The 50,662-nt window shown below is 73.4% G+C and carries 40 protein-coding genes and 1 tRNA gene (1 of these 41 only partly in view); 21 read left to right on the top strand and 20 right to left on the bottom strand.

The features are described 5' to 3' along the window. Positions 1 to 140: 140 nt before the first annotated feature. Positions 141 to 2,096 carry an acetate--CoA ligase gene (gene acs, locus ACZ7IF_RS23340; RefSeq protein ID WP_470974363.1) on the bottom strand — a complete coding sequence of 652 codons (1,956 nt, stop codon included), beginning with the start codon at positions 2,094 to 2,096 and terminating at the stop codon, positions 141 to 143. A 253-nt stretch (positions 2,097 to 2,349) separates the two neighbouring features. Next, positions 2,350 to 4,926 carry a SulP family inorganic anion transporter gene (locus tag ACZ7IF_RS23335; RefSeq protein ID WP_470974360.1) on the bottom strand — a complete coding sequence of 859 codons (2,577 nt, stop codon included), beginning with the start codon at positions 4,924 to 4,926 and terminating at the stop codon, positions 2,350 to 2,352. Between the two features lie 235 nt (positions 4,927 to 5,161). Between ACZ7IF_RS23335 and ACZ7IF_RS23330 the strand changes: the two genes are divergently transcribed. Continuing rightward, positions 5,162 to 6,475 carry a polysaccharide deacetylase family protein gene (locus ACZ7IF_RS23330; RefSeq protein ID WP_470974357.1) on the top strand — a complete coding sequence of 438 codons (1,314 nt, stop codon included), beginning with the start codon at positions 5,162 to 5,164 and terminating at the stop codon, positions 6,473 to 6,475. Here the strand turns inward: ACZ7IF_RS23330 and ACZ7IF_RS23325 are convergent. Continuing rightward, positions 6,432 to 7,445 carry an ATP-binding protein gene (locus tag ACZ7IF_RS23325; RefSeq protein ID WP_470974354.1) on the bottom strand — a complete coding sequence of 338 codons (1,014 nt, stop codon included), beginning with the start codon at positions 7,443 to 7,445 and terminating at the stop codon, positions 6,432 to 6,434. The genes ACZ7IF_RS23330 and ACZ7IF_RS23325 overlap by 44 nt on opposite strands. A 109-nt stretch (positions 7,446 to 7,554) precedes the next feature. On the opposite strand from ACZ7IF_RS23325, the gene ACZ7IF_RS23320 reads away from it, so the two are divergent. Next, positions 7,555 to 8,418, top strand: coding sequence for a Fic family protein (locus ACZ7IF_RS23320; RefSeq protein ID WP_470974351.1), 864 nt, complete (start codon positions 7,555 to 7,557; stop codon positions 8,416 to 8,418). Positions 8,419 to 8,933: 515 nt separating this feature from the next. Here ACZ7IF_RS23320 and ACZ7IF_RS23315 read toward each other — a convergent pair. Further along, positions 8,934 to 9,803 (bottom strand): HAD family hydrolase, encoded by an 870-nt coding sequence (locus tag ACZ7IF_RS23315; RefSeq protein WP_470974348.1) that lies wholly within the window; start codon positions 9,801 to 9,803, stop codon positions 8,934 to 8,936. Positions 9,804 to 10,292: 489 nt separating this feature from the next. Between ACZ7IF_RS23315 and ssd the strand changes: the two genes are divergently transcribed. From ssd to ACZ7IF_RS23280, 7 genes are all read left to right on the top strand, one after another. After that, positions 10,293 to 11,420: a septum site-determining protein Ssd gene (ssd, locus tag ACZ7IF_RS23310; protein ID WP_470974381.1), complete on the top strand. Its 1,128-nt coding sequence runs from the start codon at positions 10,293 to 10,295 to the stop codon at positions 11,418 to 11,420. Beyond that, a complete protein-coding gene (locus ACZ7IF_RS23305) occupies positions 11,417 to 12,565 on the top strand; it encodes a TadA family conjugal transfer-associated ATPase (RefSeq protein WP_470974345.1) in 1,149 nt (382 codons plus the stop codon). The genes ssd and ACZ7IF_RS23305 overlap by 4 nt, the downstream gene beginning before the upstream one ends. Beyond that, a complete protein-coding gene (locus ACZ7IF_RS23300; protein WP_470974342.1) occupies positions 12,562 to 13,446 on the top strand; it encodes a type II secretion system F family protein in 885 nt (294 codons plus the stop codon). Before ACZ7IF_RS23305 ends, ACZ7IF_RS23300 begins: the two co-directional genes overlap by 4 nt. Next, positions 13,446 to 14,222 (top strand): type II secretion system F family protein, encoded by a 777-nt coding sequence (locus ACZ7IF_RS23295; protein WP_470974339.1) that lies wholly within the window; start codon positions 13,446 to 13,448, stop codon positions 14,220 to 14,222. The genes ACZ7IF_RS23300 and ACZ7IF_RS23295 overlap by 1 nt, the downstream gene beginning before the upstream one ends. A 71-nt stretch (positions 14,223 to 14,293) precedes the next feature. Further along, a complete protein-coding gene (locus tag ACZ7IF_RS23290; protein WP_470974336.1) occupies positions 14,294 to 14,491 on the top strand; it encodes a DUF4244 domain-containing protein in 198 nt (65 codons plus the stop codon). Then, positions 14,478 to 14,855: a TadE family type IV pilus minor pilin gene (locus ACZ7IF_RS23285; RefSeq protein WP_470974333.1), complete on the top strand. Its 378-nt coding sequence runs from the start codon at positions 14,478 to 14,480 to the stop codon at positions 14,853 to 14,855. The genes ACZ7IF_RS23290 and ACZ7IF_RS23285 overlap by 14 nt, the downstream gene beginning before the upstream one ends. After that, on the top strand, positions 14,852 to 15,376 hold the full coding sequence (locus ACZ7IF_RS23280) for an Rv3654c family TadE-like protein (protein WP_470974330.1): 525 nt from the start codon (positions 14,852 to 14,854) through the stop codon (positions 15,374 to 15,376). The genes ACZ7IF_RS23285 and ACZ7IF_RS23280 overlap by 4 nt, the downstream gene beginning before the upstream one ends. Here the strand turns inward: ACZ7IF_RS23280 and ACZ7IF_RS23275 are convergent. After that, positions 15,348 to 17,795 (bottom strand): DEAD/DEAH box helicase, encoded by a 2,448-nt coding sequence (locus ACZ7IF_RS23275; RefSeq protein WP_470974328.1) that lies wholly within the window; start codon positions 17,793 to 17,795, stop codon positions 15,348 to 15,350. The genes ACZ7IF_RS23280 and ACZ7IF_RS23275 overlap by 29 nt on opposite strands. A gap of 82 nt (positions 17,796 to 17,877) precedes the next feature. On the opposite strand from ACZ7IF_RS23275, the gene bldG reads away from it, so the two are divergent. The 11 genes from bldG to ACZ7IF_RS23220 all read left to right on the top strand — a co-directional run bounded on the left by bldG (position 17,878) and on the right by ACZ7IF_RS23220 (position 33,764). Then, entirely contained in the window at positions 17,878 to 18,219 is a 342-nt protein-coding gene (gene bldG, locus ACZ7IF_RS23270; RefSeq protein ID WP_004939779.1) for an anti-sigma factor antagonist BldG, read from the top strand. Positions 18,220 to 18,321: 102 nt separating this feature from the next. Then, on the top strand, positions 18,322 to 18,762 hold the full coding sequence (locus ACZ7IF_RS23265; protein ID WP_470974323.1) for an ATP-binding protein: 441 nt from the start codon (positions 18,322 to 18,324) through the stop codon (positions 18,760 to 18,762). Between the two features lie 277 nt (positions 18,763 to 19,039). Further along, the gene (locus tag ACZ7IF_RS23260) at positions 19,040 to 21,442 is read left to right on the top strand and encodes a sodium-translocating pyrophosphatase (RefSeq protein WP_470974320.1); all 2,403 of its coding nucleotides are present in this window, start codon (positions 19,040 to 19,042) and stop codon (positions 21,440 to 21,442) included. 173 nt (positions 21,443 to 21,615) lie between these two features. Then, positions 21,616 to 22,167, top strand: a complete 552-nt coding sequence (locus ACZ7IF_RS23255; protein ID WP_470974317.1) for a small secreted protein — start codon at positions 21,616 to 21,618, stop codon at positions 22,165 to 22,167. A 135-nt stretch (positions 22,168 to 22,302) separates the two neighbouring features. Then, the gene (locus ACZ7IF_RS23250; RefSeq protein ID WP_470974315.1) at positions 22,303 to 23,817 is read left to right on the top strand and encodes a DUF7059 domain-containing protein; all 1,515 of its coding nucleotides are present in this window, start codon (positions 22,303 to 22,305) and stop codon (positions 23,815 to 23,817) included. A 125-nt stretch (positions 23,818 to 23,942) separates the two neighbouring features. Next, a complete protein-coding gene (locus ACZ7IF_RS23245) occupies positions 23,943 to 24,140 on the top strand; it encodes a hypothetical protein (protein ID WP_470974312.1) in 198 nt (65 codons plus the stop codon). 266 nt (positions 24,141 to 24,406) lie between these two features. Further along, the gene (topA, locus tag ACZ7IF_RS23240) at positions 24,407 to 27,217 is read left to right on the top strand and encodes a type I DNA topoisomerase (RefSeq protein ID WP_470974309.1); all 2,811 of its coding nucleotides are present in this window, start codon (positions 24,407 to 24,409) and stop codon (positions 27,215 to 27,217) included. Positions 27,218 to 27,398: 181 nt separating this feature from the next. Then, positions 27,399 to 30,545 (top strand): dTMP kinase, encoded by a 3,147-nt coding sequence (tmk, locus tag ACZ7IF_RS23235; protein WP_470974306.1) that lies wholly within the window; start codon positions 27,399 to 27,401, stop codon positions 30,543 to 30,545. Positions 30,546 to 30,650: 105 nt separating this feature from the next. Continuing rightward, positions 30,651 to 31,862 carry a DNA polymerase III subunit delta' gene (locus ACZ7IF_RS23230; RefSeq protein ID WP_470974304.1) on the top strand — a complete coding sequence of 404 codons (1,212 nt, stop codon included), beginning with the start codon at positions 30,651 to 30,653 and terminating at the stop codon, positions 31,860 to 31,862. 190 nt (positions 31,863 to 32,052) lie between these two features. Then, complete coding sequence (locus ACZ7IF_RS23225; RefSeq protein WP_470974301.1) at positions 32,053 to 33,585, top strand: alpha/beta hydrolase; 1,533 nt, start codon at positions 32,053 to 32,055, stop codon at positions 33,583 to 33,585. Between the two features lie 105 nt (positions 33,586 to 33,690). After that, a tRNA-Thr gene (locus ACZ7IF_RS23220) sits at positions 33,691 to 33,764 on the top strand. Positions 33,765 to 34,118: 354 nt separating this feature from the next. Here ACZ7IF_RS23220 and serS read toward each other — a convergent pair. The 13 genes from serS to ACZ7IF_RS23155 form a co-directional block, all read right to left on the bottom strand. Then, positions 34,119 to 35,411, bottom strand: coding sequence for a serine--tRNA ligase (gene serS, locus ACZ7IF_RS23215; RefSeq protein ID WP_470974298.1), 1,293 nt, complete (start codon positions 35,409 to 35,411; stop codon positions 34,119 to 34,121). Positions 35,412 to 35,562: 151 nt separating this feature from the next. Beyond that, a complete protein-coding gene (locus tag ACZ7IF_RS23210; protein ID WP_470974295.1) occupies positions 35,563 to 37,371 on the bottom strand; it encodes a hypothetical protein in 1,809 nt (602 codons plus the stop codon). A 100-nt stretch (positions 37,372 to 37,471) separates the two neighbouring features. After that, on the bottom strand, positions 37,472 to 38,410 hold the full coding sequence (locus tag ACZ7IF_RS23205; RefSeq protein ID WP_470974292.1) for a hypothetical protein: 939 nt from the start codon (positions 38,408 to 38,410) through the stop codon (positions 37,472 to 37,474). Continuing rightward, positions 38,400 to 39,008, bottom strand: a complete 609-nt coding sequence (locus ACZ7IF_RS23200; RefSeq protein WP_470974289.1) for a flavoprotein — start codon at positions 39,006 to 39,008, stop codon at positions 38,400 to 38,402. Before ACZ7IF_RS23200 ends, ACZ7IF_RS23205 begins: the two co-directional genes overlap by 11 nt. Beyond that, the gene (locus tag ACZ7IF_RS23195) at positions 39,005 to 40,327 is read right to left on the bottom strand and encodes a M16 family metallopeptidase (protein WP_470974287.1); all 1,323 of its coding nucleotides are present in this window, start codon (positions 40,325 to 40,327) and stop codon (positions 39,005 to 39,007) included. Before ACZ7IF_RS23195 ends, ACZ7IF_RS23200 begins: the two co-directional genes overlap by 4 nt. After that, on the bottom strand, positions 40,324 to 41,613 hold the full coding sequence (locus ACZ7IF_RS23190) for a M16 family metallopeptidase (RefSeq protein WP_470974284.1): 1,290 nt from the start codon (positions 41,611 to 41,613) through the stop codon (positions 40,324 to 40,326). The genes ACZ7IF_RS23195 and ACZ7IF_RS23190 overlap by 4 nt, the downstream gene beginning before the upstream one ends. An 83-nt stretch (positions 41,614 to 41,696) precedes the next feature. After that, positions 41,697 to 41,846 carry an LxmA leader domain family RiPP gene (locus ACZ7IF_RS23185; protein WP_266839938.1) on the bottom strand — a complete coding sequence of 50 codons (150 nt, stop codon included), beginning with the start codon at positions 41,844 to 41,846 and terminating at the stop codon, positions 41,697 to 41,699. A 177-nt stretch (positions 41,847 to 42,023) separates the two neighbouring features. Further along, on the bottom strand, positions 42,024 to 42,926 hold the full coding sequence (locus ACZ7IF_RS23180) for a T3SS effector HopA1 family protein (RefSeq protein ID WP_470974280.1): 903 nt from the start codon (positions 42,924 to 42,926) through the stop codon (positions 42,024 to 42,026). A 1-nt stretch (position 42,927) separates the two neighbouring features. Continuing rightward, positions 42,928 to 44,052 (bottom strand): class V lanthionine synthetase subunit LxmK, encoded by a 1,125-nt coding sequence (gene lxmK, locus ACZ7IF_RS23175; RefSeq protein WP_470974278.1) that lies wholly within the window; start codon positions 44,050 to 44,052, stop codon positions 42,928 to 42,930. Next, positions 44,049 to 45,791 (bottom strand): hypothetical protein, encoded by a 1,743-nt coding sequence (locus ACZ7IF_RS23170; protein WP_470974275.1) that lies wholly within the window; start codon positions 45,789 to 45,791, stop codon positions 44,049 to 44,051. The genes lxmK and ACZ7IF_RS23170 overlap by 4 nt, the downstream gene beginning before the upstream one ends. Then, on the bottom strand, positions 45,788 to 46,516 hold the full coding sequence (locus ACZ7IF_RS23165; protein WP_470974272.1) for an ABC transporter ATP-binding protein: 729 nt from the start codon (positions 46,514 to 46,516) through the stop codon (positions 45,788 to 45,790). The genes ACZ7IF_RS23170 and ACZ7IF_RS23165 overlap by 4 nt, the downstream gene beginning before the upstream one ends. A gap of 9 nt (positions 46,517 to 46,525) precedes the next feature. Further along, complete coding sequence (locus tag ACZ7IF_RS23160; protein WP_470974270.1) at positions 46,526 to 47,269, bottom strand: class I SAM-dependent methyltransferase; 744 nt, start codon at positions 47,267 to 47,269, stop codon at positions 46,526 to 46,528. Positions 47,270 to 47,305: 36 nt separating this feature from the next. Continuing rightward, positions 47,306 to 48,316 carry an IS701 family transposase gene (locus tag ACZ7IF_RS23155; protein ID WP_470974266.1) on the bottom strand — a complete coding sequence of 337 codons (1,011 nt, stop codon included), beginning with the start codon at positions 48,314 to 48,316 and terminating at the stop codon, positions 47,306 to 47,308. Positions 48,317 to 48,615: 299 nt separating this feature from the next. Here ACZ7IF_RS23155 and ACZ7IF_RS23150 point away from each other — a divergent pair, with 299 nt between their 5' ends. After that, the gene (locus tag ACZ7IF_RS23150) at positions 48,616 to 49,206 is read left to right on the top strand and encodes a TetR family transcriptional regulator (protein WP_470974263.1); all 591 of its coding nucleotides are present in this window, start codon (positions 48,616 to 48,618) and stop codon (positions 49,204 to 49,206) included. A gap of 32 nt (positions 49,207 to 49,238) precedes the next feature. Here ACZ7IF_RS23150 and ACZ7IF_RS23145 read toward each other — a convergent pair whose 3' ends face one another. Further along, entirely contained in the window at positions 49,239 to 50,198 is a 960-nt protein-coding gene (locus ACZ7IF_RS23145) for an NAD-dependent epimerase/dehydratase family protein (RefSeq protein WP_470974260.1), read from the bottom strand. Further along, a protein-coding gene (locus ACZ7IF_RS23140) for a ScbR family autoregulator-binding transcription factor (protein ID WP_470974257.1) crosses the window boundary here: on the bottom strand, positions 50,195 to 50,662 show its 3' portion. 141 nt of this gene lie beyond the right edge of the window; 468 of the gene's 609 nt are visible here — the last part of the coding sequence; its start codon lies beyond the right edge, outside the window; its stop codon occupies positions 50,195 to 50,197. Before ACZ7IF_RS23140 ends, ACZ7IF_RS23145 begins: the two co-directional genes overlap by 4 nt.

Raw genomic sequence — 50,662 nt, 5'->3', positions numbered from 1 at the left:
TTTTCTTCTCTTCTTTGTTTTTTTTCTTCTTCCCCCCCCCCCACCCGTCCCACCCCCCCCCCCCCCCCCCCCCCCCCCCCCCCCCCCCCCCCCCCCCCCCCCCCCCCCCCCCCCCGGGGGCACGGGTGGCCCGCTGCCGGTCAGTCCTCGTCGGAGGAGCTGGGCAGCTTCGTCTGGATCAGGTCCATCACCGAGGAGTCGGCCAGCGTGGTGACGTCGCCGACCGCGCGGTTCTCCGCAACGTCGCGCAGCAGACGGCGCATGATCTTGCCCGAACGGGTCTTCGGCAGCTCCGCCACCGGCAGGATCCGCTTGGGCTTCGCGATCGGGCCGAGGGTGGTGCCGACGTGGTTGCGCAGCTCGGCGACCAGGCCCTCGGTCTCCGAGGCGGTACCGCGCAGGATCACGAAGGCCACGATCGCCTGGCCCGTGGTCTCGTCGGCCGCGCCGACCACGGCCGCCTCGGCGACCGAGGGGTGCGAGACGAGAGCCGACTCGACCTCGGTCGTGGAGATGTTGTGGCCCGAGACGAGCATGACGTCGTCGACCCGGCCGAGCAGCCAGATGTCGCCGTCGTCGTCCTTCTTGGCGCCGTCGCCCGCGAAGTACTTGCCCTCGAAGCGGGACCAGTAGGTGTCGATGAACCGCTGGTCGTCGCCCCAGATGGTGCGCAGCATCGACGGCCACGGCTCGGTGAGGACCAGGTAGCCGCCACCGCCGTTCGGGACCTCGTTGGCCTCGTCGTCCACGACCGTGGCCGAGATGCCGGGCAGCGCGCGCTGCGCCGAGCCGGGCTTGGTCGAGGTGACGCCCGGCAGCGGGGAGATCATCATGGCGCCGGTCTCGGTCTGCCACCAGGTGTCCACGATCGGGCAGCGGTCGCCGCCGATGTGCTTGCGGTACCAGACCCAGGCCTCGGGGTTGATCGGCTCGCCGACCGAGCCCAGCACGCGCAGGCTCGACAGGTCGAACTTCGCGGGGATGTCGTCGCCCCACTTCATGAACGTGCGGATCGCCGTGGGCGCGGTGTAGAGGATGGTGACGCCGTACTTCTGCACGACCTCCCAGAACCGTCCCTGGTGCGGGGTGTCCGGCGTGCCCTCGTACATCACCTGGGTGGCGCCGTTGGCGAGCGGGCCGTAGACGATGTACGAGTGCCCGGTCACCCAGCCGATGTCGGCGGTGCACCAGTAGACGTCGGTCTCCGGCTTGAGGTCGAAGACGGCGTGGTGGGTGTACGAGGCCTGCGTGAGGTAGCCGCCCGAGGTGTGCAGGATGCCCTTCGGCTTACCCGTGGTGCCCGAGGTGTACAGGATGAACAGCGGGTGCTCGGCGTCGAAGGCCTGCGGGGTGTGCTCCGTGGACTGGCGGCCGACCAGGTCGTGCCACCAGACGTCGCGGCCCTCGGTGAAGGCGGTGTCCTGGCCGGTGCGGCGCACGACGAGGACGTGCTCGACCTGCGGGCACTTGGTGACGGCCTCGTCGATGGCGGGCTTGAGCGCGCTGGGCTTGCCGCGGCGGTAGCCGCCGTCGGCGGTGATCACCAGCTTGGCGTCGGCGTCCTGGATGCGGGAGGCGACGGCGTCGGCGGAGAAGCCGCCGAAGACCACCGAGTGCGCGGCGCCGACACGGGCGCACGCGAGCATCGCGACGACCGCCTCGGGGATCATCGGCAGGTAGACGGCGACCCGGTCGCCCGCCCGCACACCGAGCTCGGTGAGGGCGTTGGCGGCCTGGGACACCTCGTCCTTGAGCTGGGCGTAGGTGATCGAGCGGCTGTCGCCGGGCTCACCCTCGAAGTGGATGGCGACGCGGTCGCCGTTGCCGGCCTCCACGTGCCGGTCCACGCAGTTGTACGCGACGTTCAGCTTGCCGTCGGCGAACCACTTGGCGAAGGGCGGGTTGCTCCAGTCGAGCGTCTGGGTGGGCTCGGTGTCCCAGCTCAGCCGGCGCGCCTGCTCGGCCCAGAAGCCCAGCCGGTCCGCGTCGGCCTGTGCGTACGCCGCCTCGGTCACGTTGGCGGCGGCGGCCAGATCGGCAGGCGGTGCGAACCGCCGCTCCTCCTTGAGCAGGTTGGCCAGGCTCTCAGTGCTCACGACATCTCCCTTTCCCAGAGTTTCCGTTGTCCCCGGGCATAGCTGTGTCTCCGGGCATAGCTCATCAGTCGGATGCCCAGGTGACAAGGGGTAGCCGGAAATTGGTTTAGACCTATATCACGACCGGGAGGGTCGCGGCGCAGGTCCACGAGCAGTCCACGGCGTACGAGCGGCCCCTTCCCGCTGCAGGGTGCGGGAAGGGGCCATCAGCTTGCACGGATACGGGAGGCTATCGGTTCGAGCAGCTCGTCGATCAAACGCTCTGGCCGACGCTGTCGAAAACCCGACAGTCGAAGAAGTCCTCTCCCTCGGACAGCAGATAGGCCTGCGCCTCGCCCACGTGGAAGTACATCCCGTGCAGCTCCAGCGTGCCCTCGGCGAGCCGGCGGGCCACCGATTCGTGGGCCCGCAAGTGCTCCAGCTGCTGCACCACGTTGGTCAGGCAGAGCTGTTCCACGGCGTCCGCCGGGAGCCGCCCGGAGATCCGGGCCCAGGCATGGTGCCGGCTGCCCATCCGCTCCAGGCTGGGCAGGCCGTGCCGCAGCCAGCGCATCAGCGGGGTCATCGGGGCTTCCGGGTGGGAGTTCAGCAGGGCCTGCATGGCCCCGCAGCCCGAGTGCCCGCACACCGTGATGCTGGCGACCTTGAGCACGTCCACGGCGTACTCGATGGCCGCGGCGACCGAGTCGTCGGTGGATTCGGCACCGGGCAGCGGGACGAGGTTGCCCACGTTGCGGACGGTGAAGAGGTCGCCCGGACCGCTCGCCGTGATCATGCTGGTGACCAGACGGGAGTCCGCGCAGGTCAGGAAGAGCTGCGAAGGGCGCTGCCCCTCACGCGCCAGCCGGGCCAGCTCGTCCCGGACGTGCGGGGCGGTGTCCCGCTGGAAGGTGCTGATCCCGCTGGCCAGTTGGCCGGCTCCGCCCCTGCGGGATGCCGTCTCGGCGACCGGGGCCCCGGACGCGCTGGGGATCGTACGCGCGACCGTGCCGCCGGGGCCCGCCGGGAGGGCGGGGGCGGGTGCCGCGCGATGGTCGCAGTGGTTCTGCCAGGGCGTCCAGGGCCGGCAGCAGTGGTGTGACCCGCGCCCGGAGTCGGTCCGGTGGTGGCCGCCGCCCGCACCGGACTTGGAGCCGCTCCGGGCGTGCTCGGCGGGGGGCGAGGCGGGTCCGGGGGCCGGGTGCGGATCCGAGCCGGGGTCCTCTCCGGTGCGCGCGTGCGCACCCGGGCCGGAGTCCGCGTCCGTGGCCGCCTCCGCGCCCCTGTCCGCTTCCGGGACCGCGTCCGCGACCGCATCCGGACCGGTGCCCGCGAGGGCCCGCCCGCCCCGGCCGGTGAGTTGCAGCGATCCGCCGTGCGCCAGGTGCGAGTTCTGCCAGTCCTGCAGGGTCTCGTAGGCGGCGTGGTCCATGAACGAGCCGTCCAGCTCGACCACCACGTGCCCTCCGTGCGGGACCTGGCTCAGGACCCGGCTCAGCCGGGGGACGGCCAGGAAGGTCAACTGGCCGCGGGCGTAGACCCGGTGTACGCCGTCCAGCTCTTCCAGCGTGATCCGGGTCCGGGTCAGCCGGCGCAGGGCCAGTGCCACGGCGACCGCGATCCCGACGGCCACGCCCTCCAGCACCCCGCCCAGCACCACGGCGACGATGGTCGTCGCGTAGACCAGCACCTCGCGGTGCCGGGTGACCGTACGCAGGTGCGTGAAGCTGACCATCTGGACGCCGACGGCCATCACCAGGGCGGCCAGCGCCGCGAGCGGGATGAGGTCGAGGACGGGGACGAGCAGCCCCGCCGCGAGCACCACCCACAGCCCGTGGAACATGGCTGATTTTCGGCTGACGGCACCCGACTTCACATTGGCCACGCTGCGCACGGCCACACCCGTGATGGGCAGTCCGCCCAGCATCCCGGAGACGATGTTCGCCGCACCCTGGCCGCGGAGTTCGCGGTCGAGGTCGGCGCGGGGCGGGCGGTTGTCCGTACCGCGCTCGGAGGCGATCAGCTTGTCGGTGGCGACCGAGGACAGCAGGGACTCCACGCTTCCGACCAGCGTGATGGTCAGGACGGCGGCGATCAGGCCGAGCACCGGCCCCTCGGGCAGCTCGGGCAGCGCGTGGCTGCGCCAGGACGGCAGGTCCACCCGGGGGAGGGTGAGCCCGGCCAGCGCCGCGAAGGCGGTGGCGGTGGCCACGGCCGCCAGCGCGGCGGGCACCTTGCGCAGGGCGCGGCCCACCCGCCCGGGCAGCCTGCTCCAGCCCAGCAGTACGCACAGCGTCAGCGCGCTCACCCCGAGCGCCGCCGGGTGGGGATCGGCCAACTGGGCCGGCAGCCCGAGGACATTGGCCACGGCGGAGCTCTGCGGACTGCCCCCGAGCACGATGTGCAGCTGGGCCAGGGCGATGGTCACGCCGATGCCGGCGAGCATCCCGTGCACGATCGCCGGGCTCACCATGAGCGCCGACCGGGCGGTGCGCAGGAGTGCGAGCCCGAGCTGGCAGACGCCGGCGAGCACGGTGATGGCGCAGGTGGTGCGCCAGCCGTAGTGCTGGATCAACTCGGCGGTCACCACGGTGAGTCCGGCGGCCGGACCGCTGACCTGGAGGGGGGCTCCGCCGAACCGGCCGGCCACGATCCCGCCCACGGCCGCGGCCACCAGCCCCGCCTGGAGCGGGGCGCCGGTGGCGAGCGCGATGCCGAGGGAGAGCGGCAGGGCGATGAGGAAGACGGCGGCGGACGCGGACAGGTCCGCGGGGAGGTCCTTGAGCGGACTTCGCTTCTGAGGGCTGGTCGGGGCTGGGGTCGGGGTTGTGGCTGGGACTGTGGCTGTCATGGGTTCCCGTCTCCTCTGAGGAGGGATGAAGCGGCGGGAGTCTCAACACTCGGTAAATGAATGGTAATGGAGAGTAAAGAACCGTGGTGGGCAATGCGGGCAAATGGACTAGAAATTAGCACTCAAGGGTGAATAGGCATCTTGTCTGGCTTGTCACACCTTCCTAAAAGTGGACCGCATGGGACGTTGCGTCGCGAAAAGTCCCGCGATGGAACTGCGAGGGAGAGGTGTGCGGATGATCGCCGCCACGAAGAAGATCGCCGGCGGCCTGGTCGCCACGGCCCTGGTCCTGTGCGCCGCCGGGTGCAGCGGTTCCGGGCCGGCCAAGCCCGGGGCTCCCGGCGGCCAGGGTGCGAGGAAGGGGCCCGCCGCCCCGGACGCTCCCGGCAGCCTCAACCGCCTCATCGGCGACGGCTCGACCGCCTACACCGGCTCGCAGCCGAACGTGCAGGCGCCGCAGAAGCTGAAACCCGGTGAGAAGCCCCCGCAGTTCGTGGTGTTCTCGTGGGACGGCGCGGGCGAGGACAGCCAGAAGCTCTTCTCGCACTTCCGCGAGGTGGGCAAGCAGTACAACGCCCGGATGACGTACTTCCTCAGCGGCGTGTACCTGCTGCCGGAGGAGAAGCGTTCCCTCTACACCGCGCCGCAGCACTCCTCGGGCCTGTCCGACATCGGCTTCGGCGACCTCCAGGGCATCAAGGACACCGCCACCCAGGTCCGCGCGGCCTGGCTGGAGGGCAACGAGATCGGCACCCACTTCAACGGCCACTTCTGCGGCCCGGACGGAGGCGTCGGCACCTGGTCGGTGGCGGAGTGGAAGAGCGAGATCAGCCAGGCCAAGTCGTTCGTCAAGAACTGGAAGACGAACGCGGGCCTGAAGGACATGGCCCCGCTCCCCTTCGACTACGACAAGGAGCTGATCGGGGCCCGCACTCCCTGCCTCGAAGGGCAGAAGAACTTCATGCTGGCGGCCAAGGACATGGGGTTCCGCTACGACTCCAGCGGCATCAGCAAGCAGATCTGGCCCAAGAAGACGGACGGGCTCTGGGACCTGCCGCTCCAGCTGGTGCCCATGCCCGGGCGCGCCTTCGACACGCTGAGCATGGACTACAACTACATGGTCAACCAGTCCGGCACGACCACGCAGGGCGACCCCTCGCAGCACCAGTACTGGGGCGACCAGATGCGCGACGGCCTGCGGCAGGCCTTCGACCGGGCCTACCAGGGCAACCGCGCGCCGCTGATCATCGGCAACCACTTCGAGTCGTGGAACGGCGGCACCTACATGCGGGCCGTCGAGGAGTCCATCAAGGGCATGTGCACCAAGCCGGAGGTGCGGTGCGTGCCGTTCCGTGAGCTGGCGGACTGGCTGGACGCCCAGAACCCGAAGACGCTGGAGTGGATGCGCACCCTCGACGTCGGCGAGGCGCCGAAGGAGGGCTGGACGAAGTTCCTCACCGCGGGGCCGCCGGCGGCCCCGGCCGCCCCGTCGGGTGCGGACAAGGTCAAGCCGGCTGAGGAGCGGGCAGCGGAGCAGGACGAGGGCTGACCAGGGCCTCGTGGAGGACGAAGGCGGGGTCGATCTGGTCCGCCAGGTCGACCCCGGTCTTGGCGTTCCCCCAGCTCTCGGCGTTGCGCAGGTGGAAGTGCACCATCTGCTCGGTGTACCTGCCCCAGTCGCGGGCCGCGTAGGAGTCCTCCGCCGCGTCCTGGAGCGCCTGGAGCGCGAGCCGGTTGCTCGCCTCCAGCAGTTCGAACGCGGCCGGACGGCCCCGCTCCATCGCCCGGACCCAGTCGGAGTGCCCGAAGGTGACGAGCAGGTCCTCGCCCACCTCGTCCTGGAGGAACTCGATGTCCTCCGGACCCTGCACCTTGTTGCCGACCACCTTCAGCACCACCCCGAAGTCCCGGGCGTACTCCTTGTACTGGCGGTAGACCGAGACGCCCTTGCGGGTCGGCTCGGCGACCAGGAACGTCACGTCGAAGCGGGTGAACATGCCGGACGCGAAGGAGTCGGACCCTGCCGTCATGTCGACGACGACGTACTCGTCCGGGCCGTCGACCAGGTGGTTGAGGCAGAGCTCGACCGCGCCGACCTTCGAGTGGTAGCAGGCCACGCCCAGATCGGACTCGGTGAAGGGGCCCGTCGCCATCAGCCGTACGGAGTCCCCGTCGTCGAGCGGCAGCGTGCGCGCACAGGCTTCGTAGACCGGGTTGTCCTCGGTGATGCGCAGCAGGCGCGAGCCGGCACCGGGCGGCGTGGTCTTGATCATGCTGTCGGCCGAGGCGATGCGCGGGTTGGAGCCGCGCAGGTACTCCTTGATCAGGGGCAGGTGCGCGCCCAGGGCGGGCAGCGCGGCGGCCTCGTCGTCGGTGAGCCCGAGGGCGGCCCCGAGGTGCTGGTTGATGTCGGCGTCCACCGCGACGACGGGTGCTTCATTGGCTGCGAGGTGGCGGATGAAGAGGGAGGACAGCGTGGTCTTCCCGCTGCCGCCCTTTCCCACGAAAGCGATCTTCATGTTCACCAAGCGTAGCGGGTCGGTCGCGCGGCGTGGTCAAGGTGAGTGAAGAAGACCACTCCAAGGAGGGGTCGGTGCTATGGGCGCGAAGTGCGTAGGCTCCCTACTTATGAGTAGCGCTTCTGACCCGCTGGCGGCCCTCGGATCCCTGCCGGGGGTCGCGGAGTCCGTGGATTCCGTACGCAAGGCCGTGGACCGCGTCTACGGGCACCGGGTGATGCGCCGGCGCAGCGGCGAGATCACCTCGGAGGCCGCCCTGCGCGGCGCCCGGGGCAGCGCGGCGCTGTCCGGTGCCGACTGGGCGCTGGAAGAGGTGCGCCGCCGGACCGACTTCGGGGCGGAGGACGAGGCGCGCACGGTGGGCGCCGCGCTGCGTCTGACGGCGGAGGCCGGACAGCTGCTGAGCATCTGGCGCCAGTCGCCGATGCGGGTGCTGGCGCGCCTGCACCTCGTCGCCTGCGGGGCGACGGGGACGACCGCTCCGGCCGGGGCGGCTCCGGCCGGGGCCACCGGTGTCGGCGACGTGGTCGGCAGGCCGCGGCTGGCGGGCGAGCCGGTGGACGAGCCCCTGGTGGACCTGCCGCTCCCGAGCGCCGAGGAGGTCGCGGGCCGGCTGGACGGCCTGTCCCGGCTGGTCATCGCGGGCGGGTCCGCTCCGGCGCTGGTCACGGCCGCGGTGGTGCACGGGGAGCTGCTGGCCCTGCGGCCCTTCGCCTCGTACAACGGGCTGGTGGCGCGCGCGGCCGAACGGATCGTGCTGATCAACAGCGGGCTGGACCCGAAGGCGATCTGCCCGGCGGAGGTCGGCCACGCGGAGCAGGGGCTGCAGACCTACCTGAAGGCCTTCGAGGGGTACCTCTCCGGGACCGCGGAGGGGATGGCGGCGTGGATCGGGCACTGCGGCCGCTCGATCGAGCTCGGCGTGCGCGAGTCGACCGCGGTCTGCGAGGCGCTCCAGCGCGGCGCGGCCTGAGGCCTCACCCGCGGCCCGGCCGGGGGGTCCCGCCGGGGGGTCGTTCCGGGGGTCTCGGTTGGGGGCGCGGGCGGGTTTCCGGCTGGGCACAGGGTTGCGGCGACACCGTACTGCTCTGGTGTCGCCGCTGGCATTCACGCCCAGTTACCAAGCGTCCTCGATGGTTGCCCATCAGGCCGGGAACTTTGCCCGTGGCCTGGTGCGGCTGGCCCGTAATCGACGGGTCGACGTCGCGTGGGTGCTCGGCGTTCCTGCTTCGGTCCGTGGGCCTTACTGCGTTTTAAAGATGATCCTCTCGGATGTTCTTTGGTCTCGCGGGCCGTGACTCCTTTGTACTCCGCTTCGGTGCCGAGCGAAACCCCTGGCCGGAGTTCTTTACTTTCCGGGGCGAGCCGGGGTGAATCGGACACCTCATATCGTCCCAGGTCGGGACGTGTCGACGGGGTGTCGACGGGCGGCCGGGCGCTGCCCGCCGGGGGGCCGGGCGGGGCGGGCGGGTGCCCGCCCCGGAGCGGTCAGGCCGAGGCGGCGGAGGCGCCCGCGCGCCGGCGGCTCGCGTACCAGACGAGCCCGGCGGTGGCCGCCGCCGCGCCGACCGCCGCCGCCGCGACGAGGGCGGGCCGCGCCGGCATCGACAGTCCGGGCAGGCGCTGCTTCAGCCGCACCGGCCGGTTGAACACCAGGACCGGCCACTCGCGCGCGACGGCCTCGCGCCGTAGCGCGCGGTCGGGGTTGACGGCGTGCGGGTGCCCGACGGCCTCCAGCATCGGTACGTCGGTGATCGAGTCGCTGTACGCGTAGCACCGCGCGAGGTCGTACCCCTCGGATTCGGCGAGCTCGCGCACGGCCTCCGCCTTCGTGGGGCCGTAGGCGTAGTACTCGATCTCCCCGGTGAAGCAGCCGTCCTCGCCGACCACCATGCGGGTGGCGACGATCCGGTCCGCGCCGAGCATCTCGCCGATCGGCTCGACGACTTCGGCGCCGGAGCTCGACACGATCACCACGTCACGGCCGGCCGTGTGGTGGGCCTCGATGAGGGAAGCGGCCTCGTCGTAGATGATCGGGTCGATCAGGTCGTGCAGGGCTTCGGCGACGATCTCCCGGACCTGCTGGACGTTCCACCCCTTGCAGAGGGCGGACAGGTACTCCCGCATCCGCTCCATCTGGTCGTGGTCGGCGCCGCCGGCCAGGAAGATGAACTGGGTGTAGGCGGTCCGCAGCACGGCGCGGCGGTTGATCAGGCCGCCCCGGTAGAAGGACTTGCTGAACGTCAGAGCGCTCGACTTCGCAATGACCGTCTTGTCCAGGTCGAAGAAGGCGGCGGTCCGAGGCAGCGAGTGCGGCAAGGGCTGATTTTCCACGACCCGAGCATATGCGCCCACCATTCGGCGTAAGGTGTGGCGCGTGGGTTTGCCTGAGAAGGCTCTCGGGTACACCATGGAAGTCACGGATCGTTCGCGACCGTGCTAACCCGGTCTGGCTCCTCCCCCCCCGAGTCGGACCGTGGGGACGACCCCCGCTCTCCCCCCCGGCGGGGGTCGTCGCATGTCCGGACGCGGTTCGCGCCCCCTTCACCCGGTCTTCGGCGGCCATCATCTCGGCCCTCCTTCCTCGACGGGCCCGTCGTGTGCAGGCCTCCACCCCTCCAGACTCGTGACGCTGCGTAGTTGTTCCGCAGCGCTGTGGAACTCACCTGATGGTGTGGCGAAGTTATTCACAGGCGCCTTCTTGTCCACAGTTTTCGAGCAAGATCCACTTCTTTTTCCGGATCCCTCCACCGTGATTCCAGCCGCGAAGTCCGCGGCTCGTGGATTTGCAGTGAGAAGGGGGCGGAGATCGTGGCTGGATCGAAGTCGTGTGAAGCGCAGGCACCCGTGGTGGCCGGTGGAGGAGGGCCCCGAGGCCGTGCCGGGGGCGCCGTGCCCGGTGGCGGACGGCCGCTGATCATCACAGAGGACCCGCTGCTCCTCGACGACCTGCTGCGGCTGTGCGCCGCCGCGGGCGCCGAGCCGCACGTGCACCACGCGGTGCCCGAGCAGAGCGGAGCCGGGACGGGGGGTGCGGGATGGGATTCCGCACCCCTGGTGCTGGTCGGGGACGACGCCGCCCGCCGGGTGCGCGGGGCGCCGCGCCGGGACGGGGTGTTCCTCGTCGGGCGGGACGTCGACGACCCCTTCGTCTGGCAGCGGGCGGTGGAGATCGGCGCCCAGGAGGTCCTGCGCCTGCCCGACGCCGAGAGCATGCTCGTCGACCGCATCGCCGATGTGGTGGAAGGCGCGGGGCGGCCCGCGCTGGCCGTCGGGGTGATCGGCGGCAGCGGCGGCGCCGGGGCGTCCACCCTGGCCTGCGCGCTCGCCCTCCGGGCGGCCAAGGGCGGTGAGCGCACCATCCTCATCGACGCCGACCCGCTCGGCGGAGGCATGGACGTACTGCTCGGCGGCGAGAGCGCCGAGGGGCTGCGGTGGCCCGACTTCGCCGCCTCGCGCGGCCGCGTCGGGGCCGGGGCGCTGGAGGAATCCCTGCCCGAGCTGCACGCGCTGCGGGTGCTGAGCTGGGACCGCGGGGAGCGGGTGGTGGTGCCGCCCGCCGCGATGCGGTCGGTCGTGGCAGCCGCCCGCAGGCGGGGCGGGGTCGTGGTGGTCGACCTGCCCCGGCGGGTGGACGAGGCCGTGGCGGAGGTGCTGGCCCAGCTGGACCTCGTGCTGCTGGTGGTGCCGGGCGAGCTGCGGTCGGTGGCCGCGGCGGGGCGGGTCGCCGCCGGGGTGCGCATGGTGGCCCGGGACGTCCGGGTCGTCGTGCGGGGCCGCTGTCCCGACGGGCTCGACGCCGAAGCCGTGGCGGGGCTGCTGGGGGCGCCGCTGGCCGGGGAGGTGCCGGTCGAGGTGGGGCTCCCGGGGAGGGTGGCCGAGGGGGAACCGCCGGGTGCGCGGGGCACGCTGGCCCGCTTCTGCGACGGCTTCTGGCGGCGGGCGCTCGGCTCCGCCCAGGGGGTGCCGGCATGAGCGCGGTGCTGCTGGACGCGGTGCGCCAGCACCTCGCCGAGAGCGGGGCCGAGCCCACGCCCGCCCGGGTCGCGGCGGCCCTGCGGGCACAGGGGCGGCTCCTCGGGGACGCGGAAGTGCTGGGCGTGGCGGCCGAGTTGCGGTCAGAGCTGGTGGGCGCGGGGCCGCTGGAGCCGTTGCTCGCCGACCCCGCCGTCACCGACGTGCTGGTGGCCGCCCCGGAGCGGGTGTGGGTGGACCGGGGCGGCGGGCTGGAGCTGACCCCGGTGACCTTCGCCGACGCCGAAGCCGTGCGCAGGCTGGCCCAGCGGCTGGCCGCCGTGGCGGGGCGGCGGCTGGACGACGCCCGGCCCTGGGTGGACGCCCGGCTGCCGGACGGCACCCGGCTGCACGCGGTGCTGCCTCCCGTGGCGGTCGGATCGGCGTGCCTGTCGCTGCGCGTGGTGCGGCCGAAGGCGTTCACGCTGGACGAGCTGGTCGCCGCCGGGACACTCCCGCCGGGCGGGCAGCGGCTGCTGCGGGCGATGGTCGAGGCCCGGCTGTCGTTCCTCGTCTCCGGCGGGACCGGGACGGGGAAGACCACCCTGCTCAGCGCCCTGCTGGGGCTGGTCGGGCCGGGTGAGCGGATTGTGCTCGCCGAGGACTCCGCCGAGCTGCGCCCCGACCACCCCCATGTGGTGCGGCTGGAGACCCGGCCCGCGAACCAGGAGGGGGCCGGGCTGGTCACCCTCGCCGACCTGGTCCGCCAGGCCCTGCGGATGCGGCCCGACCGGCTGGTGGTCGGCGAGGTGCGGGGTGCGGAGGTGGCCGACCTGCTCGCCGCCCTGAACACCGGGCACGAAGGGGGCTGCGGCACGGTGCACGCCAATGCCGCGGGGCACGTGCCCGCCCGGCTGGAGGCGCTCGGGACGGCAGCGGGGCTCGACCGGGCCGCCCTGCACAGCCAGCTGGCGGCCGCGCTGACCCTGGTGGTCCACCTGGTCCGGGACCGGTCCGGGCGGCGGCGGGTGGCCGAGGTGCACGTGCTGGAGCGGGACCCGGCCGGGCTGGTGGTGACCGTGCCCGCGCTGCGCTGGGGGCCGCGCGGCTTCGTGCGGGAGGCCGGCTGGACGCGGCTCGCCCCGCTGCTGGGGGGTGCGCGGTGAACGCCGGGGCGCTCGGGTCGGTGCCGGTGTTCGCCGGGGTGCTCTGCGCCGGGGCGGCGGCCTGGGGGCTGGCCGGGGGTGAGCGGCTGCCCCGGCGGGCCCGGCTGGTCCTGGCCGGGGGCGGGCCGCTGGTTCCGGGCGGGCCGGCGCCCGGGCAGCGGCTGGCGGCCGCGCTTCGGGTACGGGCCGCGCGGTGGCGGGAGTGGGCCGGTCTGGCGGCCGGGCTGCTGGTCGCCGTGGTGGGCGGGTCGCCGATCCCGCTGCTGCTCGGCGCGGCCTCGGTGCCGCTGCTGCGGCGCTGGCTGCGGGCCGGGGCGCGGGAGCGGGCGCGCACCGCCCGTGCGGCGGGGGTCGTGGAGCTGTGCGGTGCCGTCGTGGGGGAGCTGCGGGCCGGTGCCCAGCCGGGGAGGGCGCTGACCGTGGCGCTACGGCGTACGGCGGCCGGTCCCGGAGGTCCGGGGGCGGCGGAGGCGGGGGTGCTGGCGGCCGCCGCGTTCGGCGGGGACGTGGCCGGGGCCCTGCACCAGGCGGCCCGGGAGCCCGGTGCGCGGGGACTGGCCGGGATGGCGGCCTGCTGGCGGGTCTCGGTGGACGGGGGAGCGGGCCTGGCGGCCGGACTCGACCGGCTCGAAGGGGCGTTGAGGGCCGAGCGGGACCGGGAGGAGTCGCTGCGGGCCCAGCTCGCGGGGGCCAGGTCCACGACGGTGGTGCTCGCGCTGCTGCCGCTGGTGGGCCTGCTGATGGGCACCGCGCTGGGAGCGGATCCGCTGCGGGTGCTCCTGCACTCTCCGGTCGGATGGGGCTGCCTGCTGGCCGGCGCGCTGCTGGAGGCACTGGGGCTGCTGTGGTGCCGGCGGATCGTGCGGACGGCGGAGCGGTGATGGACGGCTCCGCGGTCCACAGGCTGGGGACGGCGTTGTGCGTGGCGGCACTGGTGTGGTGGCCGGCCTCGGCGGTGGTGGCGCGGCTGGGGCGGCGGGTGGTCCGGCGCAGGACCGCGGTGCTCTTCCGGGCCGGGCCGGTGCGGCGGGGGCCGCTGTGGGGTCCGGGGGTCCGCGCCCCGGTGCTGTCCTGGGCGGGGCCCGCCGGGGCGCTGCTGGCGGGCTGGGTACTGGTCGGCGGGGTGCCGGGGGTCCTCGCCGGGTGCGGGGCGGCGTTCGCGGTGCGGCGGCTGCTCGCGCGGGCCCGGCCGTCCGGCGGGCCGGATCCGCGGGAGGCGGAGGGGCAGTTGCCGTTCGCGGCGGACCTGCTGGCGGCCTGTCTCGCGGCGGGGGCGGGGCCGGTGGAGGCGTCCGAGGTGGTCGGGGAGTCGCTGGGCGGCCCGGTGGGCGAGCGGCTGGCGCTCGCGGGTGCGGAGCTGCGCCTCGGCGGCGAACCGGGGGCCGCGTGGGGGAGGTTGGCGGAGATACCCGGGGCGCGGGGGCTGGCGGAGTGCCTGGAGCGCGCCGCGCGGACCGGGGCGCCGGCCGCGGAGCCGGTCTCCCGCCTGGCGGCGGCCCTGAGGGCGGACCGCTCCCGGCGGGCGGGTGCCCGGGCGCAGCGGGCGGCGGTGCTCGTCACCGCTCCGGTGGGGCTGTGCTTCCTCCCCGCGTTCCTCGCGGTCGGGGTGGCGCCGGTGGTGATCGGAATGGCCTCGGGACTGCTGTCGCAGCGGTGACGCGCACCGGCCGGACCGTCGGATTCAAAAGCTGAAATCAGATCAAGAACGTAATCCCACAGGAGGTTGTCATGAGGATCATCCGGATTCGGTTGCGGGCGGTACTGAAGGGGCGTGGGGGTGATGCGGGAATGTCGACTTCGGAATACGCCATGGGCACGATCGCGGCGTGTGCGTTCGCGGCGGTCCTCTACAAGGTGGTGACGAGCGACGTGGTGTCGGCGGCACTCCAGTCGACCATCGGGAAGGCGCTCGATGCGCCCTTCTGAGCGAAACCGGACGGGAATCGGTGATCGCGGATATGTGACGGCCGAGGCCGCTGTGGTCATTCCGGCTCTGGTGCTGTTCGCGGCACTGCTGGTGTGGGCGCTGATGGCGGCGGCCGCGCAGATCCGGTGTGTGGACGCCGCCCGGGCGGGTGCCCGGGCGGCGGCCCGGTCCGAGCCCGTGGCGGCGGCGGTGGCCGCGGCCCGGGAGGCCGCTCCGGCGGGGGCGGAGGTGGAGGTGGAGCGGTCCGGCGACCTGTGGCGGGTCCGGGTGGCTGCTCCGGCGCCGGGGCCGGGCGGGCTGCCGGTACGGCTCGGGGCGCGTGCGGTGGCCCTGGCGGAGGACAGCGTGGGGCCGCCGCCGTGAGCCGGCACCGGGAGCGGGAGCGGGGCCGGCACTGGGGCCGGGGCCTGGGCCGGGACTGGGGCCGGGGGAGGCCTGCCGGGCGGGACCGCGGGGTCGCGACGGTGTGGGCGACCGTGGTGGCGGCGGTGCTGGTGGCGGTGTTCGGGGGTGTGCTGCTGCTCGGGCAGGCGGTGGTGGCCCGCCACCGGGCGGGCGCGGCCGCCGATCTGGCGGCGCTGGCGGCGGCCGCGAGCTGGGCGCACGGCCCCGAACGGGCCTGTGCGGCGGCCCGGCGGGTGGCCGGGGCCCAGGGGGCGGTGCTGGCCGCCTGCGCGGTCGGCGGTGAGGTGGCCGAGGTCCGGGCCGGCGTCCGGGCCGGACCCTTCACCCCCGGGGCCGCCGCCCGGGCGGGGCCCCCGGTGGCCGCTCCCGCCTCCTCCTCCGGCCCTGCCGGGCCCGCCGCGCCGGGGCCCGCACCCTCCGGGGAGCCGGCTGGGGCGGGCGCAGTGGCGGTCAGGGAGCCGTGGAGAGGAGGCGGGTGAGGAGGCGTACGGCGCCGCGCTTGTGGAGGGGGTCGTTGCCGTTGCCGCATTTGGGGGACTGGATGCAGGAGGGGCAGCCGGCCTCGCACTCGCAGGCGGCAATGGCGTCCCGGGTGGCGGTCAGCCAGGCCCTGGCCGTCCGGAAGCCCCGCTCCGCGAAGCCGGCGCCGCCCGGGTGGCCGTCGTACACGAAGACCGTGGGCAGCAGGGTGTCCGGATGCAGCGGGACGGAGACCCCGCCGATGTCCCAGCGGTCGCAGGTGGCGAACAGCGGGAGCAGGCCGATGGAGGCGTGCTCGGCGGCGTGCAGGGCGCCGCCGAGGATCTCCGGGCCGATCCGGGCCTCGTCCAGCTGGTCCTCGGTCACCGTCCACCACACGGCCCGGGTGCGCAGGGTGCGCGGCGGCAGGTCGAGCTTGGCCTCGCCGAGCACCTCGCCGGTGACCAGCTTGCGGCGCAGGTAGGAGACGACCTGGTTGGTGACCTCGACGGAGCCGAAGCAGAGCCGGGCCGCGCCCCAGGGGATCTCGGTCTCGGTCTCCAGGATGGAGATGGAGGTGGTGTCGCGCGCCGTGGTGGAGAAGGGCGGGTTCGCCTCCTCGACCAGGGCGGCGGAATCCTCCAGGTCCAGGTGTTTCACCAGGTAGGTGCGGCCCTGGTGGAGGTGGACGGCGCCGTCGTGGACGGCGGTGTGCGCGGCGGATTCGTCGACGGTGCCCAGCAGCCGGCCGGTGGACGCCTCCACGATCTGCACCGGGCGGCCCCCGCCGCCGCGGATGTCGGTGAGGTCCGAGGCACGCTCCCGGCGGGTCCAGTGCCAGGCCGTGGCCCGGCGCCGCAGCAGTTTCGCCGCCTCCAGCTGGGGCATGAGGCCGCGCGCGGCGGGGCCGAAGAGGTCCAGGTCGGCTTCGGTCAGGGGCAGCTCGGCGGCGGCCGCGCACAGGTGCGGGGCCAGGACGTACGGGTTGTCGGGGTCCAGCACGGTGGCTTCCACCGGCTGGCGGAACAGGGCTTCGGGGTGGTGGACCAGGTAGGTGTCCAGCGGGTCGTCCCGGGCGACCAGGATGGCCAGGGCGCCCTGCCCCGAGCGTCCGGCGCGCCCGGCCTGCTGCCACAGCGAGGCCCGGGTGCCCGGGTAGCCGGTGATCAGCACGGCGTCCAGGCCGGACACGTCCACGCCCAGCTCCAGGGCGGTGGTCGCGGCCAGTCCCAGCAGCTCCCCGGAGTGCAGGGCCCGCTCCAGGGCCCGCCGCTCCTCGGGCAGGTAGCCGCCCCGGTAGGCGGCGACACGCCCGGGCAGGGACCGGTCCACCGCCGCGAGCCGCTCCTTGGCGATCACGGAGATCAGCTCGGCTCCGCGCCTGGAGCGGACGAAGGCAACGGTCCGCACGCCCTGTACGACCAGGTCGGTCAGCAGGTCGGCGGTCTCGGCGGTGGCGGTCCGGCGCACCGGGGCGCCCTTCTCGCCCCTGAGCTCGGTCAGCGGCGGCTCCCAGAGGGCGAAGACGACCTCGCCGCGCGGGGAGGCGTCGTCGGTGATCTCGGTGACCGGCACGCCCGTCAGCCGGGACGCGGCGGCCGCGGGGTCGCTGGCGGTGGCGGAGGCCAGCAGGAAGACCGGTTCGGAGCCGTAGCGGGCGCACAGCCGGCGCAGCCGCCGCAGGACCTGGGCGACGTGGGAGCCGAACACCCCGCGGTAGCTGTGGCACTCGTCGATGACGACGTAGCGCAGGGCCTTCAGGAAGGAGGCCCAGCGGGGATGGGAGGGCAGGATCCCCCGGTGCAGCATGTCGGGGTTGGTCAGCACGTAGTTGGCGTACTGGCGCACCCACTCGCGTTCCTCGACGGGTGTGTCCCCGTCGTACACGGCCGGGCGCACCGCGTTCTTCAGGGGTGCGGCCAGCTCCCGGACGGCCCGCCGCTGGTCGGCGGCCAGAGCCTTGGTCGGAGCCAGGTAGAGGGCGGTCGCACCCCGCCCGTTCGGTGCCTCGGCACCGTCCGCGAGGGCGGACAGCACGGGGGCCAGGTAGGCCAGGGACTTCCCGGAGGCGGTTCCGGTGGCGACGACCACGGACTCGCCGTCCAGGGCGTGCTCGGCGACCGCGGCCTGGTGTTCCCACGGATGGTCGATCCCCGCGTCCCGGATCGCGGCTACGACATCCGTTCGGATGCGATGGGGCCAGACCGCATGACGGCCCTCCCGAGGGGGCAAGTGCTCCGTATGGGTGATGCGCGCAGCCCGGGAAGGCCCCCGTGACAGGCGGTCCAGGACCGTGCCGGGAGCGGGTCGTGGATCGGCGGGTGCCGTGGGCGGACCGGGGCGGTGAGTGTTGGCCATTGGAACCGAGTGTGTCACTGGCGTGCGGGACAATGGTCCCAAGGCGTCGTGCGCGCCTGCCGGTAAGTGATTGAATGCCATCGCGGCAGCCGATCCCCTCCCCTACCTTCGGGTGGGGAGGCCCCTGGGGGGCGCCGCTCGATAGCAAGGTGCTGGAGGATCCGTGGACCTGTCCCTGTCGACTCGCACTGTCGGCGACCGCACGGTCGTAGAGGTCGGTGGCGAGATTGATGTGTATACCGCGCCCAAGCTGCGCGAGCAGTTGGTGGAGTTGGTGAACGACGGCAGCTACCACCTGGTCGTCGACATGGAGCGAGTGGACTTCCTCGACTCCACCGGCCTCGGTGTGCTCGTGGGAGGCCTCAAGCGCGTGCGCGCGCACGAGGGCTCGCTGCGTCTGGTCTGCAACCAGGAGCGCATCCTGAAGATCTTCCGGATCACCGGTCTGACCAAGGTGTTCCCGATCCACACCTCGGTGGACGACGCCGTCCAGGCCACCGACTGACGTACGGCTCCGGTCACCGAGGAGCCGTCGAGAGCGGGGGTACCGGGCCATGGGTGGTCCGGGCCCCTGTCAAGGCACGCCCGTAGTCCGAGGGGGACGCACATGGCCACCGTTGAACTGCGCTTCAGCGCCCAGCCCGAACACGTCCGGACGGCCCGCCTCGTCGCGGCCGCCGTGGCGCGCAGGGCGGGGGTGGAGGAGGCCGTCCTCGACGAGGTCCGCCTCGCCGTGGGCGAGGCCTGTTCGCGTGCCGTCGGACTGCACCGCAGCAACGGCCTGACCGCGCCCGTGCGCGTCGTGCTGACCGAGGAGGAGAAGTCGTTCTCCATCGAGGTCGGTGACGAGGTGCCCGGGCCGGCCGGCGGTTCCGCCGAGTCGGTGCCGGGCATCGCCGCCGTCCTCGACCCGGACGCGGACGGGGAGGACGAGATGGGGCTCGCGGTGATCAGCGGGCTGGTCGACGACGTCTCGGTGACCAGTGGGGAATCGGGCGGAACGATCCGGATGAGCTGGCCCGTCGCCGCGGCCTCCGAGCTTCCGTAGCACCCGCCCAGCCCTATTTTCCGATCTTCATCAATTCCTCGGATCTTTACCAAGGCCCTGCTGAGCAGGGCCTTTTTCGTTTTCCCGGGAAATCTTCTAGATCGCTGATCAACCGTCAATGGCTTTGCCCCATTACCTCTTTCGGGGGTAATGGAGTGACGTGATCTATTGCTGAGGAGCGAGAGCGCGCCAATTCCGTTTCACGCGCACTGTTTTGATCAGGTCACGCTCCCTACAATCCGTCCACATCTTGAGCTCATCACGTCAAGGAGGACGAATGACGGGGCTCTTCACCCCTATCGCTCCGGATCGCTCCCACGATCTGGCCGCCGCAGTACTCACCGATGACAACCGCGTCATCGTGTTCGTCATCGCGGGCGTCGCGCTGGCCGCGCTCGTCGTCGCGCAGATCCTGGTCCGCCAGGTCCTCGCCGCCGACGAGGGCACCGACAGCATGAAGAAGATCGCGGCAGCCGTGCAGGAAGGCGCCAACGCCTATCTCGGCCGCCAGTTGCGCACCCTCGGCGTCTTCGCCGTGGTGGTCTTCTTCCTGCTCTTCCTGCTCCCCGCCGACGACTGGACGCAGCGGGCTGGACGTTCCGCCTTCTTCCTCGTCGGCGCCGTCTTCTCGGCCGCCACCGGCTACATCGGCATGCGCCTGGCGGTCCGCGCCAACGTCCGCGTCGCCGCGGCCGCCCGCGAGGCCACCCCCGCCGAGGGCGAACCCGCCAAGGACCTGACCGACGTGGCCCACAAGGCCATGAAGATCGCCTTCCGCACCGGTGGCGTGGTCGGCATGTTCACGGTCGGCCTGGGCCTGCTCGGCGCCTCCTGCGTCGTCCTGGTCTATGCCGCCGACGCCCCCAAGGTCCTGGAGGGCTTCGGCCTGGGCGCCGCCCTGATCGCGATGTTCATGCGCGTGGGCGGCGGCATCTTCACCAAGGCCGCCGACGTCGGCGCCGACCTGGTCGGCAAGGTCGAGCAGGGCATTCCGGAGGACGATCCGCGCAATGCCGCGACCATCGCCGACAATGTGGGCGACAACGTCGGCGACTGCGCGGGGATGGCGGCCGACCTGTTCGAGTCCTACGCCGTCACCCTCGTGGCCGCGCTCATCCTCGGCAAGGCCGCCTTCGGCGACCTGGGCCTGGCCTTCCCGCTGATCGTGCCCGCCATCGGCGTCATCACCGCCATGATCGGCATCTTCGCGGTCGCCCCGCGCCGTTCCGACCGCAGCGGGATGACCGCGATCAACCGCGGCTTCTTCATCTCCGCCGTGATCTCCCTCGTGCTCGTCGCGATCGCCGTCTACAGCTACCTCCCGGCGACCTACAAGGAGCTGGTCGGCGTCGAGGACGCCGCCATCTCCAACCACAGCGGGGACCCGCGCGTCCTGGCCGTGGTCGCCGTGGCCATCGGCATCGTGCTCGCGGCCCTGATCCAGCAGCTGACCGGCTACTTCACCGAGACCAACCGCCGTCCCGTCCGGGACATCGGCAAGTCCTCGCTGACCGGCCCCGCCACCGTGATCCTCGCCGGCATCTCCGTCGGCCTGGAGTCCGCCGTCTACACGGCGCTCCTCATCGGCCTCGGCGTCTACGGGGCCTTCCTGCTCGGCGGCACGTCGATCATGCTGGCGCTCTTCGCGGTCGCCCTGGCCGGTACCGGCCTGCTCACCACCGTCGGCGTCATCGTCGCGATGGACACCTTCGGCCCCGTCTCCGACAACGCCCAGGGCATCGCGGAGATGTCCGGCGACGTCGAGGGCGCCGGTGCCCAGGTCCTCACCGACCTGGACGCGGTCGGCAACACCACCAAGGCCATCACCAAGGGCATCGCCATCGCCACCGCCGTCCTGGCCGCGGCCGCGCTCTTCGGCTCGTACAACGACGCCATCACGGGCGCGGTGAAGGAAGTCGGTGCCAAGGCCGGGGAGATGAACCTCAGCCTCGACATCGCCCAGCCCAACAACCTGGTCGGCCTGATCCTGGGCGCGGCCGTGGTGTTCCTGTTCTCGGGACTGGCCATCAACGCCGTCTCCCGCTCCGCGGGCGCCGTGGTCTACGAGGTGCGCCGCCAGTTCCGCGAGCACCCGGGAATCATGGACTACTCGGAGAAGCCCGAGTACGGCCGCGTCGTCGACATCTGCACCAAGGACGCGCTGCGGGAGCTCGCCACGCCCGGCCTGCTCGCCGTGCTCACCCCGATCGCGGTCGGCTTCACCCTCGGCGTCGGCGCGCTCGGCTCCTTCCTGGCGGGCGCCATCGGCACCGGCACGCTGATGGCGGTCTTCCTCGCCAACTCCGGTGGCGCGTGGGACAACGCGAAGAAGCTCGTCGAGGACGGCCACCACGGCGGCAAGGGCAGCGAGGCCCACGCCGCGGTCGTGATCGGCGACACCGTCGGCGACCCGTTCAAGGACACCGCCGGCCCGGCCATCAACCCGCTGCTGAAGGTCATGAACCTGGTGGCCCTGCTGATCGCCCCCGCGGTCGTGCAGTTCAGCTACGGCCCGGACACCAGCGCGGCCGTGCGGGCCGTCGTCGCGGTGGTCGCGCTCACGGTGATCGTCGGCGCGGTGTACGTCTCCAAGCGCCGCGGCATCGCCGTCGGCGAGGACGGCGGGAGCGCGAACGCGGAGCGGGTGGCCCAGCCGGCCGATCCGGCGGTGGTCTCCTGACGCTCCAGGGCCCCTGAGCCCGGCTCCCGCGTCCCCCGCGGGCCGACCGGCTCGAAGATGCGCCCGAACGGCGGACGGGCGGCGCGGACTGACGCGCCGTCTGTCCGCCTTTGTGCGTGCTCTGATGGCGGGCGTGTATCTTCCGGCCGAGAGCCTTCGAAGGGACCAATCCGGTGAACAAGAAGCTTGCGGCCGCGGTGTCCGGCGGTGCGGTACTGATGCTCGTCCTGTCCGGCTGCGGCGGCGGGGACGACGGCGACAAGAAGGCCGACGCCTGGGCCAAGAAGGTGTGCGACAAGTGGGAGCCAGAGCTCACCAAGATCAAGACGACCAACGACGAGCTGAAGCGGGTCGCCTCCACGAGCAGCAAGCCCGAGGAGGTCCAGAAGACCGACTCGGCGGCCTTCCAGACGCTCTCCGACGCCTACAAGAGCATGGGCGGCGCCCTGACGGCGGAGGGTGAACCGCCCGTCAAGGACGGCAAGGCCGCGGCGGATTCCGTGATCAAGAGCTACGGCGAGATCTCCAAGAGCTACACCGATCTCAAGACGAAGATCGACGGGCTCGACCCCAAGGACCAGAGCAAGTTCGCGGAGGGCCTCCAGGGGGTCGCCGGCGGGCTCACCGAGGTCGCGGCCAACGAGACGGCCGCCAAGGAGAAGCTCAACTCGACCGGCCTCAAGGTGATCTACAGCCAGAAGGGCTGCCAGGTCACGACCCCCTAGCGGGGCCGACCTCCGAGTCCGCACCTCCCCGCGCGGCAGGGGCTGTCCGGGCGGCCGGGATCCCGATCGGATCCGGCCGCCCGTCGCGCGCCCGGGCTCGTACGGAATACCGGCCCCAGCGGCCACAATGGTGGGGTGAGTACCACCAGCCTTCCCAAGCCCGACCACGCCGCCGAGCTCCGCGAGGCGTTCCTCGCCGCGGGGTTCACCGCCGACGGACTGCTCGACCTGCTCGGCGCCCCCGCCTACGCCGCGCTGGCCCGCAGCGAGACGGTCCCCGCCCTGCGCGCCACCCGCGGGGCGGGCGACGACGCGCTCGCGAGCCTGATCCGGCTGTTCCTGCTCCAGCAGCCGGAGCCGTACGTGCACGCCGCCGCCGCGCTGCCCGTCGAGGCAGCCATCGCCGACGGCTGGCTGCGCTGGGAGGGCGACGAGGTGCACGCCACCGTCGACGTACGCCCGTTCGGCGGCCCCGACGGCGAGGACTGGTTCATCGTCTCGGACCTCGGCTGCGCCGTCGGCGGCGCCGGGGGGATCGGCAGCCGTGAGGAGGGCGTGGTGCTCGGCGTCGGCGGCGCCTCCACCACCCTGGCCGGGATCACCGTGCCCGTCCCCGTCGGCTCGGCCCTCGACCTCGGCACCGGGTCCGGGATCCAGGCGCTGCACGCCGCCCAGCACGCCACCCGGGTCACGGCGACCGACGTCAACCCGCGCGCCCTGGAATTCACCCGTCTGACGCTGGCCCTCTCCGGGGCGCCGGAGGCCGAACTCCTCGCGGGCTCGCTGTTCGAGCCCGTGGGCGACACCGCGTACGACCTGATCGTGTCGAACCCGCCCTTCGTGATCTCGCCCGGCGCGCGGCTCACGTACCGGGACGGCGGCATGGGCGGCGACGACCTGTGCCGGACCCTGGTCCAGCAGGCGGGGGCCCACCTCAACCCGGGCGGGTACGCGCAGTTCCTCGGCAACTGGCAGCACGTGGAGGGGGAGGACTGGCGCGACCGGGTCCGCTCCTGGGTGCCGCGCGGCTGCGACGCCTGGATCGTGCAGCGTGACGTGCAGGACGTGACGCAGTACGCCGAGCTGTGGCTGCGCGACGCGGGCGACCACCGCACGGATCCGGCCGAGTACGCGGCCAGGTACGAGGACTGGCTCGACGAGTTCGACGCCCGCAAGACCAAGGCCGTCGGCTTCGGCTGGATCACCCTGCGCCGTACGGACGCGGCCGAGCCCTCGATCGTGGTCGAGGAGTGGCCGCACTCGGTGGAGCAGCCGCTCGGCGAAACGGTCCTCGCGCACTTCGCCCGCCAGGACTACCTGCGCGACCACGACGACGCGGCCCTGCTGGCGGGGTACTTCCGGCTGACCGCGGAGGTCGTGCAGGAGCAGGTCGGCGCGCCGGGCGCGGAGGACCCCGAGCACGTGGTGCTCCGGCAGAACCGGGGGATGCGCCGCGCCACCAAGGTGGACACGGTCGGCGCCGGCTTCGCCGGTGTGTGCGACGGCTCACTCAGCGCGGGCCGGATCCTGGACGCGATCGCGCAGCTGGTGGAGGAGGACCCGGTCGTCCTGCGGGACCGCACCCCGGAGGCGATCCGGATGCTGGTCGAGCAGGGGTTCCTGGACCCCGTGCAGGGCCCCGCGCAGTAGCCGGCGGCGGTCGGCGCCGTGATGTAACCCGGGGTTCGCCCGCTGTACCCCCTCGGGTGGCAGGCTCCCGGGCAGCGGGGGATCCGGGGGGATCCCCGAGCGGCCCGGGGGAAAAGGGGAACGGCATGGAACGCGGTCCGGCGATCTTCGCGGCAGCCGTGTTCCTGCTGTTCGGAGCCGCTCTGCTGGTCTGGACGGGGGCGCGCGCCTGGCACCGCGCGCCGGTGGCTGAAGGCGTGCGCCCCGTCGTGGCCGTACCGCTGGCCGTACTGGCCGGCGCGGGCTCGGTGGCCCTCGGCGTCTGGTGCCTCCAGCGCTTCTGAAGCGGACACCGGCGAGGGTCCCCACCGGGTGTGAAACCCGACGTCGGGACCGGTGCGGGTGCGGGGCCAGACGGCCCCCGGGCCACCCTGGCCGGTGACCGGGAGGGGCCCGGCGCGGCATCCGGGCGGCAGAAATGGCACTTGTCGGGTTACCGTTCGAGTGGCCGTTGCGGGCTTGTGCCGTTTGACACGGGGGCGGGTTGTACCGTCACACTCCGCAGCGTCGCCGTACCGCGACCGAGTGCCGACCGGAGAGAAGAGCCAAGTTGTCCCCGACTAGCGAGACCGCAAAGGGCGGCCGCCGACTCGTCATCGTCGAGTCCCCTGCCAAGGCGAAGACGATCAAGGGCTACCTCGGCCCGGGATACGTCGTCGAGGCGAGCGTCGGGCACATCCGCGACCTCCCCAACGGCGCGGCCGAGGTCCCCGACAAGTACACCGGCGAGGTCCGCCGTCTCGGCGTGGACGTCGAGCACGACTTCCAGCCGATCTACGTGGTCAATGCGGACAAGAAGGCGCAGGTCAGGAAGCTCAAGGACCTGCTCGCCGAGTCCGACGAACTCTTCCTCGCCACCGATGAGGACCGCGAGGGCGAAGCCATCGCGTGGCACCTCCAGGAAGTGCTCAAGCCCAAGGTCCCCGTCCACCGGATGGTCTTCCACGAGATCACCAAGGACGCGATCCGCGACGCCGTCGCCAACCCGCGCGAGCTGAACCAGCGCATGGTCGACGCCCAGGAGACCCGCCGCATCCTCGACCGCCTCTACGGCTACGAGGTCTCGCCGGTCCTGTGGAAGAAGGTCATGCCGCGGCTGTCGGCCGGCCGCGTCCAGTCCGTCGCCACCCGCCTCGTCGTCGAGCGCGAGCGCGAGCGCATCGCCTTCCGCTCCGCCGAGTACTGGGACCTGACCGGCACCTTCGGCACCGGCCGCGCCGGTGACGCCTCCGACCCGTCGACCCTGGTCGCCCGCCTGAACACGGTGGACGGCAAGCGCGTCGCGCAGGGCCGTGACTTCGGCGCGAACGGGCAGCTCAAGAGCGAGGTGCTGCACCTCGACGAGGCGAACGCCCGGGCGCTGGCCGCCGCGCTGGCCGAGACCTCGTTCGCCGTCCGCTCGGTCGAGTCCAAGCCGTACCGCCGCTCCCCGTACGCCCCCTTCCGCACGACGACGCTCCAGCAGGAGGCCTCGCGCAAGCTGGGCTTCGGTGCGAAGGCGACGATGCAGGTGGCGCAGAAGCTGTACGAGAACGGCTTCATCACCTACATGCGTACGGACTCCACCACGCTCTCGGACACCGCCGTGGCGGCGGCGCGGGCGCAGGTCACCCAGCTCTACGGGGCCGACTACCTGCCGGAGAAGCCGCGCGTCTACGCGGGCAAGGTCAAGAACGCGCAGGAGGCGCACGAGGCGATCCGGCCTTCGGGTGATCGTTTCCGCACCCCCGCCGAGACGGGTCTGACCGGCGACCAGTTCCGCCTGTACGAGCTCATCTGGAAGCGGACCGTCGCCTCCCAGATGAAGGACGCGACCGGCAACTCGGTGACCGTGAAGATCGGCGGCCGCGCCGCGGACGGGCGGGACGCCGAGTTCTCCGCCTCCGGCAAGACCATCACCTTCCACGGCTTCATGAAGGCGTACGTCGAGGGCGCGGACGACCCGAACGCCGAGCTCGACGACCGCGAGCGGCGCCTGCCGCAGGTCGCGGAGGGCGACGCGCTGACGGCCGAGGAGATCACGGCCGACGGCCACGCCACCAAGCCGCCGGCCCGCTACACCGAGGCCTCGCTGGTCAAGGAGCTGGAGGAGCGGGAGATCGGCCGCCCGTCGACGTACGCGTCGATCATCGGCACGATCCTCGACCGCGGCTACGTCTTCAAGAAGGGCACGGCCCTCGTGCCGTCCTTCCTGTCGTTCGCCGTGGTGAACCTGCTGGAGACGCACTTCGGCCGGCTCGTCGACTACGACTTCACCGCCAAGATGGAGGACGACCTCGACCGCATCGCGCGGGGCGAGGCCCAGTCCGTGCCGTGGCTGAAGCGGTTCTACTTCGGCTCGGAGGACGCCTCGGAGGTCGTACCGGCCGACGGCGACCACCTCGGCGGCCTGAAGGAGCTGGTCACGGACCTCGGCGCGATCGACGCCCGGGAGATCTCCTCCTTCCCGGTCGGCGACGGCATCGTGCTGCGCGTCGGCCGCTACGGGCCGTACGTGGAGCGGGGCGAGAAGGACGCGGAGGGCCACCAGCGGGCCGACGTGCCGGACGACCTGGCTCCGGACGAGCTGACGGTCGAGTACGCACAGGAGCTGTTCGCGAAGCCGAGCGGCGAGTTCGAGCTGGGCGCCGACCCGGTGAGCGGCAACCAGATCGTCGCCAAGGACGGCCGCTACGGGCCGTACGTGACGGAGATCCTGCCCGAGGGTACGCCGAAGACGGGCAAGAACGCGGTCAAGCCGCGGACGGCCTCGCTCTTCAAGTCGATGTCCCTGGACACGGTCACCCTGGAGGACGCCCTCAGGCTGATGTCGCTGCCGCGCGTGGTGGGCACCGACGCGGAGGGCGTGGAGATCACCGCCCAGAACGGCCGCTACGGCCCGTACCTGAAGAAGGGCACGGATTCGCGCTCCCTGGAGACCGAGGACCAGCTGTTCTCGATCACCCTGGACGAGGCCCTGGCGATCTACGCGCAGCCGAAGCAGCGGGGCCGGGCCGCGGCCAAGCCGCCGCTGAAGGAGCTGGGCACGGACCCGGTGAGCGAGAAGCCGGTGGTGGTCAAGGACGGCCGCTTCGGCCCCTACGTGACGGACGGCGAGACGAACGCGACGCTGCGGCGGGACGACGACGTCGAGACGATCACGCCGGAGCGGGGCTACGAGCTGCTCGCGGAGAAGCGGGCCAAGGGGCCGGCGAAGAAGACCGCGAAGAAGGCGCCGGCCAAGAAGGCCCCGGCGAAGAAGGCGACGGCGACGAAGACCGCCGCCGCGAAGAAGACGACGGCGGCCAAGAAGACGACCGCCGCGAAGAAGACGACGGCGGCGGCGAAGAAGGCGGCGGCGGCCGCCCCGGCGGACGAGTAACCACCGACCCCGGCGGGGCTGGATCTTCCAGCCCCGCCGGCGTTCGAGGCGCCGGCGGCACCTCCCGGCGGTAGCTGGGGGAGGGTCTGGGGGCGCCGCCCCGGGAAGGTGGGTGCCGGGTCACACCCGGCGTCGTCCACAGGCCCCCGCAACGGCCAAGCGCAGCGGATAGGCTGGGCGGATGACGCGAGCCGAGCAGCCGACGGTCGTGACCGACTCCGAGAAGCCCACCTACGACGAAGCCCTGGCCGCGGACTCCCGCGAGCGAGCGGTGCGCGCCCTGCTGCGCACACCCGGGCTGCGCCGGCTGTGGAGCGCCCAGCTGGTGAGCGGCATCGGTGACGCCCTCGCCCTGCTGGTGCTGGTGCTGCTGACCCTCCAGGCGGCCGTCACCGCCGGCCCGGAGGGCCTCTTCGGCGGCGGCTACCGGGGCGCGGCCTTCGCCGTCGCCGCCGTCTTCGCGGTGCGCGTCCTCGCCACCGTCCTGTTCGGCGCGGTCCTGCTCGGCCCGCTGGCCCAGCTCACGGCCCCCGGAGGCAAGCTCGACCGCCGCTGGACGATGGTCGGTGCCGACGCACTGCGGATCGGGCTGTTCGTCGTCGCCCCGCTGTGGCTCGACTGGATCCCCGCGCACGCCACGACCGCGCTGCTGGCCACCGTGTTCGTCTCCGGTGCCGCCGAGCGGGTGTGGACGCTGGCCAAGGAGAGCGCCGCGCCCGCGCTGCTGCCGGCGCCGCCCCCGGAGGGGGCGACCGTACGGCCCCTCCCCGACCACCTCGACGCCCTGCGCCGGCTCTCGCTGCGCACCGGCTTCGCGGCGATGCCCGCGGCGGCCGCCGCGCTGCTCGCCGCGACCCTGATCGGGCGGGCGCTGAGCCTGGGCGTGGACTGGTTCGCCGCGAACCAGGCGGCGCTGGGCTCGTACGTGGCCGCCGGCCTGTTCGCCGCGTCCGTCTCGCTGCTGGTGCCGTTGACGCTGCCCTCCGTGAAGACCCCGAGGCCGCGTTCCCCCCTGGAAGGCCTGCGGGCTCCCAGGGCGGGCGACCGGCCCGAGAAGGGCCGTACGGGCGCGATCCGGCTGCTCGTGGTGGCCTGCGCCGCCGTCGCCGGGGCGGTCGCCTTCGCCGCGTCCGTCTCCGTGCTGCACGCCTTCGACCTGGGCGGCGGCCCGTCCGCGTACGCCCTGCTGGTGCTGGCCCTCGTCGGCGGTACCGCGCTGGGGATCCGCGCCACGCAGGCCGGCAAGGTGCTGCCCGCGCTGTCCCGGCGCCGGCTGCTGGCCCTGGCCATCGCCGTGGCCGGGCTGGCGCTGCTGCTGACCGGGATGGTCTCCGACACGGCGACCGTGCTCTTCCTGGCGCTGCTCGCGGGTACCGCCGCGGGCGTGGCGGCCAACACCGGGCACACCCTGCTCGACCAGGAGACCGAGGAGTTCCGCCGGGCCCGGGTCACCGAGCACCTCCAGGCCGTGGTCCGGGTGGCGGTCGCCCTCGGGGCGGTCGCCGCCCCGCTGCTGGCCGCGGCGATCGGCCCGCACCGCCTCGGCGGCGGGCAGGTCGGCCACTCGTACGGCGGCGCCGCCTACGCGCTGATGCTGACCGGCGCGCTGCTGCTGCCCGTCGCGGTGGTGGTCCTGGCCAGGGCCGACGACCGGGGCGGCGTGCCGCTCCGCCGCGACCTGCGCGAGGCGCTGCGCGGCGGGGAGCCCGTGCAGGCCCCGCCCACGACCGGGTTCTTCATCGCCCTGGAGGGCGGCGACGGGGCCGGCAAGTCCACCCAGGTGCAGGCGCTGGCCGACTGGATACGGGGCAAGGGCCACGAGGTCGTCGTCACCCGCGAGCCGGGTGCCACCCCGGTCGGCAAGCGGCTCCGCTCGATCCTGCTGGACATCTCCTCCGCCGGGCTGTCGAACCGCGCCGAGGCCCTGCTGTACGCCGCCGACCGCGCCGAGCACGTGGACTCGCTGGTCCGGCCCGCCCTGGAGCGCGGTGCCGTGGTCATCACCGACCGCTACATCGACTCCTCGGTGGCCTACCAGGGCGCCGGGCGCGACCTGTCCCCGACCGAGATCGCCCGTATCTCCCGCTGGGCCACCGGCGGTCTCGTGCCGAACCTGACCGTGCTCCTCGACGTGTCCCCGGAGACCGCGCGGGAGCGGTTCACGGAGGCACCGGACCGGCTGGAGTCCGAGCCGACCGAGTTCCACCAGCGGGTGCGGGCCGGCTTCCTGACGCTCGCCGCGGCCGACCCCGGGCGCTACCTCGTGGTCGACGCCGGCCAGGACCCCGGCTCGGTGACCACCGTCCTGCTCCACCGCCTGGACCGGATGCTCCCGCTCTCCGAAGCCGAGGTGGCCGCGCAGATCGAGGCCCGCCGGCTCGCGGAGGAGGAGGCCCGGCGCAAGGCCGAGGAGGAGGCCGCGCGCAAGGCGGAGGAAGCCCGGCTGAAGGCCGAGGAGGAGGCCCGCCTGGCCCGGGAGGCCGAGGAGGCCCGCCTGCGCGCCGAGGCCGAGGCGGCCCGCCGCGCGGAGGAGGAGCGGCTCAAGGCCGAGGAGGAGGCCCGGGCCCGGGCGGAGGCGGAGCGGCTGCGCGTACAGGCCGAGGAGAAGGCCCGCGCCGCCGAGCGGGAGCGGATCCGGCTCCAGGAGGCGGAGGAGGCCCGGCTGCGTGCCGAGGCCGAGGAGCGGCGCCTGGAGAAGCAGCGGCGCGCCGAGGAGGCCCTGCTGCGGGCGGAGGAGGCGCGCCGGCTCGCGGAGGCCTCGGCCGCCGCCGCGGCCGCGGCGGCGGCCGCCAGGGCTTCGGCGGCCACGGCTGCTGAAGCGCCCGCGCCGAAGGTCGTGATGCGCAAGGAGCCGCTGCCGGACGAGGCCGTCACGGTCGAGACCCCGGTGGTCCGGCGGTTCGTGCAGCCCGACGACGTGACCCAGACCGTTCCGGTGCCCAAGATCGACCCGCGCGCCCCGCGTCCCGTGGACGAGACGGCCGTACTGCCGCCCGTGCGGCCCGAGGGCCCCGCGCGGGACGAGTCCCGGCCGGCCCCGTCCGGGCAGACCCGTCCGGCGGAGCGGCCGACGGCACCCCACTCTCAGGAGGCCCCGGCCGACCGGGTGCCGCCGGGCATCTTCCGGGACTCCGGGAACGACGTGACCCGCGAGCTCCCCGTCGTCGGCGACGACGGCCGACAGCGCCGTGCCCCGTCCGACTGGGCGGAGGCGACCCCGATGGACGACCTGCCGACCCTGGCGGACGAGCTGCTGGGCCCGCGCCCGGACGACGAGGACGGCCAGGACGACGCCGACGGGCGGGGCAGGCCGCGCCGCCGCCGCTGACGGGGCGCGCGGTTGACGGAAAGTGACCGCGGGCGGGGATTGTCAGTGGCGGGCGCCACAATGTGAGCAGGCAGTGTCGACGGAGAGTGAAAGGCGGTGGGCGGCATGCCCGTGTGGGAAGACCTGGTCGGTCAGGATCGCGTGCAGGCGCAGCTGGCCGCCGCCGCCCGCGACGCCGATGCCCTCGTCACGGCCGCCGAGCAGGGGACCCCGCTGCCGCCCGCGTCCAAGATGACGCACGCCTGGCTGTTCACCGGCCCGCCCGGTTCCGGCCGGGCCACCGCCGCCCGCGCCTTCGCGGCGGCCCTCCAGTGCGTCAGCCCGGACCGCGCCCTCGGCGGTGAACCGGGCTGCGGATTCTGCGACGGCTGCCACACCACCATGGCCGGGACCCACGCCGACGTGGAGATCGTGCGCACCGACCTGCTGTCCATCGGCGTGAAGGAGACCCGCGACCTGGTCCGCCGGGCCCAGCTCTCGCCCGCCGTGGGGCGCTGGCAGGTCATCGTCCTGGAAGACGCCGACCGGCTCACCGAGGGCGCGGGGAACGTCCTGCTCAAGGCCGTGGAGGAGCCCGCTCCGCGGACGGTGTGGCTGCTGTGCGCGCCCTCCCTGGAGGACGTGCTGCCCACGATCCGCTCCCGCTGCCGCCACCTGACGCTGACCACCCCGTCCGTGGCGGCGGTGGCCGACGTCCTGGTGCGCCGGGACGGCGTGGAGCCGGCCGCCGCGGCGGCCGCCGCCCGCGCGACGCAGGGCCACATCGACCGGGCCCGCCGGCTCGCCACCGACGAGGCCGCCAGGTCCCGCCGCGCGGCCGTCCTCAGGCTCCCGCTGCGGGTGGACGACGTGGGCGGCTGTCTCAAGGCCGCGCAGGAGCTGGTGGACGCCGCCGCGGAGGACGCCAAGCAGGTCGCGGAGGAGGTCGACACCAAGGAGACCGAGGAGCTGCGGGCCGCGCTCGGCGCCGGGGCGGGCGCGGGCGGCCGGCTGCCACGCGGCACCGCCGGGGTGATGAAGGAGCTGGAGGACCGGCAGAAGCGCCGCCGCACCAGGACCCAGCGCGACAGCCTCGACCTCGCCCTGACCGACCTCACGGGCTTCTACCGGGACGTGCTGGCCCTCCAGCTCGGTTCGGCGGTGGCCATCGCCAACGAGGACATACGGCCGGACCTCGACCGGATCGCGCGCGCCTCGCGCCCCGAGGGCACGCTGCGGCGCATCGAGGCGGTCATCGCCTGCCGCCAGGCCCTCGACCGGAACGTGGCGCCGCTGCTCGCGGTGGAGGCCATGACGATGGCGCTCCGCGCGGGCTGACCGTCCGCGAGCCCGGTACGCGCCACGGTTCACCCGTACGAGCGGTCCCGGGCGGAGCGCCGCGGCGGCCCGGTCCGTGCCGGGCGCCCGGTCGGCGCCCGGTCGGCGCCCGGAAGGCGCCCGGTCGAGGGCCGGCCGCCCGGGTCCCGCGCCCCCGACGGGGGCCGCCGGCAGGACGTAGGCTCGCCGCATGGACACCAGGCGCCTGCTGCGTACCGCCGGAACCGTGATCGCAGCCGCCGGGCTGCTGGTCTCCGGGTGCACCACCGGGGGGCCCGAGGTGGCGGCCTCGGCCGAGCCCACCGCGGTCCCGGACGCCCTGCGCCCGTACTACGACCAGAAGCTGAGCTGGCGCGACTGCGGTGTCCCCGGCTTCCAGTGCTCCACCATGAAGGCGCCGCTGGACTACGCGGATCCCGGCTCGGGGCAGGACGTCGAGCTCGCCGTGGCCCGCCGGCCGGCCACCGGCCCGGGCAAGCGGCTGGGCTCCCTGGTGGTCAACCCGGGCGGCCCCGGCGGTTCCGGCATCGGCTACCTCCAGGCGTACGCGGGCATCGGCTACCCGGCCGCCGTGCGCGCCCAGTACGACATGGTCTCCTTCGACCCGCGCGGCGTGGCCCGCAGCAGCCCGGTCGAGTGCCTGACCGGGCCGGCGATGGACCGCTACACCCAGGTGGACCAGACCCCGGACGATCCGGCGGAGCGCGCGAAGCTGGTGGCCGCGTTCAAGGAGTTCGCGGCGGGCTGCGAGACCCGCTCGAAGCGGGTGCTGCCGCACGTCTCGACCGTGGACGCCGCCCGGGACATGGACATGCTCCGCGCGGTCCTGGGCGACGAGAAGCTGAACTACGTCGGAGCCTCGTACGGAACCTTCCTCGGCGCTACGTACGCGGACCTCTTCCCGGGCCGTGTGGGCCGGCTGGTCCTGGACGGCGCGATGGACCCGTCCCGGTCGTCCCTCGACCTGAACCGCGATCAGACGGCGGGCTTCGAGACCGCCTTCCGCTCCTTCGCGAAGGACTGCGCGAAGCAGGCCGACTGCCCGCTGGGCCAGGGCGGCCCGGACGCGGTGGCCCAGCGTCTGAAGGAGTTCTTCCGCAAGGCCGACGCCCAGCCGGTCCCGTCGGGCGACCCGGCCCGCCCGCTGGGCGAGGCCCTCGCGACGACGGGCGTGATCGCCGCCCTCTACGACGAGAGCGCCTGGCCGCAGCTGCGCGAGGCCCTCGCGGCCGCGATGGACGGCGACGGCGCCGGCCTGCTGGCCCTCGCCGACAGCTACTACGAGCGCGAGGCGGACGGCTCGTACGCGAACCTCATGTACGCCAACGCTGCCGTGAACTGCCTGGACCAGCGTCCGGCCTTCAGCGGCCCCGAAGCGGTGGACGCCGCGCTGCCCTCCTTCGAGAAGGCCTCGCCGGTCTTCGGCGCGGGCCTGGCCTGGGCCTCCCTGAACTGCGCGTACTGGCCGGTGAAGGCCACGGGCGCGGCGAAGCCCCTGAAGGCGGCGGGCGCGGCCCCGATCGTGGTGGTCGGCACGACCCGCGACCCGGCGACCCCGTACAAGTGGGCCCAGGCCCTGGCCGGTCAGCTCGACTCGGGCACGCTCCTCACGTACGACGGCGACGGCCACACGGCGTACGGACGCGGCAGCGAATGCGTCGACACGGCGATCAACCGCTACCTCCTCCAGGGCCAGCCCCCGGCGGACGGCAAACGCTGCTGACCCCGCCCGCCCGCCCCGGTTCGGGGCACCCGGTTTAACCCTGTAGACTTGGCGCCGCTGCTGATGAGAGCCTCCCTCCAGGGAAATTCTTGTCTTCCCAGCGGTGCCGCCTTAGCTCAGTTGGCCAGAGCAACGCACTCGTAATGCGTAGGTCTCGGGTTCGAATCCCGAAGGCGGCTCTAGAAGAACCCCAGGACTCACTCGCCGTGACCTGGGGTTTTTCTTATGCCCCGATCAGGCGGGGACGGACCGGGATGATCTCCGTGCCCTCATGTGCGGCCGTCGTGAGGCCATCCTGCCGGAAGGGCGCCCACAACGGGCTGCGGACATGGCGGCCGACGGCGCCGGGGAGAAGGTCTTCACCGCCCTCCTCGCCCAGGCCGACGCGATCAGGCCTCGGACGGTCCCGCGGACGGCCGCTGCCGGCCGCCCGCGTTCGTCATCTCGCCCGGCCGGGCCGGTGACTTCCACCTTGCCGGACTCCTCTCGCCGCCAGCTTCATCTGGTCAGCGAGCCGATGCGAAGGAAACTCCCTAGGCCTCCGGTGTTCCGTCCGCGTTGATCCGGCGGAAGCCGAGGTACGGGACGAGGGACTCGGGCAGGACGAGGGAGCCGTCCTGCTGCTGGCACTGTTCCAGGAGCGCGGCCAGGGTGCGGCCGATGGGCAGGCCGGAGCCGTTGAGGGTGGCGACGGGCCTGGGCTTGCCGTCCTCGCCTCGGGTGCGGATGTTCGCGCGGCGGGCCTGGAAGGTGCCGAAGTTCGAGACCGAGGAGATCTCCCGGTAGGTGTTCTGGCTCGGGATCCAGACCTCGATGTCGTACGTGAGCTGCGCGGAGAAGCCCGTGTCGCCGGCGGCCAGCCTGACCACGCGGTAGGCGAGGCCGAGCTCCTTGAGGCACGCCTCGGCGTGGCCGACCATCGTCTCCAGCTCGGTGTCCGCGGTCTCCGGGTCGACGATCTTGACGATCTCGACCTTGGCGAACTGGTGCTGGCGGATCAGGCCGCGGGTGTCGCGGCCGTAGGAGCCGGCCTCGGAGCGGAAGCAGGGGGTGTGCGCGGTCAGGGCCAGCGGCAGCTCGGCCGGCGGGATGATCTCGTCGGCGTAGAGGTTGGTCAGCGGGACCTCGGCCGTGGGGATGAGGAAGAGCTCGCGGTCGGCGACGCCCGTCTTGAACAGGTCCTCCTCGAACTTCGGCAGCTGGCCGGTGCCGGTCATCGTCTTGCGGGTGACCAGGTACGGGACGGCGTGCTCGACGTACCCGTGGCGGCGGGTGTGGATGTCGAGGAAGAGGGTGGCCAGGGCCCGCTCCAGGGCGGCGCCGGCGCCGCGGGAGACCGCGAAGCGCGGGCCGGAGAGCTTCGTGGCCCGGGCGAAGTCGAGGATGCCGGTGGCCTCGCCGAGGTCGACGTGGTCCTTCGGCTCGAAGGAGAAGGCCGGCGGGGTGCCGACGCGGCGGATCTCGACCGCGAACTCCTCGGAGTCGCCGTCGGGGGCCGCGTCGTCCGGCAGGTTCGGGATGGTCAGGAGGAGATCGCGCAGCTCCTGCTGGACCTGCTCCTGCTCGGCGTCGATGTCCCGGATCCGGTCCTTCAGCTCGCGGGCGCGCTCCTTGAGCCCGGTGATGTCGCCGCCCTGCCTGGCCGTCTGCTGGACCTCGCTCGCCACCCGCTTGGACTCCGCCCGCAGCTCGTCGGCGGAGCGGACGCTCTGGCTGCGCCGGGACTGGAGGTCTTCCAGCCGGGACAGGTCCAGGGAGTAACCGCGACGAGCGAGCCGACGAACCGCTTCGGCACCCATGTCGATCAGGGCGCGGGCATCATGCATGAGGAAGATCCTTCTTCTCCGGCGAGCGGGATGGGGATACCGGATCGACGGTAGCAACCCCCGGCCCCTGGCCGATCCGCAATATCGCCGCGGTCCGCCGGCCCTGTGGACCGCCCCTGCGGGTGTGCTCCGGCACGGCGAAAGGGCCTGGTCAGGATCCTCTGTTGGCAGGTGCCGCCCGAGGGATGCGGCGCGGTGGCATCTCCTGGGGCGGTGTGGCGTGCGCCGCCCAGGCGCGTTGCCGTTCCTGCCGCCAGACGATTCCCAGCACGTCGTCCGACACGGGCCGGACGAAGCCGAGACCGGCGAGGATGTCCCGGGCCTCGGGTGGGGGACCGCCGGTGTCCGCCGTGAGCAGGCTGCTGAGGATGGGCACGTCGTCGGTTACCGGGCCTTCCGCACGGACGAGAACGCGTACCAGGCCCGCGGGGGGAGGGCTCGGTGCCGCGCACCCCTTCGGTCCGAACAGGTCGGTGACCGTGACGGTGTGGCCGCGTTGTGCCGCCGCGGTCAGCCGCCGCCGCACCGCCTCCAGGACCGCGCCACTGCGTTGGACGGCCCGCTCGAGAGCGACGGCGTGCTTGCCCGGACTTCCTTCCCGCCCGGTCCACCAGGTGCGGTAGGCGACTCCGCGCCGCCCGGCCAGGTGCCACCGGTCCTGCCACGAACGGGCGTCCCTCATCGCCTTCACGAGTGCCTGCCGGTCCCGGTCGCGGGCGAACTCCAGTCGTTCCTGGGCCTTGTCCAGCAGTGCGCCGATGCGCTTCGTGTCGCGTCGCGCCGATTCGAGTCGAGCGCTTCCGGGGATCCTCCGCGACGACCTGTGCACCGCGAACAGCCGCAGGGTCTGCTGCTCGCACCATTCGAGGCGGGTTCGTCCGGAAGGAACGATTCGGCCGAGCGATTTCACGACTTCGTCGAGGTAGGGGAGAGGCCGGCCGTTGTCTCCACGGACCAGGACCGCGAGGGGCGGCTGCGCCAGGGGTGTCGCGGCGTCCACGCTGCTGAGCAGGATCTTGCGGCGGGAGCTGTCGAAGGTGCCGAGGTCGAGCCCGGCAATCGCCGCCAGGTCGGCCCACGTCGTGGTTTCACCGTGGACGGCGCAGAGCAGCAGGAAGTCCCGGAGCGTGAACACGGCCTCCTGCCATGGCGTGATGGGGCCTGCGGCCTGGCCGCGGCGCTGCGTTTCCCCTGCCGTCACCGCCGGCTGCCCGGCGCGGACCGGAGCGGGCTGCCGGTACGGTTCGACGGTCCGTCCTCGCGGACCTGACCGAGCAGCCAGCGGAGTCATCAGGCCGGACGCCGTGATCCAGCACTCGTCGAGATGCCGCCACTCGACACCGTGTCCGGGAAGCTCGGTGCCGACCTGGACGCGCCGTTGCCACAGGCCCTCGCGCCGGGCACTCACCATCCTCAGCCGCAGCAGGTACCCCCGCCTGCCGAGGAGTTGCCGGGACACGCGGGTGTGTTCCCCCAGCAGTACGTCGTCGTAGCTCCCGCTCAGCGCGAATTCCACTTCCGAGCGCGGCAGGATCCCGTTCTCGTACGGGCAGTAGAAACGCAGACGGAGCCCGGGGGCGGGCAGGAAGGCGTCCAGGTACGTCCAGTCCTCATTGGTCTGCCTGCGCAGTTCCAGCCGGTGATCGAGCCCGCACCCGTCCAGCCAGTGGCGTACCTCCCGGTGGAGGTACAGGGGATCGGCGCTGTCCTCGTCGGTCCGGCGCCGTCCGCACACCTCGCCCGGCCGGTGCGCGAAGTGGCTGACCCTGCCGTGGCATATCCGCGCGGTGAGGATGCCGCCGCACCCGCCGATGAGGGTCCCGCACCAGAAGGCGTTGGAGCCGTGGAGCCGCTTGAGCCGCAGCGCGTCGTCGTGCACCGGCGGTAAGATCACGGGCTGGTCCGAAGTCCGGCTGCCGAGCACGGCGACCTTCACCAGCCGGCTGTCCCCAGAGACCACGTACCCCCCAAGCAGCGCTCCAGCAGGCCGCGCGGCGGGCGGTGCCGACGGCCGGGGCGATGAGTATGCATCGCCCTGCGGGGCGTTGGAACAGTTCGTCTCAGGTAGTGGGCCGCTGTTCCGGTCCGTCCGGGGCCGGCGGGGTGAGGGGGGCGAGTACGGAGCGGGCGTCGTCGGTCAGGGTGGCCAGGACGTCGACGTAGGCGGTGATGCCCTCGCTCCAGCCGACGTTGCCGGCGAAGTCCACGAGGTGTGCCGTGCGGCGCAGGGCGGCGCTGCGGCACAGGAGGGTGTCGTCCAGGGCGGGGCCGCGGGCGGTGAGGAAGGCCTCGGCCATGAGCCGGAAGGGCGAGGGCGCCGACTCGTCCGGGAGGTTGCGGGCGGCCACGTCCGCCATTTCCGCGAGTTCGCCCAGGAGCCAGCCCGCGTCGTGTTCGGGTCTTCCGCGGGACAGGGTCTCGCCGGTGAGCAGTACCGTGTGGCGGCCGTCCGGGGCGGGGACCGTGAGGCCGAGGGACGGTTCGCCGTGGAGCAGTACGTCTTCGGTGGTGCCGGGGGAGGCTCCGTGGCACCACTCGGCGAGGGTGTTCAGCCGGGCCGGCCCCAGGCGGTCCGTACAGAGGCGGTGGAGCCGGGCCGCGCCGTCGGGCCCGGTGCCGGTGCGGAGCCACCGGCCGAGGCGGTCGAGGGCGGGCGGCGGTCCCGTGGCGCCCCGGGGGAAGGGGTGTTCGTTGATGTCGCGCAGGGCGTGGGCGACGGCTTCCACGACCGGGCCCAGCGGGAAGGGTGCGGGGGCGGGCGGCCAGACGGTGCGGGCCAGGGACTTGGCGCCGGGAGCGGTGTAGGCGGCCGTTTCCGTGTCGGTGTCCGTGTCCCAGTCGAACGTGGCCGCCGCCACGTTCGGGGAGGGGGCGAGGCGGTGGGTGGTCCGGTTCCGCGCCGTGCCCGTCAGGTGTGTCCTGTGCCAGAGGTAGCGGGCGTCCGGGGCCGTGAGGATCCGGGTGCGCAGCTGCCTGGTGCCGTATTCCTCAACCAGCATGGGCCGCCCGCTTCCGTGCCAGTGCGCCGATCACCACGGGCAGCGGCGGCGGCACGGCGGCGTCGTCGCGTCCGGTGGTGATGCTGCGGCCGGGGGTGGTGGGGACGACCACCACGTTCGGGCGGGCTCCGAGGGTTTTCAGGTGGTGCTGCAAGGTCACGTTCTCCTGCCCGCCCGGAGGCAGTGCCGGAGCCACCGCTATCGGGGCGCGGGTGCACTGCAGGGCGAGCATGGCCGGGGTGTCCGCCATGCCGGTGGCGAAGCGGGCGATGAAGTTCATGGTGGCCGGATAGACGATCGCCGAGTCCGCCCACTGGGCCAGTTCGACGTGCCGCGCGGTGGGCGTGGCCTCCTCCGGCCAGACGTCGAGCAGCACTTCGCCGCCGCCGAGGGCGGCCAGCGCGGCCCGGCTGACGAACCGTTCGGCGCTGCGGGTGACGACGATACGGGTCTCCAGGCGCGGGTAGGCCAGCCGGAGCCAGCCCGCCCAGGTGGGCAGATGGGCCGCGTGGACGGCACCCGTCGCGACGACGAGCAGCCGTTCGGCGGTGAATTCCGGGACGGGCACGCCGCCGGTGGGGACTTCCTCGTTGGTCACGTCTGATCTCCTGCTGCCTCGAATCCGAACCGGGCCAGGGACGGCCACGCGGCCGCCGGGTCGCCGAGGACGACGCCCGCCTCCGGGCCGGGGCCGAAGAAGTCCCGGCAGGCCGCGGCGACCTCGTCCGCGGTCACTTCCAGGAGTTGCCGGGGGTACTCCTGGATCCAGTCGGTGCCCACGTCCCAGCAGCACAGCGAGGCGAGGAGGTTGGCCAGGTCCGACTGGGAGGCGGTGGCGGTCAGCAGCGAGCCCCTGAGGTAGGTGCGGGCGCCGTCGATCTCCCGCGGTGTCGGCGGGCTCTCCACCAGGTTCGTCAGCTCGGCGAGGACCTCGGACACCACCAGGCCGGTCGACGGCGTCCCGCAGACCACGTCGGTCACCGTGGAAGGGGTGCCGAGGGTGCGGTCGAAGCGCGACAGCGCGTGGTAGGCCAGGCCCCGCCGCTCGCGGATGTTCGCCACCAGCCGGGAGGAGAAGTACCCGGCGAACACCGCGTTGGCCACGGCGAGCGCGGGGTACTGGGGGTGGCCGAAGGGCACGGAGCGGCAGGACAGCGCCACGTGGGACTGGGCGGCCCCGGGGCGCGGGACCAGCCGCATGCGGCCGGCCGGCGCCGTCCGGGGCACCGGGGCCGCCGCGGCGCCGGCGGGCATGCCGGAGAAGGTCCGCGCCACCGTGTCGGCCGTGGCGTCGGCGTCGATGTCCCCGACGACGATCACGCGGGCCTCGCGGAGCGAGAGGGCCGTGCGGTGCGTCTCGCGCACGTCGTCCGCGGTGAGGGCCGCCACGGTGGCGGCCGGCGGCCACGCGTCGAAGAGCGGGAGGTCGCCGTACCGGGCCCGGTTCAGTTCACGGAGGGCGATGCGCTGGGGCTGGGCGTCGAGGATCGCCAGGGCCTGGGACAGCCGTTCGCGTTCCTGGGCGAGGCGGTCCTCGGGGACGTTCGGCGCGGCCAGCCAGGAGGCGACCACGGCGAGCATCTTGCCGAGCCCGGCGGCGGGCACGTGTGCGACGACGGTCAGCCACTCCGCCATGCGCTGCGCCTGCGGCCGGCCGGTGGTGAACGCGGAGTCCCAGGGGACGTCGCGGCCGTCCAGCCGTACGGAACCGGTGAAGGCCGTCGTCGTGAGCAGCTCGGCCGCCACCGACCTGACGGGGTCGCCGGCCGACAGCGGGACGAGGACGCGGACCTCGACGAGCGGAGCGCCCTTCCTGGGCACCGCGAAGATCCGCAGGCCGGAGGGCAGGTGCCGCTCGACCACGCGGGGGAGGGCGAGCGGCTTCTCGGGATGGAGCGGGGGCAGGGGCCTCGTCACCGTGTTCCTCCGGCATCGAGCGTGTGGACCAGGAGTGCGGCGGGCTCGCCGCCGGCCAGGGTCCCGGCCGCTTCGCGTACCGGGCCGGGCCCGAGGGCCTCCAGGAGTCCGGGGAGGTCCATCGGCAGCGACGGCTCGTCGTGGAGCAGGGCCGAGGCCCCGACGGCCCTCGCGAAGGCGAGGACGTTGTCGTGCTTGCGGTGCCACCGGGCGACGGTCGCGCTGATCGCGGCGGCCACTTCGCCGTCGGCGGGCCCCGGTCCGGCGAGGTCCTCCAGCACCGCCTCGATGGCGCCGGTGACCTCCCGGTGCCCGGTCGAGGGGTGCCGGGCCGTCACGACGAAGGTGTCGGGGTCCCGGGCGTCGAACGGTCCGAAGAACCCGCACTGGGCGGTGGCGGTGGTGAGGTTGACGCCCCGGGCGAGGGCCCGCTGCCGCAGCCGTCCGGACGGGCCGCCCAGGAGCGCGGCCAGGGCGATGTGGCCGAGGTAGCGCTCGCGTTCGGCGACCGGGTCGGGCAGGCGGTAGCCGACGGCCGTGGCGGGCAGGGGAGCCCGCGGGTCGGTGTGGCCGCCGGTCCTGGCTTCGGACGGCCAGGGCTCCGACAGGTCCTGCGGGGTGGCCGCCGGCCGTGCCGCGATGTCGCCGAAGTGCCTGGTCACCCATTCCGTCGTCCGTGCCGGATCGATGTCTCCGACGATCGTGAGCACGGCGTTGGACGGCGTGTAGTAGCCGTCGAAGAAGGCGGCGCATTCCTCCAGCGTGGCGTGGTCGAGATCGATGAAATCGCCGTAGCCATTGTGTGCGTTGGAGAATTTCCGGTAGAGCACCGAAGGAAGATTGGTCCAGGGAAATCCGCCGTAAGGGCGGTCGTGGACGTTCTGCTTTATTTCCTCCTTGACCACCGCCAGCTGGGTGTCAAGGGAATTCTGGGTGAGCCGCAGCGTCCGCATTCGGTCCGCCTCTAGGAACAGCAGTCTTTCGAGGGCCGACGCGGGAGCGATCTGGTAGTACTCGGTGTAGTCCTGGCGGGTGGATCCGTTGGCCGTTCCGCCCGATCCCTGCACGATCGTGAAGTGCTCGGAACGTCCGACGTTCTCGCTTCCCTGGAACATCAGGTGTTCGAAGAGGTGGGCGAATCCGCTGCGCCCTTCCGGCTCGGACCGGAACCCCACGTCGTAGTGCACGCAGACGGCCGCCAGCGGTGCCGTACCCCGTCGGCAGAGCACGACGCGCAGGCCGTTGGGCAGCGTGAAGCGGGAGGTGGACTCCGGTTCCTCCGGCATGACGTGGCAACTCCCTCTTGTGGCCGAGGCCCGGGCGGCGTCCGACGGACGGGCCCGGGCCACTGGCGGATCGGCGCTGAAGGTCAGCAGCCCCAGCCGACGGTGATCGTGATGCAGATCTCCGACGAGGTCACCGTGGTGGTGATGGCCGGCGCGTCGGTGGCCTCGGAAGCGGCGAGCTCCTCCGGCGTGGTGTAGGCGGCGTAACCGGCGATGAGTTCCATGGAGTCCATGTGGATTCCCCCTTGAGAAAAGAATTCGATGGGCGGTTCCCCGATCGGGCCCCGCCGTTCTGACGTTTCTCAGTAGATCATCTTCCGGAGCTCTGGCGATCATCCTGTGGGCCGCGTCACCGGGTTCGGGTGCTACTTAGGAAAGTTCGGCGGCATTCGGTGCGGGAATGGCGCGACTTAGGGAAGTCGAGGCGAATCCGCATTCCGGTAGAGCGCCTCGTGGTCGATATTCGCGGCGGTCAGCCGCTCCCGCAGGCAGTCGTCCAGCGACCGGCCGGCCCCGTCGGCGTGCTCCAGCAGCGCGTCCGCGAGGGCCGCGGCGCGGTGCTGCCCGAAGCTCATTCCCCGCATGCCCGGCCGGGTGTCCTCGGGCTCCCAGGCGATGGCGATCCCGGGAGCCAGTTCCCTGGCGAAGGAAGAGGTGGCGGCGGTCAGCCGGGGTGCGCCGGGGCGCGGTACCGCGTCCGCCACCACCGAGGCGCCGTGCCAGGCGTCCTCGCCCAGGTAGACCACCAGGCCGTCCCGGCGCGGGAACAGGCGGCGGGACGACGTCACCTTGGCCCGGTAGGGCACCCCGTCGCGCTCCAGCGCGCGCAGCACCTCGCCCCAGGTGCGTACGGCCTCCTCCGGGGTGCGTACGTGTACGTACACCCGCAGCAGCGGGCGCCGGGACGAATGCCCCCGGGAGCCGTCGACGAGGAAGAACCCCGGGGAGAGGCCGGGGCGCCGGGCGGGCATCCGCACCCTCGTCCCCACGACGTGCGGCTCGGGCACGCGTACGCGTACGCCGTCGACCAGCACCAGACCGTCGCCGTCGAGGCGGGCGGCGGCCATCGTCGTCCCGTGCGGCGTGGCCCCGCCCAGCCGCTCCTCGAACAGCGGGTCCCGGTAGGTCCGGGGCCGTTCCTCGGCGAAGGCGTTGCCCACGTGGAAGGTCTCGTAGAGCGCGGTGATCAGCTTCTGGCGGAGCCTGCCGGCCGTGTCGGCCGTGATGTCGCGCCCGCCCACGCGGGCGCTGCGGGTCCCGGGGTGCACGCGCACGTCCGACAGGAGTTCCGTGAGGTAGGGGAAGGCGTCCATCTCAAGCCTCCAGGCCGAGGACGGTGGTGAACTTCTCGGGATGCAGCACGGCGGAGCGTCCGATGCCGGCCGCCGCCCGGTCGAGGGCGGTGAGCCGTGGACGCTGCTCGGCGGAGGCGAACATCCGGTCGATGAGGTGCCAGCCGGCGAAGGCCGTGGCCCTGACGGGCAGGCGGGGGTCGGTGACCGCGGCGGCCGCGGTGGCGGACGTGGCCGAGGCGGCCGCGGTGGCCGCCCGGTAGCCCTCCCAGAAGGCGACGTTGCGCGTCCGCAGCCTGCCCAGCTCGGCCACGCCGCGTTCGACGACGTCCTGATGGGAGAGCTGCGGACTCGGGCCGCTCAGCTCCGCGTCCTTCGACGGGATGTCGAGCACGGCGCGGTGCAGCCATTCGCCGACGAAGGCGCCGATGTCCCGGGCCGGATCCGCCCTGCGGAACTCCTCCCAGTCGCAGAGGCGGAGCCGTCCGCCGTGCAGCAGGAACTGGTCGAGGCGCAGGTCGCCGTGGACGAAGGCGGCCGGCGCGGCCGCCTCCTCGGCGCGCAGCCGGCGCAGCGCGAGGGCGAGTTCGGTGTCGCGTTGCAGCATCCCCCAGGCCTCCAGCGAGGCCCCGCTCGCCTGGGTGTGGTACGCCAGGGGGAGCGCTTCGAAGAACTCCAGCGGGGGGAGCAGGATCGGGTCGGGTTCCGTCGTACCGGTCCCTCGCGGGGGAAGGGCGTCCGGCGGGAGGGAGTGCAGCGCGCCGATCATCTCCCCGGCGCGGCGGGCGAGTTCGTCGTCGAACTCCTCGTCGGTCGCCAGGTCCGAGCCGGATCGGGCGCCTTCGAGCCACTCGAAGACGACCAGCAGCTCCTCGGCGTCCCAGCCCAGGCACTTCGGCGAGTCCAGTGGCCCGCGGCCGGCGGCGGCCGCTTCCTCGTAGGCGAGTTGCCGGCGGAAGCGGCGGGCCGCGTCCGGTTGCCGCCCGTCCAGCTGTTTGACGAACACGGCGCGTCCGGTGGTGGTCGGACCCGCCGCGTTCCGGTTGCGGCCCGTGGGTGAATCGCCCTGCGGCGGCAGCAGCCGCCCGAGCCCGAGCCGCTCCAGAAGGCCCTGCACGGCGGGTGATGTCGCGAGATCGTCGGTCATTTCAGCCTTGTGATGAGGTAGGCGCGCAGTCTTCTGCCCGCGTGTCGTTGGGGCCGCTCGGGCGGTGCGCCGTGCAGCCGGTGGGCCGTGTGCCGCGCCCACCACATGCCCGCCGCGCCCGCCAGGAGCAGCCAGCCGATGTGGCCGGGGCCCAGCCGGTGGGCGCGCTCGACGGTGACCAGCACCGGGGCGGACAGCGCGAGCGCGGCCAGCGGGCCGCGCGCGTACCAGAGCCCCGTCTGGAGCGCGGCGGTGTTGCCCATGGGGGTCTCGGCGCCGACCAGCAGATGGGTGGGGACCGAGCCGCGGTACGAACTGACGAGTGCGGCAGCCACCATGGCCGGCACCGCCGCCAGGAGCACCGCACCGCCCGGTGTCCACCGGCCGGTGAGCCAGGCCACGGCGTCGCCCGCGCCGAGCCAGCCGAGCAGCAGGGCGCACGGGACCCATGCGTGCCGCAGCGCGAGGGCCCTGAACTCGTAGGGGAGGTTGGCGGAGCGGCGGGCGTCGTCGCTGTCGACGCGGGCCGGCTCCGTCAGCTGCGCGGCCGCCAGGTACTCGGCGACGAGGGCGGCCGCGCACAGGGCGGCCTGCCCGTCCGGCCGGGCGTGGTGCGCGGCGGCGACGAGGGCGAGTGCCGCGGTGCTCCACAGGGCCGCCCACAGCAGGCGTCCCGGGGCCCGCAGCAGCCCGGTGGCGTCGCGCCAGGGCACGATCAGCCACCCGCGGCGGGGTACGGGCAGCCGCAGCAGCGGCCTGGCCCGCTCCCCCCGCATGCCGCGGGCCGCGGAACGGGCCTGGCGCAGGTCGAGGGAGTACACCGACGCGGAGACCCGGGACGCGACGGTGGCGCGGCCGCGGAGGGCCTCCTCGGGGACGTCGGGCGTCTCGCGGCGGGCGAACAGCAGCGCGGCGAGCGTGAACGCCGCGGACAGGGCCGTCCCGGGGATCCAGCCCGGAGTGTGGTGTCCGGCCGCGGTGACGAGCGGCTGGGCGGCCCACCCCCACGGGCCGGACCACAGCACCAGCGTGCCGGCGGTGCCGCCGGGGCCGCGCAGTACCGCGTACGCGCAGAGCGCCGCCGAGCCCGCCGCCAGTGCCCAGGTGATCCCCTGGAACCGGACGGCGTTACGGGCGACCGCGCGGTCGTGGCGTTCGACGAGCAGCCCGGCGGCCACCGCGGTCAGCGCCGTCGCCGCGCCCGCCCATGCGCCCGCCGCGGTCAGCGGCAGCCAGGCGGCGGAGCCCGCGACCGAGAGCAGGTAGCCCAGCACCCCGCCGCCGGCCAGGCCCATGGCGGCCGCGCGGAGTGCGGACGCGTGGAACCGGGGCAGCAGGAGCGGCCCGCGCAGGACGGGCAGGGGCAGCAGCCACGAGACGGTCGGCAGGTCCACGAGCACGGGGCCCCGCCAGACGGCGCCTCGGGCGGCATGGACCACCACCAGCACCAGCAGCGCCGGCACGGCCACGGGGAGGCCGGCCAGCAGGTGGTCCGAGGTGCTGCCGTGCCACTCCCCCCGCCGCCCGGCCCTGGCGGCGGCGAGCAGGAGCGGTACTCCCCAGAAGGCCGTCCCCAGGGCGACGCAGTAGAGCACGAAGACGTTGTTCCCGCGCCTGCTCCGGCGCGTCGAGGCGCGGGCCTCGCGCAGGAACGCCAGCGTCTCGTCGGTGCGCCGGCGCAGGTCGGTGCGTTCGGTGTGGCCGGTGTGGCCGGTGTGTTCGGTGCGTTCGGCCGTCACCGGTCCCCCCTGACCGGGGCCACGGTGGCCCGCCCGTCCTCCAGGGTGAGCACGTGGTCGGCCACGGCCGCGGCCAGCTCGGCGTCATGGGTGGCGAGCAGGATCGCCGCTCCCCGCCCCTTGTGGGCCGAGAGCCGCTCCGCCAGCTCCACGCGTGCCCGGGCGTCCAGCCGCTGTTCGGGCTCGTCCAGCACCAGCAGGTCGTGCGGCCGTACGAAGGCCGAGGCGAGGAGCAGGGACTGCGTCTGCCCCGACGAGAGCGCCGAGGGCCGTGCCCCGGCGTGGTCGGCCAGCCGGTGGCCGGCCAGCACCCGGTCGACCGCTTCGCCGGCGCGGCGGCCGAGTCCGTGCCCGACGGCGACCAGCATCAGGTGCTCGCGCACCGTCAGGTCCGGATAGGCCGAGCCGGCTTCCATCACGGTGGCCACGCGGGCGCGGGTGCGGGGCGAGTCCTCGTGCAAGGGCTCGCCGTCGAAGAGGACTTCGCCCGACGTGGGCTGCTCGCGGCCGCACGCCAGCCGCAGGAGGGTCGACTTCCCCGACCCGTTGTCCCCCACCAGTACGGTGCACTCCGCCGGTGCCAGCGCCATGGTGACCGCGCGCAGTACGCTCCGGTCCCCGTAACTGCGGCTGACGTCGGTCAGCCGGAGCAGGCCGCCGTTCGCGGCCGCACTCGCGGTCGCCTCCGCGGCCGCCTTCGGATTCGCCTTCCGGGTCGCCTTCATGTGCGGTGCCTACTTCGGGTCTTCGACGGCCTCGTACACGGAGACGTGGCGGTGGCTGTTCACGTCGAAGGGCTCTCCGCGCCAGCCGCCGTGGCGTTCCACCAGCCGCAGGCCGGCGAGGCGCGCCATGAGGTCGATCTCCGTGGGCCAGGCGTAGCGGATGACTTCCTGGGTCGGGCGCGGCACCCCGCCGTCGATGACGGTGTGGATGACGAGGATCAGCTGCCGGTCGCGCATGACGTGGGTGCTGTCGACCATCACCGAGGTGGGGGAGAGGTACCGGGTGCTGGTCTTCTCGCCCTCCTGCTGGTGGAAGGCGCGCGGTTCGAACGCCTCGATGACCACGCGGCCGCCCGGCGCCAGCTGCTCGCGCATCCGCTGCATGCACTGGACCTGGGCCTCGGCCGTGGTCGGGGCGAAGAAGGTGTTGAGGGCGATGAACACCACGTCGAACTGTTCGCCGGTGCCGCCGGTGGTGAAGTCCGCGGCCGTGGTGGTGACCCTCCCCTCGGGGTCCCGTGCCGCGAGCTTCTCCAGCATCTGCTCGGAACCGTCGATGCCGTGCACCGTCAGCCCGCGCTCCGCGAGCGGGATCGCGATCCGGCCGTTGCCCACGCCGAGTTCGAGGACGCGGCCGGACTCGGGAGCCAGCTTGGCCATGAAGTCGACGGCATCCGATATGTCCGGGGAGGCGGGCGGGTACATCAGGTCGTAGACATCGGCCAGGGCGTCGTAAGTGGTGGCGGAATCCATGGGTTTCTCTTTCGGAAGGGGGGTGGGTCGGTCGGACTATGCCGCGGCGGTCAGGGCGGCGAGGTGGTGCGGGAGGTCCGCCGGGGCCTGCCGGCTGTACGCGTAGGCGGCCGAGACGAGCGTCATGTGGTGGTGCCAGCCCGGGAACGAGCGGCCCTCGAAGTCGGCGAGCCCGAGTTCGCCCTCCATGTACCGCACGGCCTCCCGCGCGAGCCTCGGGGTCCGGGTCAGCGCGAGCAGTTCCTCGGTCCGGCCGTGCGGCATGTTGGTGATCCAGGTCCGCTCCGCCGAACGCCCGGCGCGGGCGCGGGTGGTGAAGGCGCGGTACGCGGCCTGCCCCCGGTCCGCGCGCACCGGCCCCGGCAGCACCGTCGCGGCGCGTGCGAGGGCCAGGTGCCCGGGGACCGCCACCACGAACTGGTGGCCGCGGTGGGCGAGGCCCCGGACGAGCGCCTCCGCGCCGGGGCGCGAGGACGCGTCGGCCACGACCGGCACGGCGGGCAGCCGGGTGTGCGCGGCCAGCACGTCCACGAGGCCCAGGGCCTGCTCCTCGGCGGAGCGGTGGCCGATGCCGTCCGGGATGCGGACCCGGCGCCTGCGGGCGGGGTCCCCCGTCCAGCACTCGGGCAGGTACAGCGTCCAGTCGACGGGCAGCGCCCCGTGGTCCCCGGCCAGGAACAGCCCGGTGCCGACCTGCCCGTTGACGGAGCGTCCGTCGACCGGGCTGAAGCGGCGGTGCACCCCGCACGAGTGGTCGCCGCGCTTGCGCAGGACCACGTCGTCGAGCACCCAGGCGCGGGGGGCGGTGTGCTCCTCCGCCCACCGCGTCAGCTCCCGGCGGACCGGTTCCCAGTCCCACGGACTGGCGTTGACGAACTGGTGCAGTGACTGGAAGGCCGTCTCCCGGTCCGATACCGCCGCGGCGAGCCGCCGCACCGTCTTCTTGCCGGACGTGCCGAGCAGCCCGCGCAGGTACACCTCGGCCCATCGGCGCTGGTCGGTCCGGCGGAGGCTGCCGAAGGTGGCCTCGGCGAACACTGAGATCATGTAAAAACAATAGCGAACGTTCTGTTTTTTTCCAGGGCTGATCTACGCTGGTGCACTACTTCGGCAAGTCGCGCGGACCGGCGCCCGCTGACGCCGCGTCAGTCGTCTCGCGGTTCGAGACGCGCCCGGAATCCGGCGCGTTTTTGGCAACTAGGCCTTGCCTGAGGGGCGCGGCGTTTCGCAGGCTGGCCACCGCGGGCGCCGCATGCAGCGCTCACCCAGCGCACGACATCCACGCACGGCACCCACCCACGACATCCACGCGCGACTCATCCGGGTGTGGCGACATCGGAGAGAGCATGGTGAAGCAGGAGAGGGCGGTCCGGACGCGCAACACCGCGGTGCAGGCGGCCGCGTCGGAGTTCTACCGCGCCGGATACGGCGGCACGTCGCTGAAGGCCATCAGCCAGGCCGCGGGCATCTCCATGGGCGCCGTCACCTTCCACTTCGACAGCAAGGCCGAACTCGCCGAAGCCGTCGCCGAGGAGGGCTGCTCGGCGGTGCGGTCGGCGCTCGACGAGGCGGCCGGCCGCCGACGCGGGAAGGCCCTGGACGACCTCGGGAGCCTGATGCTGGAGCTCGCCCGCCTGCTGCGGGACGACGTCACCGTGCGCGCGACCGCCCACCTCGCCCGGGAACTGCCCGACATCGAGGACTGGACCTCCCTGTGGCACCCCGTGGTGGCGGGGCTGGCCCAACAGGCCCACGAGCAGGGCGAACTGCACGCCCCCGCCGGCCCGGCGAGCGTCACGGCGCTCGTCGCGCACCTGATCTGGGGGGCCGAGGCCACGCTGCGGGGCACGTACCCCGACGGCCCGGGCGACGCGCTGGACCAGCTTGAGGGCATCTGGCTCCTCGTCCTGGAGGGCATAGGCCCGGACGGCCCTTAGGGGGTGTCCGGCGGATCAGGGCCGGACGCCCCTTAAGCCGCCTGCCCGGCCCGGCCCACGGTTTCGCGGTACCAGGCGGCGGACGCCGCCAGGCGGGCCACCGGTCCCGGGCCCGGGGCGCAGCCGGCCAGGCTCCAGACCTCGTCGCTGCGGTACCAGTGGTCCTGCGCCAGCAGGGAGAACTGCCGCTCGCTCACGGCTCCCGGCGTGGCCCGCAGCAGGCTCAGGCACTCCTCCCACGCCAGGTCGGTGTGCACGCGCGGCAGCACTCCCAGCTCCGCGAGCTCCGCCAGCACGTCGCCGGAGCGCACGGGCACGGGATGGCCGGCGTGGAACACCCGCCCGGCCGTCGCGCCGTCCCCCGGGAGGAGGGCGAGGGCGGTGACGAGCCGGGCCAGGTCGGTGACGTCGGCCGCGGAGAGCAGGCCCCGGCCGCCGTCCCACCGCCCGGGCACCCGGTCCACGAGCTCGGCGAGGGCCGGAACCACCCACCGGTCCCCGGTACCCAGCACCAGTCCCGGCCGCAGCACGGCGGCGCCCGCCGCCAGGGCGTACGCCTCTCCGGCCAGCCGGGTCCGGCTGGTCGCGGACACGGGAGCCGGCTCCAGCTCGCCGACGACGGCGCCCCGGTGCGGCCCGGGCCCGTACACGGCCGCCGTGGACAGGTGGACCACCCGGCCGGTCCCGGCCCGCCCGGCCTCGGCCATCAGGGCGGCCGTGCCGCGGACGTTGACCGCCTCGCACAGGGCCTCGTCCGGGCCGACCAGGCCGGCCAGGTGCAGCAGCACGTCCGCGCCCTCGCACACGCCGGCCACGGACCCCGGCCGCGCGAGGTCCGCCCGCACCCACTCGGCGCCGCCGGCCGCGCCCGCTCCCGGCGGCCGCCGCCCGACGGCGCGGACGGACACGTCCCGCCGGCGCCCGATCTCCCGGAGCACCGCGGCCCCGATGAAGCCCGTCGCACCGGTGAGCACCACCCGCAGAGGGCTCACTCGGGCGTGGCGCGCAGCTGCGCCAGCGTCGCCGGCGCGGCGATGCACGGCAGGAAGTACTTCCACAGCGCGGCGACCCGCTCCAGGAGGTCGACGCGCCCCGTCGCGATCTGCGAGAACAGCTGCGTACCGCTGTAGGCGCCGACCAGGACCTGCGCGAACTCCCGCTCGTCCACGCCGGGCAGCAGCTCGCCCCGCTCCCGCGCCACGAGGAGCAGGCCGTGGAACTGCTCCACCCACTGCTGGTACGCCGTGTCGTCCTGGAGGCCGAACTCGCCCTGCTCGACGGCGAGGCGCACACCGGCCCGGAACAGGACGTTCTGCTGGAGCTCCCGGCCCACGTGGAAGGTGATGTCGATCAGCCGCTGGAGCCCGTCCTCACCCGGCGGGAGCTGTACGTAGTCCCCCTGGGCCAGCATGACGGCCCGGGCGAGCTCCACCTTCGACGCGAAGTGGAAGTACAT

This window comes from Streptomyces sp. NPDC037421 (assembly GCF_055602105.1).
This window is presented reverse-complemented; position numbering and strand designations above follow the sequence as displayed.

What these genes read in the sequence shown, in the direction of transcription:
- lxmK (WP_470974278.1), bottom strand. Translation starts at nt 44,052, where the DNA reads ATGACCGACGATCTCGCGACATCACCCGCCGTGCAGGGCCTTCTGGAG.
- ACZ7IF_RS23265 (WP_470974323.1), top strand. Translation starts at nt 18,322, where the DNA reads ATGGCCACCGTTGAACTGCGCTTCAGCGCCCAGCCCGAACACGTCCGG.
- ACZ7IF_RS23315 (WP_470974348.1), bottom strand. Translation starts at nt 9,803, where the DNA reads ATGGTGGGCGCATATGCTCGGGTCGTGGAAAATCAGCCCTTGCCGCAC.
- ACZ7IF_RS23245 (WP_470974312.1), top strand. Translation starts at nt 23,943, where the DNA reads ATGGAACGCGGTCCGGCGATCTTCGCGGCAGCCGTGTTCCTGCTGTTC.
- ACZ7IF_RS23185 (WP_266839938.1), bottom strand. Translation starts at nt 41,846, where the DNA reads ATGGACTCCATGGAACTCATCGCCGGTTACGCCGCCTACACCACGCCG.
- ACZ7IF_RS23285 (WP_470974333.1), top strand. Translation starts at nt 14,478, where the DNA reads ATGCGCCCTTCTGAGCGAAACCGGACGGGAATCGGTGATCGCGGATAT.
- ACZ7IF_RS23230 (WP_470974304.1), top strand. Translation starts at nt 30,651, where the DNA reads ATGCCCGTGTGGGAAGACCTGGTCGGTCAGGATCGCGTGCAGGCGCAG.
- ACZ7IF_RS23190 (WP_470974284.1), bottom strand. Translation starts at nt 41,613, where the DNA reads ATGCCGGAGGAACCGGAGTCCACCTCCCGCTTCACGCTGCCCAACGGC.
- ACZ7IF_RS23260 (WP_470974320.1), top strand. Translation starts at nt 19,040, where the DNA reads ATGACGGGGCTCTTCACCCCTATCGCTCCGGATCGCTCCCACGATCTG.
- ACZ7IF_RS23335 (WP_470974360.1), bottom strand. Translation starts at nt 4,926, where the DNA reads ATGACAGCCACAGTCCCAGCCACAACCCCGACCCCAGCCCCGACCAGC.
- ACZ7IF_RS23330 (WP_470974357.1), top strand. Translation starts at nt 5,162, where the DNA reads ATGATCGCCGCCACGAAGAAGATCGCCGGCGGCCTGGTCGCCACGGCC.
- ACZ7IF_RS23290 (WP_470974336.1), top strand. Translation starts at nt 14,294, where the DNA reads ATGAGGATCATCCGGATTCGGTTGCGGGCGGTACTGAAGGGGCGTGGG.
- ACZ7IF_RS23180 (WP_470974280.1), bottom strand. Translation starts at nt 42,926, where the DNA reads ATGGACGCCTTCCCCTACCTCACGGAACTCCTGTCGGACGTGCGCGTG.
- ACZ7IF_RS23225 (WP_470974301.1), top strand. Translation starts at nt 32,053, where the DNA reads ATGGACACCAGGCGCCTGCTGCGTACCGCCGGAACCGTGATCGCAGCC.
- tmk (WP_470974306.1), top strand. Translation starts at nt 27,399, where the DNA reads ATGACGCGAGCCGAGCAGCCGACGGTCGTGACCGACTCCGAGAAGCCC.
- ACZ7IF_RS23325 (WP_470974354.1), bottom strand. Translation starts at nt 7,445, where the DNA reads ATGAAGATCGCTTTCGTGGGAAAGGGCGGCAGCGGGAAGACCACGCTG.
- ACZ7IF_RS23205 (WP_470974292.1), bottom strand. Translation starts at nt 38,410, where the DNA reads ATGCTGGTTGAGGAATACGGCACCAGGCAGCTGCGCACCCGGATCCTC.
- serS (WP_470974298.1), bottom strand. Translation starts at nt 35,411, where the DNA reads ATGCATGATGCCCGCGCCCTGATCGACATGGGTGCCGAAGCGGTTCGT.
- ACZ7IF_RS23160 (WP_470974270.1), bottom strand. Translation starts at nt 47,269, where the DNA reads ATGGATTCCGCCACCACTTACGACGCCCTGGCCGATGTCTACGACCTG.
- ACZ7IF_RS23150 (WP_470974263.1), top strand. Translation starts at nt 48,616, where the DNA reads ATGGTGAAGCAGGAGAGGGCGGTCCGGACGCGCAACACCGCGGTGCAG.
- ACZ7IF_RS23295 (WP_470974339.1), top strand. Translation starts at nt 13,446, where the DNA reads ATGGACGGCTCCGCGGTCCACAGGCTGGGGACGGCGTTGTGCGTGGCG.
- ACZ7IF_RS23275 (WP_470974328.1), bottom strand. Translation starts at nt 17,795, where the DNA reads ATGGCATTCAATCACTTACCGGCAGGCGCGCACGACGCCTTGGGACCA.
- ACZ7IF_RS23305 (WP_470974345.1), top strand. Translation starts at nt 11,417, where the DNA reads ATGAGCGCGGTGCTGCTGGACGCGGTGCGCCAGCACCTCGCCGAGAGC.
- ACZ7IF_RS23155 (WP_470974266.1), bottom strand. Translation starts at nt 48,316, where the DNA reads ATGATCTCAGTGTTCGCCGAGGCCACCTTCGGCAGCCTCCGCCGGACC.
- ACZ7IF_RS23165 (WP_470974272.1), bottom strand. Translation starts at nt 46,516, where the DNA reads ATGAAGGCGACCCGGAAGGCGAATCCGAAGGCGGCCGCGGAGGCGACC.
- ACZ7IF_RS23320 (WP_470974351.1), top strand. Translation starts at nt 7,555, where the DNA reads ATGAGTAGCGCTTCTGACCCGCTGGCGGCCCTCGGATCCCTGCCGGGG.